This is a genomic window from Frankia sp. CpI1-P (genome assembly GCF_001421075.1).
In the GTDB taxonomy this organism is placed as follows: domain Bacteria; phylum Actinomycetota; class Actinomycetes; order Frankiales; family Frankiaceae; genus Frankia; species Frankia torreyi.
Genome location: NZ_LJJX01000044.1, coordinates 1 through 57,671 on the forward strand (window position 1 = coordinate 1; position 57,671 = coordinate 57,671).

Below are 57,671 nucleotides of genomic sequence, written 5' to 3' on the forward strand. Positions count from 1 at the left end.
GTACAAGGCCACCCGGTACGGCCGGGTGTTCGTCCGGATCGGTCGCTTCGAGCCCACCTCGCAGGTGTGTTCGACCTGCGGTGTGAAGGACGGCCCGAAGCCGCTGGACGTCCGGGAGTGGACGTGCGCGGCCTGCGGGTCGCATCTCGACAGGGACGTGAACGCGGCGGTCAACGTCGCGAAGGCCGCCGGACTGGCGGCGTCTGCCCGTGGAGCGCAGGTAAGACCGGCACCCGTGCCGGCACCGCGCGGCGAAGCGGGAACCCACCCGAAGCTTGCCCCCGTCGGGGTGTAGCAGGCGGGAATCTCCGCCCTTCAGGGCGGAGAGGAGGTCAAGTCTTCCCCTCCCTGATCGGGGTCTGCTCGGCGCGACTGCTGGCGGCGGGCAAGGTGACCGCCGTGCTCATCCTGGCGGTGGTGGCGCTCGCCGCGTTGCTGCTCGTGATGCGCAACGGCTTCGGGGAACTGGTCGTCCTCTCGGTCGGTGCCTCGCTGGTCCTCGCCGNCCGGTATGCCCCGGGCTGGGTGCAGATCTGGTACGCCTACCTGCTCACCTGGCTGCTGCTGTTCTCCGGCCCGCGGTCGGTCCTGGTCCTGCACCGGGCCCGCCGGCGCGGTGCGGTCGGCTCGGACGCCGACAAGCTCGCCGAGAGCACCCACCTTCCCGCGCTGTTCTGGGTTCTCGCCTTCGCCGCTTTCAGCCTGTGGTGCGCCCTGAAGGGCGCGGTCCTCCTGCTCGCCTGACCCCGCTGGCCGGGGTGTCGCCGGCCGGGGTGTCGCCGGCCGCAGCCGTCTCGACGCGGGCGAAGTGGTCGTCGACGGCGGTCAGCCACGCGAGCGGACGGCTGACCTGGGGGCTGTGATCGGCGCCGGCGATCACGGCGAGATGGGCCCCCCGGATGTCGTGTGCCAGGGTCTGCGCACCCGCCCGCAGCGTGGAGTCGTGCTCGCCGACGATGACGGTCGTCGGCACGGTGATCTCGCCGAGCCGGGGAACGAGCGACCGATAGCCGCCGAGTTNCCGGCCCAGCGCGGCGAGTGCCTCCGGGTCCGCCTGACCCAACCCCGCCACCTGGCGCTCGGCGGGGTTGCGATGGTCGTGGACCGCGCCCACGCTGTCGCCGCCCCGCGCCGCACCACCGCCCTGCGCCGCACCGCTGCCCGACGCGATCGCCGCCGCTCCCTCCAGCACGGCCGCCACGATTCGCCTCGCGACCGGACCGGTGGCGGCGGCCGGCGCGGCCGCGGTGTCGACGAGCACGAGAGAACGCACCCGGTCCGGGTGCTCCAGCGTGTACCGCAGCGCGATCACCCCGCCCAGCGAGTGGCCGACGAGATGGACCCCGGCCGGCCCGAGCGCCGCAACCAGGGCGGCGAGGTCGGCGAGGAGCAGGTCGAAGGTGTAATCCGCCCGACCGCCGGGTGCCCGGCCGCTCGCGCCGTGCCCCCGGTGGTCGTAGGCGACAACGCGGCGTGACGCGGCCAGCTCGGATGCCACCGCGGCCCAGTCCGCGGTGCTGCCGGCGATCCCGTGGACCAGCACGACCGGGCTGCCCCAGCCGCCGGCCCCGGTGTCTGGGGCCCCGGGCGCACCGACCTCGGCCGGCGGGGCACCGACCTCGGTAGGTGGGGCATCCGCCAGAGCCGTCACGCCGGGCGGGTGGTCGTCCGGCCGCACGTCCTCGACGTGNAGCTCCAGTCCCGCCACCACCGGCAACCGCCACCCGCTCGCACTGACCACGCGCACATCCTCCCTGGTTGGGCCCGCTCACCTGGTCGGTCGGTTCACCTCGTTGCGCTCGCTCACCTGGTCGGGTTGGCCCGGCGGTCNGCGGGGCGGTCCCGCGGCGGCGCGATGTCGTAGGGTTCGGTCTCGCCGGCGGTGATCACCGCGTCGAGCACCCGGCGGGACGCGGCGAGATCGTCGATCCGCGCGTCGATCCGGGCCCGCTCCCGGGAGAGGTCCGCGACGAGGCCGGCGCACGGCACCAGGCGGCCTCCGTCCTCCCGCACACAGGGCAGCACCTGAGCGATCAGCGTCGTGGGCAGGCCGGCGGAGAGCAGCGTCCGGATCCGGCGGACCTGGTCGACGTCCGATTCGGCGTACACCCGGTAGCCGCTGGGCAGCCGCGCCGGACGCAGCAGCCCCTGCTCCTCGTAGTAGCGCAGCAGCCGCTCGCTCACGGCGGTGCGCCGGGCCAGTTCCCCGATGCGCATCGGTGATCCTCTTCTCTCGAATCGGCCGGCTTGACTCTCACACCGATGTCAGACTTTAGCGTCGCGCTCATGAGCAGCGCACCGATCGAATCCGCCGACTCTGCCTCCAGGCCGCCCACCGCACCGGCTCCGCCGGCGGCGGTCCGTGATCCGTATGCCTCGCCTCTGGCCGGCAAGGTCGCCGTGGTCACCGCCGCCTCCCGCGGAATCGGCCGCGCCGTGGCGCGCCGACTCGCGGCGGACGGCGCCGCCGTCATCGTCAACTGGCACACCAGCGCCAGCGCGGCCCGCGAGGTCGTCGCGGGCATCGTCGACACCGGTGGCCGGGCCGTGGCCGTCCGCGCCGACCTGGGCGATCGCGGCGGGCCCGAAACGCTGTTCGCCGCGGCCGAGGAGGCGTTCGGGGGAGTGGACATCCTGGTCAACAACGCGGGCATCGGGGCGGTGGCGCCGACGGCCGATGTCGACGAGGACACCTTCGACCGGCTGTTCGCCGTCAACGTCCGTGGCACGTTCCTCGCCCTGCGCCTGGCCGCCCGCCGCCTGCGTGACGGCGGGCGCATCGTCAACATCTCCACCGGCTACACCCGGGCCACCTTTCCGAACGTCGGCGTCTACGCGGGGACGAAGGCGGCCGTCGAGCAGATGGCGCGTTCGCTGTCCCGTGAACTCGGCCCGCGTCGGATCACCGTGAACACGGTGCTGCCCGGGCTCGTCGACACCGACGGTCTGTCCGCCGACGTCCGGGCGAATCTCGACGCGTTCGTCGCCGCCACGCCGCTCGGCCGGATCGGCGAGGCCCGCGACATCGCCGACATCGTGGCCTTCCTGGCGGGGGACGACGCCCGGTGGGTGACGGGGCAGGCCATCGTCGCCGCGGGTGGCCTGGTCTGAACCGCTGAACCGCTGAACCGCTGAACCGCGAGGAGAGTCTGAACCGCGAGGAGATCCGACCCGGTGGCGCGGCCCGGTGAACAGTGGCCTGGCCGGGGGCGTGCTCCGGCGTCCCGGCCACCGGGCCAGTAGGGTGAGGCCGCCATGTCCTCGACCGGAAACAGCCGGTTTGGCCGGAGCGGGGCCAGGTCCGCCTGGCGCTGGCAAGCCGACAGGTCTTGGTTCAGGCCAGGCCCGCGGGGGCGGGTGGTGGGTGGCGGCTGACGTCGATCCGGCCCCGTGAGGATGACGCCCGGGCCGGGCCCGCACGGGCGCGCGGGGAGGGGAGGGACGCGGTGACAGCCGAGGAGACGGCGGCCAAGAGGGCAGCGGCCGAAAAGGCCACGGTCGGGGGGACGGCGGTCGGGGGGACGGCGGCGGACTACCGACCGCGCCGGTCGGTGCTGTACATGCCGGGGGCGAACGAGCGGGCGCTGGAGAAGGCGAAGGGCCTGCCGGCCGACGCGCTCATCCTCGACCTGGAGGACGCCGTCGCCCCGGCCGCCAAGCAGGACGCCCGGGTGCGGGTCTGTGCCGCTGTGGCCGCCGGCGCCTATGGCCGCCGCGAGGTGGCGATCCGGGTCAACGGGCGCGACACGCCCTGGCACGCCGACGACCTGCGCGCCGCCGCCCAGGCGGGACCGGACGCCGTCGTCGTGCCGAAGATCGGCTCGCCGGCCGACGTGCACGCCGTCGAGCGGGACCTGGATGCCGCCGGGGCCTCGGCGCGCACCCGGATCTGGGCGATGGTCGAGACGCCGATCGCGATGCTGCGCGCCCTGGAGATCGCCCAGTCCTCGCCGCGCCTGGCCGTGCTCGTCATGGGCACCAACGACCTGGCCAACGAGCTGCGCGCGGAGCATGTGCCCGGCCGGGCGCCGCTGCTGACCGGTCTGGGGCTGTGCCTGCTGGCGGCGCGGGCCAGCGGTAAGGCGATCCTCGACGGCGTCTACAACGACGTCCGCGACGCCGAGGGTTTCGCCGCCGAGTGCCGGCAGGGCCGTGAGCTGGGGTTCGACGGCAAGACCCTGATCCATCCCGGCCAGGTCGAGCCCTGCAACCAGGCGTTCTCGCCGTCCGCCGAGCAGCTTGCCGAGGCCGCGGAGATCGTGCGGGCCTGGGCGGAGGCGGCGGCCGCGGGCCGGGGGGTCGTCACCGTCAACGGGCGGATGATCGAGAACCTGCACGTCGACAACGCCCGCCGGCTGCTCGCCGTCGACGCCGCCATCGCCGAGCTCGCCACCGCCGGCTAGACAGGTAGATCCGAACCGGGGCGAGGCGGGGGGACGGGGCGGGGTGGGGTCGGGATAACCCGAAGGCGAGTGGTGGGCGCACCGGCTGGGAGCGTCGAGGGCGCGGCGGCACGCTGAGAGGTGTCCCCCTGGGGACCGGGCGTCCCGCGGAGACTGTGTTCCCGGGCGGCCGGGCCGTGACACACTGCTTCCGAAGGCGCCGATGATCATGACGACCCCATCGTCCCCCGTCCCCTCGCGGGAGCCCGGACCGCTGCGCCGGCCGGTGGACGGCCCGCGGGGCGGTGAGCAACGGGGCGATTCCCCGCCCGGCGGGCCCCCGCCGCGCTGGCGGGTGCACCGGGAGTTCGCCTACACCCTGGTCGGCCTGCCGCTGGGCATTCTCAGCTTCGTCTACGCGGTCGTCGCGATCTCCGTCGGCGCCAGCCTCGCCGCCACCGTCGTCGGCCTGCCGCTGCTGGCGGCCCTGATCGTCGGCGCCCGCCGGCTCGGCGAGGCGAACCGGCGGCTGGCCGTCGCGCTGCTCGACGCGGGCGTCGCCGCGCCCCGCCCGTTCCGGCCGAGCCGTCCCGGCGCGTCCGGCTGGATCCGGGCGGGGCTGGGCGACACGGTCGGCTGGCGGGCCCTTGCCTACCTGCTGCTGAAGTATCCGCTCGCGGTGGCCAGCGGGGTGGTCTCGATCACGCTGTGGGGCTACGCGCTGGGCGGGGTCACCTACGCGGTCTGGCGGCCGTTCCTGNCGTTGCAGCACGACAGCGACGGGCAGGGCCACCGCGGCGCCTCGTTCGGCACCGACTACTTCCTCGACACCGCCCCCCTCATCGTCGCGGTGACCGTGACGGGGCTGCTCCTGCTGCCCGTCGCCCGCTGGACGGTGCGCGGGCTGGTGCACCTGGACGTGCTGCTGATCCGCGGACTGCTCGGCCCGACCCGGCGATCCCTCACCGCGCAGCGGGTGCGCGACCTGGAACGCACCCGCGCCGCCGCCGTGGACGACTCGGCCGCGGCGCTGCGCCGCATCGAACGCGACCTGCACGACGGGGCGCAGGCCCGGCTGGTGGCGATGGCGATGAACCTCGGCATCGCCCGAGAGCACCTCGCCGCCGACGGCGACGCCGTCGATCTGGACGCCACCCGCACGCTGGTCGACGCGGCTCACCGCGACGTCAAGGAAGCCCTCGTCGAGCTGCGCAACCTCGCCCGCGGGATCCACCCGCCGATCCTCGACCGGGGCCTTGAGGCCGCGCTTGCGAGCCTCACCGCTGGCAGTGCCCTGCCGGTGCGGGTGAGGGTCGACCTGCCGGACCGCCCGTCGGCGGCGATCGAGACGATCGCCTACTTCTGCGTCGCCGAGCTGCTGGCCAACGCTGCCAAGCACAGCCACGCCGGCGAGNCACACGTCAGCATCATCGGGCGGGCCAGGCGGGTGCGCGTGGTCGTCGGCGACGACGGTGCCGGCGGGGCGCGCATCGACCCCGAGGGCGGCGGGGGGCTCGCGGGCCTGGTGGATCGGGTCCGCACCGTGGACGGCTGGCTCGCCGCCACCAGCCCGCCCGGCGGCCCGACCGCCGTGACCGTGGACCTGCCGCTACACGCCTGAGTGGCCGCGCCCGGCAGATCCGGTAACCGGGCGCCGCGACACCGCGGTCCGACTTCTCCGGGTCTGGGAAGCGCCCTGATGGCGAAATAGAGTCGTGGCTGCTTCGTGCCCACGGCCGCACCGATTGTGATTTTCGATAAATGGATGGGATGGGATTGCATGGTTGACGGACAGCGAGCGGCCCTCGAGGGGACGCCGGCGTCGGCGCAGCCTCATGATGCCGCCGAGACCATTGCCGGCGGCCCTTTGCAGGAAGAGGGTCCGGGTTCGCTTGAGCCGCTGCGTAACGGCCTCATCGCCTCCGTCGCCCTGATCGCCGTCGTCATGATTCTGATGTGCAGCTACGCGAGTGCCTTCGGGAANGTCTCACCGCACGACATCAGCTTTGCGGTGGCGGCACCGCAGGCGGTCGCCGATCAGNTCGACGCGTCGCCCGCACTGGCCGTACATCAGGTTGCCGACCTGGCCGCGGCGCGGCGGGCGGTCGAGCATCGTTCCGTGTACGGAGCGTTGGTCTTCACGGGGGCGGACTCGGCCACCTTGCTGGTCGCGAGCGGGGCCGCGCGCTCCGTCCAGACGGCACTGGTCCAGGTGGGCGAGCGGTTCGCCGCCGCGAGCAAGACAAAGCTGACCGTCACGGACCTGGCCCCGACCGCGTCGAGTAATCCCAGCGGAACGATCGAGTTCTATGCCATCGTCTTCCTGGCGATCGGGAGCGCGCTGGGCGCCACGGTGCTGGGGCGGGTTCTGGGAACCGTGCGTAATCTCCGGCACATGGGGCTGCGGGTCGGATTCCTGATGTTCTTCACCGGCCTGCTCAGCCTGGCGGCCACGGTGTTCGTGGACGGGGTGTACGGCGCGCTCGCCGGCCATCCCGTGCCGCTGTTCGCCGTGCTCTGGGGATACACGACGGCGATCTGTCTGGCCTGCACGGGCGTCGCGGCGCGGTTCGGAACGCTGGCCTCCATCGTGCTCACGCTGACGCTGACGGTTCTCGGTAATCCCAGCGCGGGCGGGCCGGTGGGCCGGCCGTTGCTCAACGATTTCTACGCCGCGCTGACCCCGTACTTCCCCCACGGCGGCGGCCTGTCGGTGCTGCGCGGCGTCCAGTACTTCGACGGCCGCGGCATCGCCTCCGGCGTCATCTGCCTCGTCGTCTGGGCGGCCGTCGGACTGCTGCTCCTGGCAGGTGCGGCCTTCCGCACCGGGTTGGGGACGCGGGCGGGCCAACCTGCGCCCGCCGCCGCTTAGCCGATACCCGGGTGACCGTGCGGCAGATCTTGCGCACGGTCACCCGGATCAGGTCGGTGGCCGCCGAACGTTCGTCAGGGGGTCTTCGCGGCCTCGAGCGCGTCGAGGAGCTTCTGCCAGGGGAACAGGGCCTTCCACGCCTCGATGTCGGGGATGTTCTCCAGCACGACGTCCTCGTATTCGAAGATCACCTGCACGCCCCAGGAGCGCAGGGTCGCGATGTTCGCGAGGAACGCGGGATGCTTCGCGTGGGTCGGGTTCGGCGGCAGCCCGATGATGATGGGGATTCCCGAGCAGATGGTCTCGTTGAGCAGGCTCAGCGCGAGGGTGTCCGAGATCCCACCGGCGAACTTGTTCACCGTGTTGAAGGTGGCTGGCGCCACCACGATGGCGTCGGGTACCGGGCGCTCCTCGTTGTCGTCCTCGACCAGTGCGTACTCGCTGCGCACCCCGTGGCCGGTGAGGCTGGCGAGCAGCCCGGTGTCGATGAACTTCAGCGACGACGGGGTGGCGACGACCCGGATGTCCCAACCGGTGGACTGCGCCTGCTTGACGAAGACCGGGAGGTCGTCGGCGGGATACCCGCCGCCACAGACGACGATGTAGAGCGCGCGATGTCCGACAGTCATGGCGAAGAAACCNATCTCGAGGCCGCGGAGATACCGGAAGCATTTGTTCCAGCCGTCATTCTCCCGGCGATTCGGCCACTTTCCGGGCGGAGCTGCCGAACGTCGGGTGCGGACGGTCCGAAGGTCCCGCCGCACCCGGGCACCGGCAGGGGGACAGGGACAGGGGCAGGGGCAGGCGCGGTTGCGGGTCCGCCGCGGTTGCGGGTCTGCCGCGGTTGCGGGTCAGATGCGGGTGAAGGCCTCCGCGTCCCGGCGGAAGCGGTCGAGTTCGGTCAGGCTGATCGTCGGTCGGGCCTGCCGGGCGGCGTCGAGCAGGTCCTGGGTGCCCAGCGGCGTGGTGGCGGGATTCTGACCGCCGTCCGGGCCGGCCTCGTCCGAGCCGGGCTTGCCGTGCAGCCAGGTGTCGTCGGCGGCCCGGTGGAAGGCCGCCGCGGCCGAGCGCTGCACGACCGCGGAGAGGTCCGCCGGGGTGAACAGGTCGGTCGCGGCCACCACCGCGTCCAGGTCGATCTCCGCCTTGTTGGCGACCCGCNCCAGCAGCCCTGCCAGCAGCACGCNACGCCCGCTGGCGTCCGGCGGCCCGACCGGAAGTACCAGGTCGAACCGGCCGGGCCGAACGAACGCCGGGTCCAGCGCCGACACCGCGTTCGTCGCGCAGATCAGCAGCCGACCCTGCACCCCGCGGAACAGCGGGATCGCCTTGAGCAGCTCGTTGACGACCGACTGGTTCTCCGGCCGGGTCTCGCGGGACTGGGCGATCTCGTCGACCTCGTCGATGAACACGACGACGCGCTCGACGCCCATCAGGTCGTTGATCGCCGACCGCAGCTCGGCGGCGAGCCCGGCCGCCCCCGAAGCCAGCCGCGACGGCAGCAGCTCCACGAACGGCCACTCCAGCCGGGCGGCGACCGCGCGGGCGAACGACGTCTTGCCGGTTCCCGGCGGCCCGAACAGCAACATCGCCGTCGGGATGACCACCCCGTACGCCTCGGCCAGCTCGCGTTCCCGCACCGGCAGCAGCAGCCGCTGCTCGATGAGCTTGCGCTCGTCCTCCATGCCCGCGAGGTTCGACCACTCGGACGTGCTCAGCAGGGCCCCGCCCCAGCGCTCGACGGTCGACACGTCCGCCGGGCGCAGCGGGATCTGCTTGTCGTAGAGCACCTGCCCGGTGGCGCTGAAGCCGCGGTTGAGGAACGCCTCCTCCCCGGACTGGCCGGGAGTGATCAGCGTGGTGATCCGTCGGCAGCCGGCGTGCAGCAGCAGGTTTTCCACGCTCTGCAACAGGCCTGAGCCGATGCCGTGATGGCGCCAGGCCGGCGCAAGCGCGACCGTGAGAACCCGACCCGCGCCGCCCTCCTTGCGCCCGATCGCGGCCCCCACGATGTGCTCGCCGGCGACGGCGACCACCACCGGGGACTCGGTGTCGGGCGGCTCGTGCCGCAGCGCCAGCACGGTGTCGGTCAGGTTGATCGGCGGCCCGCCCGGGGTGCTGTGCACCTCTTCGAGTAGCCGCACGGTGGCCGCGTAGTCGACGGTCTCGTAGGGACGGATGTGCCAGATGGGCACGCTGGCTCCTTCAGGTCGGTCACCGACGGATCGTCGAGANGACTCTGCCTGGGCGGTCGCTGCGAACCCGTCGGGACTGATGGAGCTTTGCGGGGGGACCTAGGGACCGGCACCCGTTGACGAAGGCAGTCCGTGTGCCCGGGGGTGCTCCCCTGAGAAGGGTCGCCGTCTCGTTGCCCGAGGGCGCCCGACGGTGCCCGCCCGGCTGCGTGGCCGCTGGTGGTCGCGCGGCACCGAGCGATGGTGACGCTGCTCGCCAGGCACCTTCGACGGGCGGCCCGGCGACGCTCCTTCGGGCGCCCACATCGTGGACCCCGCCACGCCCGTCCGGGGGAGACCGGTCCTTCCCGGGCCCCCCGAACGGGTGAATCGGCCGGTGCTGTGTATGGGAGCGGCGCAACCTGTCTCCTCCACAGGGACACAACGGATGCCGAACCCTGTGGAAGAGACATGGAGGCGCTGTCCCACGCATCCCGCGGGAGCGGTCGGTGTCAGGGCAGGGGCGCGGCGAGGGTGAGCACGCGGGTGATCTGGGCGGCGGCGAGGTTGTCGTCACTGATCAGCGTGAGCGTCGCCGGGCCGCGGCCGGCCGGCGGCGCCGCGGCGACGGCGAGGCCCTCGTAGTTGTCGAGCAGCGGGTTGAGCTGCGGTTCCCGGCTGGGCGCGCCGAGAGTCGGGCAGCGGACGAGGTCCGCGACCGGCCGTTTGGCCACGATGTCGGCGGCCGGCGCGGTGGCGAGATCGGCGATGCCGCCGACATCCGGTGCCCGGTCGGCGCCGGTGACGGCGTAAAGGGTCGCCGTGTTGCCGACGTTCGCCGTGAACGATGCCTCCAGCACGACCAGCCGCCCGTCGCCGTACGCCGTCGCCTCGGCGATCCGGTTGCCCGGGTCGACCTGATAGCCGATCTGGCGGGTCAGCCGGAACCCGCCGGGCGTGCCGGCGTCGGCGGCGTAGACGAGGATCCGGCGGAATCGGGCCTGGCCGCTCCCGGGTTGTCCGGCCCCGGGTTGTCCGGCCCCGGCCGGGGCGTCCCCGGCGAGCGTGCCCTCCATCGCGGCGTAGACGAACCGCCCCGACGGCGAGATCGACAGGCCCTCCAGGGTGGCGTTCGCCGTCGCCTCGCCGGCGGGTGCGACCGCGAACCGGGCCGGCACCGTGAGCTCCCCGGCCTGCCGGCCGTCCCGCCCGAACACCCGCACCGACGGCTCCGTCTCCGAGCTGACCAGGAACCGCCCGTCCGGCAGGACGGCGACGCCCTCCCCGTCGAAGCTCGCCGCGTCGTACGGGGTGCCGTCCGGGCGGCGCAGGGTCAGCGTGCCCGTCAGCCCGGGGTGGCGCGGGTCGCGGAAGAAGAACAGCCGAGCCGGCTCCGTCCCGCTGTGGTCCTGGACCGCCACGTACCCGCCGCTGCGCCGATCCGCGGCGAGCCCCGACAGCCCCCCGACCGTCACGCCGTCGATCGACGCCTTGTCCAGCGCGTCGCTGAACCCGACCGCGACCGCGGTGGGCGGGCAGGCCCTCTCCCACGGCACGCTCGGCGCTGTGGCGGCACCGGCCGCCGCGGGATTGCCGGTGGCCGTCGGTGCGGTGGCCGTCGGTGCGGCTGCCGTCGTCGGTGAGGCTGTCGTCGTCGCCGCGGCTGCGGCCGTGGCGGCGGAACACGCGAGTGCCGCTGCCGCGGCGGCCGCCAGGACGGTGCGACGGATCGGTGTCATACCGTCACACTTTCCGGGTGGGGGTGACCGGCGGAAGACCTGTGAGGTGAACGGCGTCCGAACAGACGCCGTCTGTCCTTGTCGGCCAGGCGGGGGTACTCACGACCAGCCTTCGGCGGCGAAGTTCTCGCCGCGTCGGAACAGCTCGATGCCGGTACGGGACGTTCCATAGGTCCGCGCGGGGATCGCGTCGAGGGGGAACCAGGCGATTCCGGCGCACCTGTCCGGCTCGGCGTTGACCGGCTCACCCGTCCAGCTCGCGGGCCGGAAGACCAGGCCGACGCGCGCGATGCCGCGGTCATTGCGGGAGTGGATCGTGGCGGTGAGGGAGAGCCTGGACCGGTCGAGGACGAGGCCGGTCTCCTCGTGGGCCTCGCGCACGAGGGCGCTGGCGGCGTCCTCGTTCTGTTCGAGTTTTCCGCTGGGCAAATTCCACCAGCCGTCGGCGAACCCTGTTCCCGCGCGCAGGGCCAGCAGCACCTGGTCGTCACGAACCAGGAGCAGTAACACGTCCACGGGACTCGTGTAGGTCATCGGATGTCCGGGGCCGGCGGATTCAGGTCTCGTCGACCGCGGGGTCGGCGGGGGAGCCGAGCAGGGCGGTGACGGAGGCGGGGATCTGGAAGCCGATGGCCTGGCCGGACTGGTCGTCGTAGACGGCATCCAGGAGCGGCTCGGCGTCGAGCGGGATGCGCCCGCGGCCCTGGAAATAGGCGACGATGCGGCGCACGGGACGGGTGAAACCGCGCAGGCTGCGGTCCGCCTCGTAGCCGGCGATCCGGTACACCTCGTCCCGACTGATGAAACCGTCGGACGCGGCGGCCCGTTCGATCGCCCGTGCCTGCACCGCCGCCTCCTGGCGCAGCCGGCCGAGGACCGCGTCGACCGCCACCGCGGTCCAGCCGGGCTCCTGGTCCTCGGGCTCGTCGTCCCGATCGTCGCGCTCCTGCTGGAGTTGTTGGACGCGCCCGACGTCGGCCAGGGCGGCGGCGGGAACCTCGACGCTGAGCACCTCCCCGGCCAACCTGAGCAGCTCGTCCGGCCGGACCATGAACAGCGCGCACTCGGCGGTGTCGAGCAGCTCCCGGACGAGCTCGGGCCGCGGGCCGATGGGGAGTCCCTGGTCGAGGCGCCACCAGTCCTCCTTGACGTCCCCGGTGACGAAGAGGACGGGGCGGCGTCGCGTCGCGGCTTCCACCTGGATCTGCTTCCACAGCACGTAGTCGCCGGCCGGAGCGGTGCCCTTCTTCGCGCCGTCCTTGTAACCAGGCGGGATCTGCTGCTCGACCCGGCGCAGTCCCTCCTCGAGCGCCGCCTGATGCTCGGGGGGCGCCAGCGCGGGGCCGACCCGCCCCTCAAGGATGGTCGCCAGTCGCTTCACGACCGGGTCGAGATTGGAATCGGTGGAATACCGGGCCATTTCGCGGTCGTGGGCGGCGGCGATCTGCTCTGACACGTGATCGAATCCGGCGGTGAGCGCCTTGCGCAGGTCGGCTGCCTCCGCGGGATCGAGGGACAGCCGCTTGGCCCAGGTGCGGATCACCTGCTCGGCCTGGCCGCGCAGCTTGTCCAGGTCGTTTCGGGTCGCCGTCGTGCCCCGCGGATCGCGCAGCACATTGTTGCGCTGGGTCCAGAACTCCGCGATGACCTGATGCGGTGCCCAGACCCGCTCCCCGAGCCCGGTGAGCACGTCCAACAGGTTGTCGCGCGCATCCGGGTGATAGCGGTACAGGTTGAGCAGGACATTGGTGTCCGNCACGACCATCCCGGTGGTCAGGACTCGCCGGTAGTCCTCGACCGACGGCGTGCGGTACGCCTCGAACCCGTCGAACAGTCCGCCCTTTGACGGTGCACCGGGCGCCGAACCTCTCGAAGCCGTGATCGATTCCCCCATGTTGAAAGTCTAGAATATTGCTAGGAAGACAACGGCGGGGAGTCTCCCTGCATGGCCCGGTCGCTCAGCCTGGCGCCCAGGGTCGCGTCGATTATCTTGCGAATGAGTCGCTCCCGGTTCTCCTTGGCCAGATGCGGGATCCGCAGGGCGTCGGCCAGGGACGTCAGGCGGGCCACCGTGCCGAACCGATCCAGATGATCATGCGCCTCGGCGCGGCTCGCCATCGTCAGCAGCGTGCCTCGGACCGCGGCCGCCTCCTCCGCCAGGACGGGAGCGGCGGACCGACGCCCGGTGGTCAGGCGGTTGGGGCGCCCCGGTCGGCTCTCCTGACGCGGCGAGGCGGCCGGGGCGGTGCGGCCGGAGTGGGCCAGGTCCGCGGGCCCGGCGCTCGCCTCATCCGTCCGGGCTTCCACCGGTGTCGTCGGCGCGCCGAGGATCAGCTCGCGTCGGCCGGAGATGAGGTCCTGCAGCCCGTCGTCATCGAGACTCCCCACGAGGACGGCCAGCCGGTGCAGGAACGCCGCGAACGCCGCTGACCGATCGTCAGGCATGGCCCAGGGCCTCCAGTCGTTTGGTGAATTCCGTGGCCAGCCCCTGCCACTGCTCAAGCAGGTCGCCGGCCGGCGGCGGATCGGTGAGGACCAGCGGCACATTCTCTGCTGCCGCCCTTGCGTACGGGACCGGATTGTCGAAGATGACGGACTCGAAAGTCGGGTACTCCTCTCGCACCATGTGAATGAAGGTGCGCAGCGATGCGGACACCTCGTTGCCCNGTTGGCGGCGGGCCATCGTGAAGACCACGCCGAGGATTCGCGGCAGCAGCCGGGTGGGCATGCCGCGGCGGGCGGCCGCGCTGCCGCCCATGGCGTTGTACCGGGCCTGGAAATAGCCGAGACGCTCCCGGAGATGGCCGATTGCGAGCCTGGACAGCTCGTCCGGGCGGGCCGGCACCACGAGACCGTCGCTGGCGACGACCGCGGCGCGCGTCAGAACGCCGAAGTTCGGCGCACAGTCGAGCAGCACGAGGTCGTAGCCTGCGGCCCGCACGGATGCCACGGCGGCGACGAGCCGTCCGTAGACCCGTAGGAAAGGCGTGCGCGGGGGCGTCGGGCTGCCCAGTTCGTAGAGGAGCCGCTCCTCGGCGTCGCTGAGCTGGAGATCGGCGGCGACGAGATCGAGCCGTCCGCCGTCGAGGTAGAAGTTTGCCTGCTCCGGGGTCACCACGACGTCGGTCAGGCCGGGTGGATCCCCGCGGGATCGCCACGAGTTCAGCCAGTGCGCGATCGTCCGGTTCGGTCGCAGGCGATCGCCCCAGTGCTCGGGCGGATAGAAGGACAACGTGAGGCTGGACTGCGGGTCCAGGTCGATGAGGAGGACCTTGNGGCCCTCGCGGGCGAGCTGGGCGCCGAGATTGGCGGTGACGGTGGTCTTGCCGACGCCGCCCTTGTAGTTGACGACGGTGACCACCCGCATGTCCGCCTCCGACCGTGCCGCCCCCGCAGCGGGCCACGGGCCGAACGCTAATCGGCGGAGCCGGCGGCGTTCGGGCGTTCGGATCAGCCCGGACGTCAGTGTCATCGGGTGCCCGTTTGGCGCCCTATGCGCCTGTTTCAGGCTTGCGGATGCGTGAGATCTGTCGCTGCGGAACCGTCGACGGCGCGTGCCCTGCCGGTCAGTCGCCTTTGGCGCGGGCGATGACCTCCTCGTCGGTCAGGGGGGAGGCGGGGTGGTGGGTCAGACACAGCGGGGTGCGGATCTTCTCGAAGGTCAGTGCCTCGCTGGTGGCGTAGAACTCGCCGACGCCGAGCCGGCCGATGTCCGCCGCGTCACCGCCACTGGCGCGCGCCATCAGNCGGGCCGCGTCGATCTGGGTCGGGCTGTTCAGCCGGCCGAACAACTGCGTGGTCGCGTTCCCGGGGATGCCGTTGTGCAGGTTCTTCGGCGCCTGGGTCGCGAACACCAGCCCGAGGCCGTACTTGCGGGCCTGGGCGGCGAGCGCCAGCGTGCTGGCGGTGCAGGCGGTGGTCGGCCCGGACGGGGCGAACGTCTGCGCCTCGTCCATGACGAACAGGCCGCCGAGGGGACGCGCGCCCGCGGGGTTGCGCTTCACCCAGGCGAACAGGGCGAGCTGGAGCTGGTTGACGAAGCTCTGCCGCTGCTCGTCCCGGGGCAGCCCGATCAGGCTGATCACGGAGACGCGGGCGCGACGTCCCGGGGCCGGGCGAAGCAGCGCCCCTGGATCGACCGGTGCGCCCTGCCCGCCGAACAGCGGGTCGTTCACCATCGCCGCGCGCAGCGTCTGGGCCAGGCCCTTCGCGAGCTTGTCGGCCGGGTCGAGGTCGGTTACTCCGTCGGGCAGGTCCGCGAGCAGCTCGACGAACGCGGAGAGACCCGATCGGTTCCCCCCGGCGAAGTGCCGCACTGCGGCGGTGAGGATCGCCCGGCCGATGCTGGCCCGGGACGTTGTACCGGTCACTCCCGCGCGCGCCGCCAGGGTGGCCACGGCCGCGTCGACCGCCGTCTGGAACTCGTCCGGATCGTCGCGCAGGCCGGCGAAGTCGGGCAGCGGCTGGAAGCTCACCGGTCGGCCGCCGTCGCGCCGCGGTGTCCAGATGACCACGTCGGTGCCGGTGAGGTACTCGTCGGCGAGGCTCTTGTCCTCGTCCCGCCAGCCGGCCGGCGGACTCGGCCACGCCTCGCCCAGCCGGGCCAGGTCGTTGTTCGGGTCAAGCACGATCGAGGACACGCCCCGCAGCGCCGCCTCCTCGACCAACCGCCGGATCAGGACGGTCTTGCCCGACCCGGACCCGGCGAAGATCGCCACGTGCCGGCGCAGGACGGCGAGGTCGAGCCGGGCCGGCTCCGCCGAGACCAGCGAGGTGCCGAGGACGAAGGCGGACGGCGCGCTCGTCCGCCCGGCGGGGGCGGGGATGTCGGCGACCCGATCGGGGGAGCCGTCCGTCGATGCCGACCGGCCGGCCGCCGCACCTGTCCTGCCGTCCGTCCGACTCGCGGCGCCGACCCCGGGGTCCGCGGCGCCACCGCCGGGCAGGTCGGCGCCGCCGCCGGGCAGGTCGGCGGCGGCGTCCTCAAGGGCCGTGCGCAGCAGGGACGTTCCGCTGGCGGGGCGGCGCGCGGTCAGCCATTCGCGCAGGTGGGGATGCTGGCGGTCGAACATGGTCCGCAGCGCCGCGAAGGTGGCCAGATCGTCGCGGTCGAGGCGGTGCACGATGCCGCCCGCGGCGGTGAAGGCGGCGAGCGCCTCGTGCGTCTTCGCCCCGTGGCCCCAGGCGGTGTTGCGCAGCAGGAACAACCGTCGGCGCGGGTTGCCGGCGGCGATCCCGGACATGACGCAGGCGCTGGTGATGCGGGGCAGGATCGCCCGGCCGTGGCCGGAAGTGATCGCCCGGAACGACCACTGCGCCTGCTCGCCGGTCTCGGCGTTGAGGGTGTGGGACAGCCGGGCGTGTAGCGGCGGGCGGGCGCTCGGGCTCGGTTCGAGGCTGAAACCGCGGCGTGTCCCGCCGTTTTCGGTGATCCAGGCGGTGAGTCCCGCGTTCAGCAGCTCCGGCATGACGATGTCCTCATTGGCCGGCGTCACGCTCGGCACGGTCGCGACCAGCTCAGCGAACACCGCGTCAAGCTCCGCCAGGTACGGCCCGGCCGGCGGCGGTGTCACCGTGACAGGGACGGGTTCGGCCGAGCTCTCGTCGGGATCCTCGGCAGGGGTCGCCTGCTCCTCGCCGGGCGGCAGGCCGGCCGACTTCTCGGCGCCGGCCTTCTCGGCGCCGGCCTTCTCAGCGCCGGCCTTCTCAGCGCCGGCCTTTTCGGCGTCTGGGGCGAGCGGCGTGGCGAAGTCGTCCAGCTCGCGGACGACGCCGGCGGACAGGCAGGTCTCCAGGTGCCGGTCGATGCGTTGCAGCAGCTCGCGCGGAGTGTAGTGGGGGGCTCGGTCGAATGCCGCGCGCTTCACCGGCCAGGTCGGGTAGGGCGGGGTGAAGCCGATCCGGTCGAAGTCCTCCCGGAACCGCCGCTCGATGATCCGGACGGTGATCGCGGGATCCTCCAGCCGGTTCAGCGGCATGATCTCGTGGAAGCGGTCGCGCACGGACGTCACCGCGTTCTCCCGGAACAGGATCCAGCTCGCCGGCAGGCAGGCCAGCAGGCATAGCGTCCGCTCGGTTCGCTCGTGCAGCATGAGCAGCCCGTCGGCGAGCACGTTGAACGCCACCGACCCGCCGCGCCGCCCATCCGGATCGTCGTCACGGACCGCTGCCTCGGCCACGACCGTGTCGACCTGGTCCACCGCGATCACGCTCGGCCCGGTCAGGGCCAGCAGCCGGGACAGCTCGTGCACGATGTCGGCCGGGCGGNGGGTGGCGGGCCGGATGCCGCGGCGGGCCCGCTCGCCGGGCTCCTGTTCGTCCATCGATCGCAGGTAGGTCTCGCCAACGGTCAGTTCGTCGTAGTCGTCGGAGTTGTACAGCGTCAGGGCCCGCAGGGTGTGCTGNCACTCCCGGGCCAGCGCGCGGTCGTGGTCGCCCAGCGCGACGATGAGGTCCTTCAGGTATCCCGGCTCCAACGCCGTCTCGCCCACGACGGAGGCGGTCAGCTCCGCGGGCACGCGCAGTAGCTCGCACAGCGACCGCAGGAACCGTCGAAGCTGGGTCTCCCCGTCGACGGGCCGGAACAGGTCGGACAGCATCGACCCGACGACGCTGGCATGGAACGCCTCGCTGCTCGCGTGCCCGACCAGGAAGAAGTACCCGCCGAGTTCCTGGACCTGCTGACGGACCCAGCCGAGCAGGTGCGTCTTGCCCGCGCCGGCTTGGCCCTGCACGACGACGCCGAGCGGCTTGTGCGTGTCGGCCTCCATGAGGGAGGCGAGGATGNGTCGCCNCGGCTCCGTGTGCAGGCCGTCGACGTGGACCGGGGAACTACGCCAGACGTCCTCCAGTGCGTGCACCCAGTCCAGCCTGATGGCGGCCAGGGCGTCCAGTTCGGTGATCATGACGGTCCGATCAGCAGCAGGTGGTTGTCGTGCTCGCCGATGCGGACCGCCGCCGCGCGGTCCGCGGCGTTCAGCGACTTCTGGTCCTCGTCGGGCACGACCCGCACGTCCGGCTGGCGCGCCATCCGTCGCAACGCCTGATCGACCTGTGCCTTGGCCGTGCCGCCGAGAAGCGGGCGGACCTTTGCCAGCCGCACCCAGTCGTACGGCCCGGCGGCGAGACTGGCATACGCCGCCCGAATGGCCGCCTCGATGGCCACGCCGCCGTCCTCGTCGACCGCGCCCTCCGCGAGCCGGCCGCTGTCCGCAGGTCTGGCGTAGCCCGCGGGCCTGGCGTAGTCCGCGGGACCGGTCTTGTCCGCGGGCTCAGCGTCCGCGGTTGCCATCGTCGCTGTCGATGGAGCCGGCGCAGTGCCCGCGGCCGGTTCCGTGCCCGGGTCGGGCGGTGCTGGTGTCGTGGCACTCGCCGGCGGGGAATCGGCCGGCTCGGGCGGATCGGCGCGGAACAACTCCCCGATGGTGATCCGCTCCCTCCCGAGGAACCGGTGCAGGCCCTCGGCGACGGCGAAGAAGACCCCGGTGGGCAGGCTGCCCGCCTCGATCGCACGCGGCGCCAGCTCCTGCCGACCGCGCGCCCAGCCAGCGTCGGTGACCTGGTGGAACAGGAAGTTGCCGTGGCCGGGCACCTTGCCGCTCTCGACGAGGCGGAGCTCGTTGAGCCGGCGGCNCTCGGCGCCGACCAAGGTGAATCGGAACCGCTCGCGCAGTTCCTCGTTGGAGATCGGCCGGTCCTGTGCGAGCAGGGCCAGCAGGATCGCCGCCTCCCGGGCGGACAGGGCTGAGCGGTCGCGGCTGGCCGAGCCCGTGCGGCGCGCCGTGGCCGGGCGGCCCGCAGAGCTCTTGGGGGCCGCCGAGCTGGCGGGGGCTGGGGAGCTGGCGGTGGTCGGGGAGGTGGCGGGGGTCATGGTTCTATGCCTCTTTCGGAGTCTTCCGGCGTGCCTCAACGCATCGTTCGATCTGGCTCGCGACGGCGTCCACGTCGTCGAGCACCTGGTCGTTGGTGAACCGCAGGACCGCAAAGCCGTCGAGGACGAGTTCGGCGTCCCGCCGGCGGTCCGATTCGTAGTGCGCGACCCCGCGGTGTTCCGGACCGTCGACCTCGATGACCACCCGCTCGGCGGACCAGACGAGGTCGAGGTAGTGCAGCCCGGTCAGCGGGCCGGGGCGGTGGGGCTGGTTCCAGGCCCGCCCGTGCGCCCACTCCCGGGCGCGCAACGCGCCTTCGAGCCGCTTCTCCGCCCGGCTCGCCGGATGCGGCCGGCCGACGACCGCGGGCAGCACCACCCGCTCCTGTCGGCCATCACCGCCCGCTGGCGTAGCCGGCTCATCCGTCGCCGTGGCCGTCGCCGTCGCTGGCGCCGGCTCCGTCTGGTTGATCTCGGCCGGGGTCCGGGCCGCCCGGGTCGGCGCTGCGGCCTCGCCCGGCAGCGGGGACGCCGTCGTCTCGGATGCCCGGTCGGCCGGGGCCGGGCGCCCGCTTGCGGGGCAGGACACGGTCCTGGCCCGGTCGGCGTCCGGGCCGTCGGGGAGCCCGGTCAACCACACGCCGACGCGTGCCGTGTAGGCGAACCAGGCCAGTGCGTCGAGGGCGGTCCGTCGGTCGCGGGGCCGGCCCCCGGATGCCTCCGGATCGACGAGCAGTGCCAGCCGATCACGGCCGTACCCGGCGGCAATGGCCTTCGCAACGCCCGCGGCCCGCACCTCGACGGTGAACCGTGTCCCCGTCGGCACCCCGCGCAGCGACCGCTCGGCCAGATCCGCCAGGTACGGCCCGAATACATCGAGCGCGGCGGCGGCACGGCCGGCGAGGGCCCGCGCCGCGGCCACGCCGGCCCCGCCCGCCGACTCGATCACCTCGGCGCCCGGCAGCCAGCCGGGGAACAGCGCCACCGCGACCGACTCCAGATCGGCGAGTAACGCCCGTTGGCAGGCGGCGAGCGACGGCCGCGCGGCCGGACGGTAGCCGAGGACGGCGGGCGCGTCGGCGGGCAACGGGTCCAGCGCGGCGCGGACCGCCGGTTCGACCGTGTCGGCCAGCCGGATGACCCGATCCGTGGGCAGCATCGCCCAGGTTCCGCCGCGCCTGACCCGGGGCCTCGCCGCCGGCCGACCTGACTCCTGCGGCGGGTTCGCGCGTGGTGCGTCGCGGGCGGCCTGTTCTGGATTGCGGGTAACTGAGCCTGAGCCTGGGCCTCGGGCGGCAGGGCCTGGGAGCGGGGAGGCTGGGGCCGCGTCCGGAAGGGAAGACGCCGAGACAAAGCCGCTGCCCCCCGGCCGGATCGCCAGCATCGTCGCGGGCCGCGGCTGCGTGGTCCGGGGCGGACCGCCGGGTGCGGCGGCCGGGGGGCGAGGAGTGTCGGCAGCCTGGTTCGCCCTTCGCCGCCACGCGGACGCCGCTCTGCCGGTCGGCGGTGTGGCCGGACTCCCGGCCTGGGAGCCACCGCCAGCCGAGGCCGGCGGAAAGGCGGGTTCGGTCAGCCGGGTTTGCGCCCGGGCTGGGAAGGCCGGTTCGATGCTCGGCTTCGCGCGTCCATCGATCGCGTGCCGGACCAGGGCGATCAGCGTGTCACGAGCGGAATCGGCGGGATGGTCGAACAGGTCGATGGGGGCGAGCTGCTTCAGCAACCCGGGCAGCTCGCATTCCTCGACCCGGACGGGTAGGAGTCGCCGGCCGGCTCCGGACGGGTCGGCGGCGAACGCCGCCTGCCATTCCGGGGTGTCGTCCAGGGAGCGCAGATACGCCGGCGACAGCACGACGATGGTGCGTTCCGCGCCGACGACGCCCTGCTGGAGATGCAGGCTCCAGTTCGATCCGGGCACGAAGTCCCAGGCCCGGATGAGCACCCGGTAATGNGCGGACTCCAGCTGCCAGGCGAGCCACTCGGCCCACTGGCGATCTTCGGCCGCATACGAAAGGAAGAAGTCCCATCGTCCNGTGGCCGACACGCCGTCCTCACCCCCGTTTCGGACTCGGCGACGATTGTGCCACCGGGCCGCAAGGCCCGTGACGGCCGGTGGTTCCGGTACCCGCGGGCCCGCCTGTAGCCCGCCGGCCGCCACCCGCCGCCGGCTGTCGAACGGCCCGTGCTATCGCGGCGCCTTCTCCCGCGACCCGACCGATGCGGGGTTCCTGGAAACCGTCAAATTCCGATGTGAAAAGCTCGGGATGTTTGCTGGGAGAACAACGGCGGGGGAGTCATCCCGTACCGCGTGGATGTTCCGCCGAACGCATCCCGCCCGCTTCGGGGACCGCGGATAGGACACCGACGGTAATCCCCGGCCGGCCACGGGCGGTGGATCATGCTGACGGCCAGGTCGGTACCGGCAGGTGATGCTGAGTTTCGGGAAACGCTGGTGGCCCCAGCCTGGGAACGCGGACGCGAAACTGGTCCTCGTCGCCCACTCCATGGGCGGTCGCGGCACCCTCACCGACCTCTCGCCCGGCGCCTGAACCCTGCACGCCGGCCGGCCGTTGCCGGGTGGACGGCTCGTCGACACCCGTCACCGTCCCCGTCGTCGTCCTTGCCCCGCGACCCCGACCGCTCGGCGGCGGAGCGGCCGGAGGGGCCGGAGGGGCTCGGTTATAGTCGGCTCACGGATGATCCCGGCCTGGTGGCGGGCCGGAGGCGACGGGGGAACGCGGCGGACGCGGGGTAGCGCGTGATCGTGCAGGGGCACGTCCAGGCGGTGCTGCCGGACTACGAGATCGGGGCCGAGCTCGGCCGGGGCGGGTTCGGCCGCGTGTTCGCCGCCCGGCATCGCCGGCTCGACCGGGACGTGGCGGTCAAGGTGCTGGCGGTGCCCGCGCCCGCGCCGGAGCTGCCCGCCGACGGCGTCGACGCCGAGGCGCGGATCGTCGCGAGCCTCGACCATCCGCACATCGTCCGGGTCTTCGACTACGTGCGCGACGCGGACATGGCGCTCATCGTCATGGAGCTGCTGCCCGGCGGGACGCTGGCCCGGCGCGCCCAGGCGGGGCTCGCGCCGCCGGCCGCCTGCGCCATCGTCGCGGCGGTCGCCGTCGCCCTCGACCGGGTGCACCGCGAGGGCCTGCTGCACCGCGACATCAAGCCGTCGAACATCCTGTTCGCCGCGGACGGGGCGCCCAAGCTCACCGACTTCGGCATCGCGCGGCTACTGGAGGCGACGGGCACCGCCACGCCGACGAGCGTGGTCGGCTCGACGCCATACCTGGCGCCCGAGCAGTTCGACCTCGCCGCCGCCGGGGTGGCCGCCGACGTCTATGCCCTCGGCGCGGTGCTGTACGAGCTGCTCGCCGGCTCGCCGCCGTTCGGCGCCGACCCGCGGCCGCACGTCATGGCCGAGCGGCACCGCCACGCCGTGCCGCACCCGCTGCCGCGGATCCCCGCCGAGGTGGCGGCCGTCACCCTGCGGGCCCTCGCGAAGGATCCGGCGGACCGCCAGCCGAGCGCGCTGGCCTTCGCCGCGGACCTGATCGCCGCCACCAGGTACGCGTTCGGACCGGACTGGCTGGCGGGCACCGGGATCAGCTTCCGCGGCGACGAGGACCTGCGCCGCCGCAGCCGCGGCCCGCTCCCGCCGACGCGGCGTTACCGGCCGGCCGATGCCCGCCTCTCGGCCGATGCCCGCCTCTCGGCCGACGGTCGGCTCGCGGCTGCAGGTGGCGGCGGGTCCGGCTCGCGGTACGCCGGGGTCCTGCGGTCCTTGCGGGACCGGGTCAGGCCGGTGCGGGCGCGGGTGGGGAAGCCCGGCTGGTCCGCGTCGGCGCTGATCGCGGTCGTCCTCGCCGTCGCCGTGCTGCTCGCCACCGGCGTCCTGCGCGTCGGATCGGGCGGCGGCGGACCCGCGGCCGCGCCCGTCCGCCCGAGTGCTCCGCCGGCGTACCCGGTCAGCGCGCCGCTGCCGCTGCGTGGCCTGGTCAGCCTGGCGGCGGACGGCGGTGGCGGCATCCTGCTCGCCGACTCCAGCCAGCACGCGCTGACGCTGTTCGTCCGGGGGACGGCCGGCACCGTCATCGGGCGGGCCGCCGCCGACCGCAGCGGCCAGCCGGGACCGGCCCGGGACGAACCCGCCGCGGTCGCCGCGCTGCGCCGCCCGGCCGGCATCGCCGCCGGCGGCGGGTCCGTCTTCGTCGCCGACGAGTGGAACTGCGTCGTCCGCCGGGTCTACCGGCCGGCGGGTCAGCCGTGGCGGGTCGAGACCGTGGCGGGGCGGCCGTCGACGGAGGCGGTGGACCGGGTGCTGGCGGGGGCGGCCGACCGCGGCAAGTCGGTGGCGCCGGCGACGATCTGCCCGGCGGGTGGCGCGGACGAGCCGAAGAACGTCGGCGCGCAGATCGGCACGCCGACCAGCGTCGCGGTGAGCCCGAGCGGGATCCTGTACTTCACCACCGGCTACGCCGGCCAGGTCTGGAAGATCGATCCCGCTGCCGGGACCGGTGACTACCGCACCACCGCGGCGCGGCTCGTCGCCGGCACCGGCATCGCCACCGGCCGCGGCTACCGGGCGGCCCACGAACGCCGGTACGACGACGGCACCGACCGGGCGACCGAGGTCCCGCTGGCCAACGCCTACAGCGTCGCGGTCGACGCCGCCGGCCGGGTGTTCGTCCTGTCCTACGCTGACGGGCACGCCCGCATCCACGTTGTCGAGAACGGAACGATCAGGACCGTCGTCGACCGCGGCCTCGACGACGCCGACATCACCAGCCTCACGCCGGCCCCGGGCGGCGGGGGAGTGCTGTTCACCGACGCCCGGCACGGAACGGTGTGGCAGGTGACCGACCGACCGGGCGGCAGCGGCAGCGGCACCGCCGGCCCCGACACCGCCGCCCCCGGCTCCGACACTGCTGCCCTCGCCCGGCCCGTCCTGCGGCAGGCGTGCGTCGGCGACACCGAGCGGTTGTTCGGCGTCCTCGCCGACCCCGGCGGCGACCTGTACTACACCTGCAACGACGCCACCCAGGCGTCGCTCTACCGGGTGTCCGCGCGGGCGCTCGCCGCCGGTGGATCCGGTCCGGGCCAGCGCATCCTGTACTGATCGCGGGAGGGTGGTCATGACAGCCGACGGTCGGGTGCTCTACCTCGTCGCGTGCGGTGGGTATCCCGCGGCCGAGCTGCCGGCGTTCGTCGAGCATGCCCGGTCCGCCGGGTGGGACGTGTGCGTGATCGCCACGCCGGCCGCGATGGCGTTTCTCGACGCCGGGCGGCTGGCCGAGCTCACCGGCCATCCGGTCCGCTCCGCGTACAAGCGGCCGGGGGAGCCCGACGTGCTGCCGCCGGCCGACGCCTTCGTCGTCGCCCCGGCGACGTTCAACACCGTCAACAAGATCGTCGCGGGCATCTCGGACACCCTGGCGCTGGGCCTGCTCAACGAGGCTCTCGGCGCGGGTCTGCCGATCATCATGGCGCCGTATCCGAACAGCGCCCTGGCCGGTCACCCCGCCTACGCCGCGAGCGTCGAGGCGCTGCGGTCCTGGGGCGTGCGCCTCGTGTTCGGCCGGCCCGGCGACCCGCGCGGTGGCGCCGACCAGCCCGGCCGGGAGAACACGGCCTTTCCCTGGGACGACCTGCGCGCCGTGCTCGCCGCCCTCCCGCCGGGTCGTGCCGGGGCGGGCTAGTGGTCGTCGCCTCGGAGGTTCGTTTCCTGTCCTGCTTTCACCCGTGACGTCGCGGTGTGGCTGCGACTGGGCGCTACAGGGGCGACGGCCCGCGGTTCGGGGCGGATGCGTGGGAGAGCCGCCACCGTGGTTCTTCTGTATGGTTCGGCGTCCGATTTGTCCATGCGAAGCAACCACGTGGCTCCGCTCCCATGCACGCCTCTCGCGGAGCGGTTCCGGCGGACCGTCCGGCGGCGAGGCGAGCGCCGTCGGACATCGCAGGCCGTCACCGAGCGGAAAGGCGCATGCGAGCGGCTGCNGCAGTGCTGTGACCGGGTCGCTTCTGCGGGTGCATGAGGCGGGCTGCGGTGCGTTGCGCACGGTCCGCCAGTGTTTGGCGGCGAGCCCCCGCGGAATGCCAGGGGTATCCGTTGCGACCTCCCGGAACTGCGAGAAGGAGGCATCTCTGATGGCGACTGGTGAGACCGGGTTCAGTGACATCGTCCACGACCTGATCACGGTGCAGTACCACGCCCTGAAGGCCGGGCACGACTACGACCAGTTCATCCGCGATGCGGAGAACGCCGACGAGCGGGAGATCGCCGAGTTCTTCCGCACTGTGATGAAGGAGGACGCCGACCGCGCGAGGGCCTGCCATCGGTACCTCGCCCACCTGTCCGGCACCCCGGCCGCAGGTTCCGCCGTGACCTGACCGGTTCCGGTTCCGGTTCGTTCCGGTTCCGGTTCCGGTCCGGTCCGGTTCGGTTCGGTCCGGTTCGGTCCGGATGAGGCCAGGCTCCCGCGCCATACCCGGTCGATCCGGTCGAATTCGGCGACCCCGGGAGGCCGGGCGGGGCGGATGCTGCGACGATGAGCCGTGCGTCGGCGCCGACTCATCCGTCTTGTGGCCTATGTCTGTGTGATCGGATGCGGGTTCGTCCTCGTGGGATGCGTCGGTGGCACGCCCCCGCCGCGCCGGTCCGAGGCGGCCCGCCTCCCGACGACCGGCCCCGGCGGCGNCCCGTCCGGAGGCTTCGATGTCCGGGCCGAGAACGCCCGCCCGGGGGCCGAGTGCGGCCTGAGTCAGCTCGGCCCGCAGAACGCGGTGGAGGGCTGGCTCGACCACGCCAGCATCGCCGCGGGCACGCCGGTCCGACTGTTCGCGTCCACCACGGCCCCCTCGCTGACGATCTCGGCCTTTCGCACCGGGTGGTACGGCGGACGGACCTGCCGCCTGATGACGACGGTCGGGCCGCTTCCCGGCCGCCGCCAGGCCGGCCAGACGCACAGCCCCGCCACCAACACGATCTCCGCGGCGTCCTGGGCGCCCACCACCACCTTCGCCACCGCCTCCTGGCCGCCCGGCGACTACCTGTTCCGACTGGACGCCTCCGACGGCAACCACCGGTACGTGCCGCTGACCGTCCGGGGGCCGTCCGCCGCGGGACGGGTGGTGATCCTCAACGCGGTGACCACCTGGCAGGCCTACAACGCCTGGGGCGGTTACAGCCTGTACCACGGTCCGCGCGGTTTCGCGGACCGGGCCAGGGTCGTCTCGTTCGACCGGCCGTACGACTACGGCGACGGCGCGGCGGACTTCACCGGCAACGAGGAGCCTCTCGTCGCCCTCGCCGAGCGCCTCGGCCTGCCGGTGTCCTACGCCACCGACCTCGACCTGCACGCCGACCCGCATCTGCTCGACGGCGCCCGGGCGGTGATCTCGCTGGGCCACGANGAGTACTACTCCCCGGCGATGCGGGCCGCGCTGAGCGCCGCCCGCGACCGCGGCACGAACCTCGCCTTTCTCGGCGCGAACGCCGTGTACCGGCGGATCCGCCTCGACCCGTCGCCGCTGGGACCCGACCGGCTCGAGACGGCCTACAAGGTGGCGCAGGAGGATCCCCTCTACGGCCGCGACGACGCCCACATCACCGCCAACTGGCCCTCCCCGCCGAACGCGAGCCCGGAGAGCTCGCTGACCGGCGGGATGTACCAGTGCAACCCGGTCCACGGTGACATGATCATCGCCCGTCCGCAGTCGTGGCTGCTCGAGGGCGCCGGGCTCACCGCGGGCGCCCGCCTGCCCGGTCTGATCGGTTCCGAGTACGACCGGGTCAACCTCGCCTACCCCACCCCGCGGCCGATCGAGGTGATCGCCCACTCGCCGATCACCTGCCGCGGCGTCCACGACTTCTCCGACGTCAGCTACTACNCGACGCCGTCCGGGGCGGGCGTGTTCGACAGTGGGACCAGCGCCTGGGTCTGCCCGCTGGCCGACGTCTGCGGGCCCGGCACCGGTGGCCCGGCCATCCAACGGGCGATCACCCAGATCACCACGAACCTGCTGACCGCCTTCGCCGCGGGTCCCGCCGGGCTGCGCCATCCCGCCGTCGACGCCATCCCGGCCGAGGACCACGGCGGCACCGCACCGGGAGAGAAGAACTGACCGCCCAGAGTCGGGCGCGGTAGCGGGGGCCGGCGGTGTATCTGGCGGGACGGCGCCCGCTGCCCGAGCCCGCACCCAGCCGGACGGGCCGTGCCGACGCCGGCGACGACCTGAGCGGCGAGGTCGATGCCAAGGCCGGCGCGGGCGCCGATGCCGGCGCCGGCGCTGGCGCTGATGTCGATGCCGGCGCGGGGGCCGATGCCGGCGCGGGGGCCGCGGCGTCCGCCGTGTCCGGCAACGTCCTGTTCCTCGGGCTGACGAGCCTGGTCACCGACCTGTCCGCCGAGATGGTGGCCTCGGTGCTGCCGCTGTACCTGACGGTGCGCCTGGGCTTCACCGCCCTGCAGTTCGGCGCCGCCGACGGTCTTCTCCAGGTCGTCGCCGCGGTCACCGCGCTGGCCGGGGCGCTGCTCGCCGACCGGTGGCGGCGCTACCGCGAGGCGGCCGGCGCCGGGTACGCGCTGTCGGCGGCCTCCCGGCTGGGCCTGCTCGGGGCGCACGGCTGGCTGCCCGTACTGGCCTGGCTCGGGGCCGACCGGCTCGGCAAGGGAATCCGGACCGGTCCCCGCGACGCGCTCATCTCGCTGTCCGCACCCCGCGGGCGGCTCACCGAGGCGTTCGGGCTGCACCGGGCGTTCGACACCGGCGGTGCGCTACTCGGGCCGCTGCTCGCCGTGGCCCTGCTCGGCGTCGCCCCCGGTTCCTACTCGACGGTGTTCACCGCGGCGTTCCTCATCGCCGTCGTCGGCCTCGCGGTCCTGGCCCTGTTCGTGGAGAACCGCCGACCCGCGGACGCCGCGCCGGAGCCCGCGATCGCACCGGCNGGCAGGGCGCCTGGGCGGTTGTGGACTCCTCTCGCGGAGTTGTTGGCGAACCGTGCGCTGCGCCGGCTGCTCGCGGTGGCGGCCCTGCTGAGCCTGCCCGCGGTGAGTGACTCGCTGCTGTTCCTGGCGTTGCGCCACCAGGCCGGGGTGGACAGCCGGTTCTTCCCCTCCCTGTTCGTCGCCGAGTCGCTGGTCTACCTGCTGTTCGCGGTGCCGATGGGTCGGCTGGCCGACCGCGTCGGCGCCGGGCGGGTGCTGCTTGGCGGCCAGGCGGCGCTCGGCGGCTGCTTCGCCGTCCTGCTCGCCCCGGCCCCGTCCGGGTGGAGCGTGCTGGCCCTGCCCCTGCTGCTCGGGATCTACTTCGCCGCCTCGGACGGCGTGATCGCCGCCCTGACCAGTCAGACCGTGCCCGCGTCGGCGCGCACCACGGGGCTCGCCCTCGTCGGTGTCGTGCTGGCCGCCGGGCGGGGGACGGCGACGTTCGGCTTCGGCGCGGTCTGGACCCGGTCCGGGCCGGGCGCCGCCCTCGCCGACGCGCTCGTGCTGACGCTGGTGAGCGGGGTGTTCGCGGCGGTGCTGCTGCATCCCTTCCGATCCGGACACCCGGCGCCCCNCCCCGCCGACGCCGTTCTCGCTCCTCGGCCCCCCGCATCCGCGATCCCCGCGTCCGCGATCCCCGCATCCGCCGTTGTCGCGTCTGAGTTCTCCGCGTCAGAGTTCTCCGCAGCCTCCCCGGGAGCGCCAGTCCGCGGCCAGGGCCTGGTGCGGGGACTGCGCTGGCCGTCGGGCCCGCGGGTGGGGGCTTTTGCCCTGGTCGTCGCGGTGTGCCTGACCGGTGTGGTGGCGGTGAGNGCCCGGGACAGGCAGCGAGAGGCGGCCGCCACACAGGCGTCGGCCACGCCCCGGGCCGCAGGCTCGGCGTCGCCCGGCGCCGCCCGCCCGGTGCCGATGACCGCGTCGCTGCCGGCGTTGCTGGCCCGCCCGCACCTGCTGGTGCTCGACGCCGCCGAAGGTGCGGGCTTCGGCCGGGTCGAGGCCGCCGACGTGCGTGATCCGGCCGGGCCGCGCGCGTCGACGGCCCTGACCTGCGACCGGGTGGACGAGCGGGCCGGGCGCGGCCTCTGCCTGCGCGACGACCGGGCGTCCGCCCGCGCCGGGATCGCCGTGTTCGACGACCGGCTGCACGTGCTGTTCCGGCTGCCGATCGCGGGGCTGGCCAGCCGGACGCGGGTGGCGCCGGACGGGCGGATCGGCGCGGTGACCACCTTCGTCGTCGGCGACGCCTACAACACCGACTCGTTCTCGACCCGGACGCTGCTCGTCGACCTCACCGCCGGCCGGATCGTCGCCGACCTGGAGNACTTCGCCGTGACCCGGGCCGGGCGCCGGCTGTACGCCATCGACGAGAACCTCTGGGGGGTCACGTTCGCGGCGGATTCCGACACCTTCTACGCCACCCTGCACACCGGCGATCACTACTACCTGATCCGCGGGCACGTGCACGACCGGCGNGCGGAGATTCTCCGCGACGGCGTGGAGTGCCCGTCGCTGTCCCCGGACGAGCACCGCATCGCCTACAAGTCCCGGTTGAGCCACGGCTTCGCCCCCGCCACCTGGCGCCTGCACGTCCTCGACCTCGTGACCGGCGCGGACCATCCGCTCGCCGAGACCCGCAACGTGGACGACCAGGCCGCCTGGATCGACGACGACCACGTCAGCTACGCCGTGGCGAACCTCGGCTCCGGCGTGCCCCTCGCCGACACCTGGACGGTCCCGGCCGACGGCACCGGGCGCCCGCGGCTGCTCGTCCCCGCCGCCCAGTCCGTGGTCCCGGTCGCCCCGCCCGCGCCGGGCTGATGCCTGCCACCTACCGGCGGGCAGCCCTGCCGGCGTCGGTCAGGGCCGCAGCCTGGGGTAGTAGTTCTCCGGGCCGACGGCGCGCAGGTCGTGTTCCATCGAGCTGGTGTAGCGGTCCGGCTGGCCGTCGGGGCCGTATTCGAAGCGCCAGGCCTGGCGCTTGTAGGTCCAGTTCAGCGGCTGCAGCTCGTGCGCCCGCCGCCAGTGCGCCACCGCGGCGAGGTGGTCGCCGTGGCGTTCGAGATGCTGGCCGAGTTCGAAGTGGGCCGCGGCCGTCGCGACGTCGGGCGGGCGGGGCGCGGAGCGTTCGACGACCTCGTGCGGCGCCAGGACGTACTCGCTGCCCGCGCCCTTGTCCGCCCAGTCGAGCAGCATCCGCAGGTACAGCTCCGGTTCGGCGTGGTCGGCGATGATCCGGGTCATCTCGACCAGCGAGACGGTCGAGTCGGACAACCCGTCGTCGCTGCGCAGGACCTCGCGCATCCGGTCGAGGGTGCCGGCGCTCGCGGCGGCCTCGCGTTCCAGATCGGCCTTGCGTAACTCGTCGAAGATGACGACCCGGCCGGGGAACGCCGGCTCGGCCGGGCGCACGATCATTCCCGTCTCGTCGATCCACACCCCGCTCGGCACGTTGACGACGCCGAACAGCCGGCCGAGGCTGTGCTCGGCGTCGATCGCCGCCGGGTGCCGCGGCGCGGCCCGCTCCACGAACTGCCGCCCGGCGTCGGGACCGGCGACGTCCATCGCCACCGTGACGATCTCCAGGTTGTTCCCGCGCAGCCGCTCCCGCAGCGCGGCCCACAGCGGCAGGTCGTGGGCGCAGCCACACCAGGACGCCCAGGCGACGAGCAGCACCTTCGTTCCGCGCAGCCGCGAGAGCTGGAACGTCGCGCCGTCGAACGTCGGCAGCGTCAGCTCCGGCGCCTCGGCGGTGGACAGCATCCGGCCGGTGACGGCGGCCTCGGGGCCGACCGCCGTCAGCCCGTGCTCCGCGTCGACGACGAGCGGCATCCCGAGCCGGCGGGCGACCACCTCGACGACGACGTCACCGGCCGCGTCCCGGGCCTCGGCCGGCAGGGGCACGCAGTGCTCGCCCTTGCAGGCGCCCTGCGGTTTGATCGACCATCCGGTGCCCGCGGTGAAGACCGCCGGGTCCATGGTGTCCGTGCTCACCAGCATGCGTTGCTCCCTCGGATCAGGGCTGGCGTGGGGTCGCATCCAGGCTCGGGCTCGCGTCCAGGCTTGGGGACGCGCTNGGGCTCGGGGTCGCGTTCAGGTTCAGAGGACGACCTTCGCGAGCGCGTACTGCTCGAGCCGCTGCCGCATCGGGACGGCCTCGGCGACCCGCGCCTCGGTCTGGGCGGCGAAGTACTCCAGCAGGGCGAGGTCGTGCTCGGGCCCGGCGGCCAGCACGAACCGCTCCAGCTCGGCGTCGGCCGCGGCCTGGTCGGCGGGGCGGTGGCCGAGCAGGACGGCGGCCTGGTCGAGGTCGCGCTCGACGTTCGCCGCCCCCACGGCGACCATCGCGGCCGCCCACCGGGCCAGGGCGAGCGCCGCGCTCTGGTTGGCCTCGTCGACCGGCGTCGCCGGCACCATCCGCCGCACGGTGCCCTCGAGCACCGTGGTGATCCGGGCGGGATAGCCCGTCGGGAGGGTCACCGGCGGCGCGGGCTCGATCTTGACGCCCTCGACCTCGGCGATCGCCCACAGCATCGCCCGGCGCACCATCAGATCCCAGGTCAGGTACTCGGCCTGCTGATCGGCGGGGCGCAGCTCGGTCAGCGGCCCGCTGAGCGCCATCACCGCGGTGAGCATGTACGTGGCCGTGTAGAACGACAACGCCGAGGGGTCGACGGTCGTGCCGGCCACCCGCTGGTAGTGGCGGATCATGTGCTCGATGTCCGCGCCGAGCGGCTCGGTGCCGGCCCGGGTGCGCAGCCCGGCCAGGTCGGACAGCGGGTCGCCGATGTGCGCCGCCTCGAAGTCGTAGACGCAGGTGATCCGGCCGTCGACGAACAGGAACTGGCCGGTGTCGCCGTGGATGAACCGGGCCCGGTTGCCGGCGGTGGGCAGCCGGCGTCGCGCCCAGCGCAGCGCCCACTCGACGAGCGGTTCGGGAGCCTTCTTCGTCCGCCGGTACAGCCGCTCGTTGGCGTCGACGAAGGCGAGCTGCGCGCCCTCNGGCGTGGTCGGCACCTCGATGCCGGCGGCGGCGAACTCGGNCACGTCGATGCTGTGCATCCGGGCGAGGATCTCCATGTACTGCTCGGCGATGCCCCGGCGCTGGGCGTCGTCCGCCGCCTCGGCGACGTCGCGGGTCCCGGGCACCCGGTCCATGATGATGCCGATCGGATCGCTGCTCATGCCGTGGACGTGGGGGACCGGGACGCCGTTGCGCTCCAGGATCCGCAGGATCGCGGCCTCGCGGTCCAGCCCCGGGTAGGGCTCGGCGTCGATCTGCTTGTCCCCGCGGACGTACAGCGCCAGCTCGATGCCGTCCCGGTCGACGGTGAGGTACCAGGCCTTGCGCCAGCGGGGCTGGCGCTCGATCGCGGTGACCGTGCCCCCGATCAGCTCCTCGACCCGGGCGACGAGGCGGTCTTCCTCCGCCGTCCTGGTCACGGCTGGATCTCGGGGTAGTAGTTCTCGGCGCCGAGGGCGCGGACGTCGTCGAGCCAGCCGGTGCCGTAGGCGTCGATCGTCCGCACGGACTCCGGTTCTTCGAGATTCCAGGCCTGGCGCTTGTACGTCCAGTTGTCGGGCTGCAGGCGGTGCGCCTCGCGCCAGTGGGCGACGGCGGCGGGGTGGTCGCCGGCGCGGTGGACGTACTCGCCGAGTTCGAAGCGGGCGGCCGCCCGGCTGACGGCGCCGTCGCGCGGGCGGGCGCGGTCGAGCACCTCGTGCGGTTCGAGGGCGTACCGGCTGGCCCGGCCGTTCGCCACCCAGTCCCGGATCATCGCCGGGTACACCGCCGGGTCGATGGCCATCTTCCCGATCTCGGCGCGGACGTCACGGTGGTCGGCGGGCAGCTCGTCGAGCGACCGCGCGGCAGTCTCGGAGCTGGCGTGCGGATCCTCGATCCACGCCGGCTCCGCCGGCCGGACGATGACGCCGTCCTCGTCGATCCACAGCCCGTTGGGCACGTTGACGACGCCGAACTTCGCGCCCAGCTCGTGGCGGGCGTCGATGAGTGCGGGATGGCTGCCGCCGGCCTTCTCGATCCAGGGCCGGGCGGCGTCCGGACCGCCGGTGTCCAGCGCGACCGTGACGACCTCGAGGCCCCGCGGGTGCAGCTGTTCGCGCAGCGCGGTCCACAGGCGCAGGTCCTCCCGGCAGCCACACCAGGAGGCCCACGCGACGAGCACGACCTTCTGCCCGCGCAGGCTGTCCAGCCGAAACGGCGTCCCGTCCAGCCGGGGCAGTTCGAGCGGCGGCGCCTCGGCGGTGGTGAGCGCCCGGCCGGTGACCGCGGACTCCGGGCCCAGNGCCCACACGCCGTGCGCCTCGTCCGCGACCAGGCCCATGCCGAGGCGTTCGGCGAGCCCGGTCACGTCGAGNCGGCCGTCGGGACGGCGCACCGAGCTCGGTAACGGCACGCACACGTCGCCCTTACAGGCACCCTGCGGCTTGATGGCCCAGCCGGTGCCGGCCTGGAAGCCGGCGGGGTCCACGGTGAGATCGTCGAGGATCACGCCGTCTCCAGCCCCATCAGGCCCAGCATGGTCCCGGGGTCGACGCCCATCCGGTGCGACAGCGACAGGGCGTCCCAGTACTCNCGCCACGCGACGATGCGGCCGTCGTCGTTGACCTCGAAGATGGCGAGCAGGGGATTCGACACCCGCGTGCCGTCGTGCAGCATCGTCACATGGTCGATCCGTTCGGTGACGACGTGGCGGTCGTCGCTGACCACGGTGAGGATCTCGCAGACGCAGTCGGTGTAGTCGCCGGCCTGCCGGGCCAGTTCCTTGGCGATGAGCTCCCGGCCGCGCAGCGCCTCCCGGCCGGGGACGCTCATCTGGTACGTCGCGTCCTCGGCGAACTGGGCCAGCAGCCGGTCCATGTTGCCGACGAAGTCGCCCTCGTCGAACAGGCGCAACAGTTCGCGGACGGGTGCTTCCTGCCGTGTACCCATGGGCGGGGAGCCCTCCTCGGAGGTCGGGTCGGCCCGCTGGGTCGGCTCCTGCAGGGCCGCACGCCAGGTGTCCGGCGAGGTGTCCGGGGGCAGCGGGTTCCTCCGGGCAGGCCCGGAGGAACCGTAACCGCCGCCCCCGACGATCCGCAAGGATCAGGTTGATAAATGAACTCAACTGCCTATCTCATGACGCCTGCGTCCCCGCCCCGGCGGACGTGGCGGACGTGGCGGACGTGGCGGATGTGGCGGATGTGGCCGGGAAGACCAGCGGCAGGGCGTCCAGCCCGAGCGTGCCGCGCGGCCACTTCACCTGCGGCGACGCACCCGGGGCGAGATCGTAGTCGGGGATCAGCCGGTGCCACTCCTCGAGCACCAGGCGCATCTCCAGGCGCGCCAGGTGCGATCCCAGGCAGCGGTGCACCCCGGCGCCGAAGCTCAGGTGCGGGCTCTCGCCGCGGTGGAAGTTCACCTCGTAGGGGTCGGGGTGGCGCAGCTCGTCCCGGTTGGCGGCGGCGAGGTTGGTGGTGACCCGGGTGCCCGCGGGCAGCGTCCGCCCGTCCAGCACGGTCTCTTCGGTGGTCACCCGCGGCACGAACGGCGCCGGTGGGTCGAGGCGCAGGAGCTCCTCGATCGCGGCCGGGATGAGCGCGGGATCGTCGACGATCTCGCGGCGCCGGGCCGGGTTGCGGATCAGCCGGTCCATGCCGAACCCGAGCGCGTCCACGACGGTGTCCAGACCCGCCAGGACGAACAGGAAGCACAGGCCGATGGCCTCCTCGTCGGTCAGGGCCTCGTCGCCTTCCAGGCAGAGAAGCTGGCTCAGGACGTCGTCGCCCGCGACCCCGCGGCGCGCCGGGACGAGGTCGGCCAGGTAGCCGAACAGCCCCAGCGCCGTGGTCATGGCGGCCTCGGTCGCGGCCTCGTCGAGGGCGGTGTTTCCGGAGGGGTCGCTGAGCCCGAGGATNGCGTCCTTCCATTCGATGAACTGGTCGCGCATCTCCAGCGGTAACCCGAACAGCGTGAGGAACACCTGGACCGGGAAGATTCCCGCCACCTCGGAGACGTATTCGCACCACCCGCGTTGCACCAACGGCTCGATGATGTCGACGATCTGCCGGCGCAGCTCGTCCTCCAGCGGTCGGATGGCCCGCGGGCTGAAGAACGGCTGGAGAATGCGCCGGTAGCGGGTCTGGTCGGGCGGGTCGAACGCGATGGGCACGAGCGGCAGCGGGCTGCCGAGGACGTCGAACGCCTTCTTCGACGAGAAGACCGTGGGCTGCCGTAACACGGTCTCGACGGTCTCGACGTCGGTGGCCGCGACGCCGCCGTCGAGCTGCACCGTGCGGCCGTACTCGCGCATCTGGCGCCAGGCCGCGTCCCGATCCCGTGCGATCGGAAGATTGTGGATCGTGAGCTTCCCGCTGCTGTTCTCGTCGGTCATCGCCGTCTCCTCGAATCGTCCACCGGCGCGCCGTGTGACCCACGACTCATCCCGGGCATGTGAGGCAGAGTGCCTCATATCTCTTATGTGAGTCAAGGTGTCTCATAGAATTTCGAGTCGTGGAGACGACGGTCGAGGACGCCCGAATCGCCCNCACCCGCGCCGCGGTGCGCGAGGCCGTGCGGTCGCTGTTCGAGGAGGAGGGGCCCGCGGCGCTGACGCATCAGCGCGTGGCGCAGCGGGCCGAGGTGGGCCGGGCGACGATCTACCGGCACTGGCCGCGCCAGGTCGACCTGATCACCGAGGCGCTGAAGATCACCGAACAGCCGCTGCTGCGTGCTGGCGAGGGCCCCCTGCGGGAGTGGCTCAGCCGCGAGCTGATCCGGTCCGGGGCCGATCTCGCCCAGCCAGTCGCGCGGCAGTTCCTCACCACCGTCATCGCCACCGCCGACCAGAACCCGGCCGTGGCCGAACTCCGCGACGATCTGCTGCGGCGCATCTCGTCGCTGCTGCGCGGCGCGATCGACCGGGCGATCGCCGCCGGCGAGACGGTGGCGGAGCGCGACAACGACGAACTGCTCGCCCAGATCCTCGGCCCGTTGATCTTCAGAGCGACGATTCAACGCGCCCCCGTCGACCGCGCCTTCGCCGACCGCATCGTCGACGCCGCCCTCGGCCCCCCGGCCTCTTAGCCAGGACGCGTAGCCGTTTGGACCGCTGAGCGAATCTCGGCGCCTGCCGACGGGCGGGTTCCTGTGCTGGCCNCAGCCGTTTCAGGGAACCCGCCCGCCGGGATTCGAGTGGGTCAGCCCTTGCCGTTGCTGGAGCGGGCCGCGAAGGCGCGGGCCCGCTCGGCGACCTCCGGCGAGGAGAACGACTCGCTCTCGGTCGACAGGGCGTAGGGCAGCACCTTCAGGGCGGCGTGCTGCAGGTGCAGGTTGAGGGAGCGCTTGGTCTCCTGCAGCGCCTGGGCCGGCTGCTGGGCCAGCTTCTCCGCCAGCGCCATCGCCTCGTCGAGCAGCTTCTCGTGCGGGACGACCCGGTTGGCCAGGCCCAGCTCGACGGCGGTGGCGGCCGGGATCCGCTCGCCGGTGAACAGGTACTCCTTCGCCTTGAGCAGGCTCATCATGAACGGCCAGGTCACCACGCCGCCGTCACCGGCGACGAGCCCGACGTTGACGTGGGTGTCGGCCAGGAATGCCTTCTCCGACATCAGCACGATGTCGCAGGACACCGCGATGCTGCAGCCGAGGCCGACCGCCGGGCCGTTCACCGCGGCGATCACCGGCACGTGGCAGCCCAGGATGTGGTCGACCAGCAGCCGGGCGGTGCGCATGTTGGACCGGCGATGATCGAGGTCCTCGACGCAGGCCAGGAAGCCCGGCACGTCGCCACCGGCGGAGAAGGCGCGCCCGGCGCCGGTGAGCACGACGGCGCGGACCTCGCGGTCGCGCATGACCTTCACCCACACGTCGGTGAGCGCTTCGTGCAGCGCGTCGGTCATCGGGTTGAGCTTGTCGGGGTCGTTCAGCGTGATGACCCGGATCGGGCCGACCGACTCGTAGCGCAGCAGGTCGTGGGCGTCGTCTACCACTGGGGTTGGTCCACTTCGTGAGGACGGAAAGGGAGGATCGGAGCTGGCCGGAGCCGCCCGAGGGTCAGAGCAGCTCGAAGGCCCGAGCAGCTCGAGGATCAGAGCAGCTCGAGGGTCAGAGCAGCTCGAGGGTCAGAGCAGCTCGAGGATGGTGGCGTTGGCCTGACCGCCGCCCTCGCACATGGTCTGCAGGCCGTACCGGATGCCGTTGTCCCGCATGTGGTGGACGAGCGTGGTCATGATGCGCGCGCCCGAGCCGCCCAGGGGGTGGCCGAGCGCGATCGCGCCGCCGTTGGGGTTGACCGTCGCGGGGTCGGCGCCGAACTCGGCCAGCCACGCCAGCGGGACCGGTGCGAACGCCTCGTTGACCTCGAACGCNCCGATGTCGCCGAGGGACAGGCCGCTGCGCGCCAGCGCCTTGTGGGTGGCCGGGATGGGACCGGTCAGCATCATGACGGGATCGGAGCCGACGACGACCGCGGTGTGCACTCGGGCGATCGGGGTGAGCCCGAGCTCGGCCGCCTTCTCGGCGGTCGTCAGGAGCAGGGCGGCGGAACCGTCGGAGATCTGCGAGGCGTTACCGGCCGTGACGACGCCACCGTCCGGGCGGAACACGGTCTTCAGCTTGCCGAGGGTCTCGACCGTGCCGCCGCGGCGGATGCCCTCGTCGGCGGCGAACACGCCGCCGCCCGGCAGGTCGACGGGGGCGATCTGCGCCTCGAACCGGCCGCCGTCCTGGGCGGTCGCCGCCCGCTCGTGGCTGGCGAGGGAGAACTCGTCGCAGTCGGTCCGTGAGAAGCCCCACTTCTCGGCGATCATCTCGGCGCCGACGCCCTGGTTGGGACGCACCCCGCCGCAGTACTCGATGAACCTGGCCGGATGCGGCTTGGCGTCGCCGACCGCGGAACCCATCGGCACCCGGGTCATCGACTCGACGCCGCCCGCCACGACCACGTCGTAATGCCCGGCGATGAGCCCGGCGGCGGCGAAGTGGACCGCCTGCTGCGACGAGCCACACTGCCGGTCGACGGTCGTCCCGGGCACGTGCTCCGGCCACCCGGCGGTGATCACTGCCGTGCGGGCGACGTCGAGGGCCTGCTCGCCGACCTGCGAGACGACCCCCCACACGACGTCGTCGACCAGACCGGGGTCGATCCCGCTGCGGGCGGCCAGCTCCGTCAGCACGTGCGCCGACAGGTCGCCGGGATGGACCCCGGCCAGCGCCCCGTTCCGCTTGCCCACCGGCGACCGCACCGCTTCGACGATCACTGCATCCCGCATGACCCCACCACCTTGCCCATAGTCGTCCGTTTCTCGTTACCGGCCAGCGTCACACGCGAGGGCGTCACAGGCCCGCGGCCAGCGCCTTCGCCTCCCGGCGATGGGCGTGCAGGATCGGCTCGGTGTAGCCGTTGGGCTGCCGGGCGCCGTCGAAGATGAGGCTGGTGGCGCAGCGGAAGGCGACACCGTCGAAGTCCGGGGCCATCGGCCGGTAGGCCGGGTCGTCGGCGTTCTGCTTGTCGACGACGGCGGCCATCCGCTGCAGGCTGGCGTGCACCTGCTCCGGGGTGACGACGCCGTGGCGCAGCCAGTTCGCCATGAGCTGGCTGGAGATCCGCAGGGTGGCGCGGTCCTCCATCAGCGCGACGTCGTGGATGTCGGGCACCTTCGAGCAGCCGATGCCCTGGTCGATCCAGCGCACGACGTAACCCAGGATCGACTGCGCGTTGTTGTCGATCTCCTGCTGGCGGTCCTCGGCGCTCCACGCGCTCGGGTCACCGAGCGGGATCCGCAGGATGTCGCCCAGGTCCGCGCGGGGCCGCTCGGCCAGCTCCCGCTGGCGGGCGAAGACGTCGACCTGGTGGTAGTGCAGCGCGTGCAGGGTCGCCGCGGTGGGGGAGGGCACCCAGGCCGTCGTCGCGCCGGCCCGGAGCTGGCCGATCTTCTGGGTCAGCATGTCGGCCATCAGGTCGGGCATCGCCCACATGCCCTTGCCGATCTGGGCGCGTCCCGACAGGCCGGCTGCCAGCCCCTGGTCGACGTTGTTGTTCTCGTAGGTGGTGATCCAGGTCTGCGTCTTCATGTCGGCCTTGNGCACCATCGGCCCGGCCTCGAAGGAGGTGTGGATCTCGTCGCCCGACCGGTCCAGGAAGCCGGTGTTGATGAACACCACCCGCCGGCGGGCCGCCTCGATCGACGCGGCGAGGTTCACCGTGGTGCGGCGCTCCTCGTCCATGATTCCGATCTTGAGGGTGTCGGCGGGCAGGNCGAGCAGCTTCTCGACCCGGGTGAACAGGTCGACGGTGAGGGCGGCCTCGGCCGGACCGTGCATCTTCGGCTTGACGATGTAGATCGAGCCGGTGCGGCTGTTGCGCCGGGCCGCGTCCGCGCGCAGGCTCGGCAGCGCCGCCAGGGAGGTGATGATCGCGTCGAGGATGCCCTCGAACACATCCGCGCCGTCGGCGTCGAGGATCGCGTCGGTGGTCATCAGGTGCCCGACGTTGCGGACCAGCAGCAGGGCCCGGCCCGGGAGCACGACCTGCCCGCCGNCCGGCGCGGTGAACGTCCGGTCCGCGGCCAGTGCGCGGTCGAACGACGACCCGCCCTTGGTCACCTTCGCGGTCAGGGTGCCCTGGTTCAACGCCAGCCAGTTCGCGTAGGCCGCCACCTTGTCCTCGGCGTCGACCGCGGTGATGGAGTCCTCGAAGTCGACGATCGTGGTGATCGCGGCCTCGAGGACGACGTCCTGCACCCCGGCGGGGTCGCCGGCGCCGATCGAACCGGCGCGGTCGATCAGGATCTCGACGTGCAGGCCGTGGTGGACCAGCAGGATCCCGCTGGGGGACGCCGCCTCGCCGGTGTAGCCGCGCAGCGCCGAGGGGTCGACGAGGCCGGTCTTCGGGCCGGCGGTCAGCGTGACGACCANCTCGCCGTCGATGACGGCGTACTGCGCCGCGTCGGCGTGGCCGCCCTCGCGCAGCGGCGCGACCTCGTCGAGCAGCGCCCGCGCGTGGGCGATGACCTTCGCACCGCGGACCGGGTTGTAGGGCCCGTCGCGGTGCGCGCCGTCGTCCTCGGCGATCGCGTCGGTGCCGTAGAGCGCGTCATACAGCGAGCCCCAGCGCGCGTTCGCGGCGTTGAGNGCGTACCGGGNGTTGAGGACCGGCACGACGAGCTGCGGACCGGCGGTCAGCGCGATCTCGTCGTCGACGTTCTCGGTCGTGATCTGGAACGGCTCGGGCTCGGGCCGCAGGTAGCCGATCTCGACGAGGAAGTCGTGGTAGGCCTGCGCGTCGTGGTCCTTGCCGGCGCGGGCGCGGTGCCAGTCGTCGATCTTCTCCTGCAGCTCGTCGCGCTCGGCGAGCAGGGCCCGGTTGACGGGCGTGAGCGCGGTGATGATCTCCTCGACGCCCCGCCAGAAAGCCGCGGGCTCTACTCCCGAGTCGGGCAGGGCGGCGCTCTGCACGAACTCGTGCAGGCTCGCCGCCACCTGGAGGGCGCCGATCTGGATCCGTTCGGTCATCGTCTGTCCTTGTCGTGTCGTGTCGTTGCGGTGCCGAGCGGCGCGGGCGGGATGTGCGGCGCGGTTGGGATGTCCGGCGCGGTCGGGACGTCCGGGGCGGTCGCCCGCCGGTGGCCCTCGCCGTCAGGGGAAGATCGCCCCGGGGTTGAGGATGCCCAGGGGGTCGAGCGCCCGCTTGATGCGCAGGGACAGCTCCATCACCTCCGGGCCGAGCTGGTCGGGCAGCCAGGCCTTCTTGAGCCGGCCGACGCCGTGCTCGCCGGTGATCGTGCCGTCGAGCTTGATGGCGAGGTCCATCACCTCACCGAAGGCGAGTTCCGCCCGCCGGGTCATGTCCTCGTCCGCCGGGTCGAAGACGACGAGGGGATGGGTGTTGCCGTCGCCGGCGTGCGCGATCAGCGCGATCGTCAGCGCGCGGTCGGCCGCGATCGTCTCGATGCCCCGGACGAGTTCCGGCAGCCGCGGTAACGGCACGCCGACATCCTCGAGCAGCAGGGTGCCGCGCCGTTCCACCGCGGGGATGGCCGCGCGGCGGGCGGCGACGAACGCCTCGCCTTCGTCCGGGTCGTCGGTGGCCAGCGTCTCGGTGGCGCCGCTGGCCACGCAGGCGTCGAGCATGATCTTCATCTCGCGCTCGGCGGCGAGATGCTGGCTGTCGGAGCGGGCCACGAGCAGCGCGGCCGCGTCGCGGTCGAGCCCCATGTGCAGGACGTCCTCGACGGCGTTGATCGACGTCTGGTCCATGAACTCCAGCATCGCGGGCCGGATGGCGGACGTGATCGCCAGGATGGCCGCGGTGGCCGCCTCGGTGGTGGGGAAGGTGGCGACCAGCGTGCTCGACGGGGGCTGGGCCGGGATGAGCCGCAGGGTGGCCTCGGTGACGATGCCGAGCGTCCCCTCGCTGCCGACGAACAGCTTGGTCAGCGACAGCCCGGCGACGTCCTTGAGCCGCGGGCCGCCGAGGCGCACCGCCCGCCCGTCGGCGAGCACGACCTCCAGCCCGAGCACGTAGTCGGTCGTGACGCCGTACTTCACGCAGCACAGGCCGCCCGCGTTCGTCGCGACGTTGCCCCCGATGGAACAGATCTCGAACGACGACGGGTCCGGCGGGTACCACAGCCCATGGGCCGCGGCCGCCGCCTTGACCTCGGCGTTGAGCAGACCCGGCTGCACGACGGNCATCCGGGTGAGCGGGTCGACGCGGATCGCGCGCATCCGCTCCGTCGACAGCACGATGCCCCCGGTGACGGCGGTGGAGCCGCCGGACAGCCCGGTGCCCGCCCCCCGCGGCACCACCGCGACGCGGTGCCGCGCCGCCCACCGGACGGCGATCTGGACATGTTCGGTCGACTCCGCGCGCACCGCCGCGAGCGGCTGCCCTGCCAGCGGGTCCGCCGCGCGGTCACGACGGTACTTGTCGAGCAGGTCCGGCTCGGTGACGACCACCCCGGCGGGCAGCGCGTCGACCAGCTCGGCGAGCTTGGCGATGGGGACGTCCTCCACGGTCACAGGGGCCAGCCTTTCCGAGGGGAGGGTCCGCACGACGTCGCTGGCGACCCTACCGGGTTCCACCATACGGAAAAAGAAATCTGTATCGTGATACGAAGGTAGGGCGGGACGGCCGTCTCGGTCAAGACGAGCGCCGACAGGCAGGCAGAGTGGGGGCGAAGCGCCGGCCGCGTGCGGGCCACGTGGGCCGAGTCGGCCAGGTGGGTCGAGTCGGCCAGGTGGGTCGCGAGTGGGCGGAGTGCGGGCCGAGGCGCGGATGCCCGGGGTCGACGCCCGGGGCCGACGTCCGGCCCGAGGTGACCCGAGGTGAGAGGAAGGCGTGCGGGAATGCCGGTCGAGCAGCGTGTGGCAGGAGTGCAGTCGGTCCAGCGTGCCCTGGACATCCTCGAGGTGGTCGAGGCGGCGGGCGGCGGCTGTTCGATCAGCGCGATGGCCGCGGCGACCGGCCTGCCGCTGCCGACCATCCACCGGCTGGTCCAGACCCTCACCACCCGCGGCTACCTGCGCCGCCTGCCCGACCGCCGGTACTGCCTGGGATCCCGGCTGGTCCCGCTGGGCGCCGGCGCGAACGCGCTGCTCGGCGAGCGGGCCGCCCCGATCCTGCGCGAGCTCGCCGACGGGCTCGGGGAATCGGCCAACCTCGCGGTCCTGGCCGGCGAGCGGGCCGAGTACGTGGCCCAGGCTCCCGGGGTGTACTCGATGCGCACCTTCACCGAGGTGGGCCGGCGGGTTCCCCTGCACTGCACCGGCGTCGGCAAGGCGCTGCTGTCGACGCTCGGCGACGACGAGGCCCGCGCGATCCTCAGGCATTCGACGCTGTCCACCCACACCGCCACGACCATCGTCGAGGTCGACGCGCTGCTCGACGAGCTGGCCGGCATCCGCGCCCGCGGCTACGCCCTCGACGAGGGCGAGATGGAGGTCGGGGTGCGCTGCGTCGCGATGCCGGTGTCCGTGCCTGGAATGTCGCCGATGGCGCTGTCCGTGTCAGGTCCCGCGGTGCGCATGAACGACGACCTCGCCGGGCGTGCGGCGCCGGCCCTGTCACGCGCCTGCGCCGCCCTCGCCGCGGCCCTCACCTGAACCTGAACCACCAGCAGCCTCGCGCAGGAGCGGGAGGAGTTCGGCGAGCCGGTCGAGCTGGTCGCGGGNGGACCTGAGGTCGACGGTGCCGATTCGGCAGACGAGGTGCCGCGCGCCGGCGGTGATGTAATGCCCCAGGCGCGCGGCCACCTGCGCCGGCGGTCCGGTGATCACGGCCTGGATGGCTTCGAGGTCGCGCAGCGCGAGCCCGTAGTTGGNCCGGCTGTAGTCCGCCAGGGTGTCGCGCCCGCTCTCCTCGGTGTCGGCGATCAGCACTGACACGAACAGGGCAGGCGTGATCGTGCCCGGGACGCGGCCCGCGTCGGCGGCTGCCCTCCGTACCTCGGCCAGACCGCTGCGGTAGTCCGCCGGGTCGGGCGGGTAGGGCAGCCACCCGTCGTAGCGGCGGCCGGTGCGGGCGAGTGCCGCGGGGGCGGCGCCGCCGAGCCAGATCGGCGGGCCACCGGCCTGGCTGGGCGCTGTGGCCGGCGGGATCTCGTCGAAGTGCAGGAGATCGCCGTGGAAGGAGGTCGGGCCGTCGGCGGTCCACAGCCGGCGCCACAGGGCGACGGTCTCGTCGAGCCGGGTGAACCGGTCGGCCCAGGCAACCTCGGACAGGTCGTGCAGGGGTCGGCCGAACCGGCCGGGGAAGCCCGCGCCCACGGCCACGGTCAGCCGGCCGCCGGAGAGCAGGTCGAGGGAGGCGAGGGTCTGCGCCGCCTGCACGGGCCGGCGAAGTACCGGCAGGAGCGTCGCCGTGCCGAGGGTGATGCGGTCGGTGACCGGTGCCACGGCGGCAAGCATGGTCAGCGCCTCGATGCGCGGGCCGAGCAGCGAGTCGTTGACCCACAGCGAGTCGTAGCCGAGTTCCTCGGCCCGGACCGCGAAGTCGACGAGCTCACGTGGGTCGGTTCCCGCACCCCACTGGGCCTTTCCGATCGGGACGAGCACGCCGAGGCGGATGTCATCGGTCATCCGCCTGTCATCGGTCATCCGCCTGTCATTGGTCATGCGCCGCATCGTGCCGGCGGCGGTGAAGGGCGGCAATTCCCCGGGAGGAATGGCCGGCGGGCGATCCCGGGCGGTACAACGGGGTTCGTGGACTTCCCGNGGGCGCTGCGCGAACGTCGGCTCCGCCGCCGGCTCAGCCAGCTCGAACTGGCCGAGCGGGCGGGGACCACCCAGCGGCACGTCAGTTTTCTGGAGAACGGCCGGTCGGAACCGGGCCGGGCCATGGTCGTCCGGCTGGCGGAATCCCTCGACCTGCCGCTACGGGAGCGCAACGGTCTGCTGCTCGCCGCGGGCTATGCCCCCGCCTACCCGCGCACATCGTTGGACGACCCGCAGCTGGCGCCGGTGCGCGCCGCGCTGACGCACATCCTGACCGGGCACCTGCCCTACCCGGCGATCGTCGTCGACCGCCACGGCGACCTGGTCGCCGCCAACGAGGCGTTCGCCCTCCTCGCCGACGGCGTGGCGCCGGACCTGCTCGGGCCCGGCACCAACGTCTACCGCCTCGCATTGCATCCCGCGGGCCTCGCGCCGCGCATCGTGAACCTCGCCGAATGGTCCCGGCACATCCTCAACGGCATTCACGCCGAGATCCTGCGCAATCCCGACGACCGCCTCAGCGATCTCCACGCCGAACTCGGCCGGTACGTGCCGGCCGAGCCGCTCAGGCCGGACCATCTCGGCTTCGCGGTTCCCCTGCACCTTCGCTCGGCCGCCGGGGAACTACGGCTCATCAGCACGATCACCACGTTTGCCACGGCCGTCGACGTCACCATCGCCGAACTGAAGCTCGAGGCCTTCCTCCCCGCTGACCAGCCCACCGCCGCCCTCCTGCGCCGCACGGCCTCCCGGTAGCGGCCTGGGCGCGGCTGTACTACCTCTGACCGGCGGCGTTACTTCCGGCCGGCAGCGAACTCGGCCTGGGGAACGAGGGTGTTTTCGCCGCCCGACGTCGGCAGCACCTTGGCGAGGACCTCGTCCCACCAGGCGATGAACGCGAGGTCGTAGAAACCCGCCCCGGGCAGATCGTCCTGCGGGTCGAACGACTTCACGGCCGGCGTCACGGACTGCCGACCATACCACTGGTCGACCACGAAGCAGCCGCGACCCCAGGTCCGATAATCGGTGGGGGTGCTGTCGATCGCGCGGTTCACGACGGTGAACATATGCTTGTCCGAATGTATTCCCACGATGCCGTAGAGCTCGACCCGGGTGCCCTCGGGTAGCAGCGGTGCGTACACCTTCAGGGCTGGCCGCTTGAACACCTTGGTGACGAGCGCCCCGTTCACCGCCCACGCGTAGTCGTTGCACACACCGTAGAAGAATCCGGCGGTCGGGTCCTTCTCGAACTTGGCCAGGCCCTCGGCGAGGTACCTGGTTCGGGCGTTGCGACCGGGGCCGATCGACTCCGGCAGGTAGGTGCAGGTGTCCGGCGTCGGTGGCCGGAGGCTCTTCGCACCCGGCGCCTTCAACTCGTCCCGGGTCTTCCGCTGGCCCACCGGCGCCTTGTCCAGCACCGCCGAGAAAGCGTTCTCCACATAACTGTTGGCCCCCAGCACCGAAACGCCTATCGCGTCGTTCACGCGCCGCATCGTCTCCGGCCAGGTGAACTGCTCCGGATTCGCCTCCGCCATCTGTTTCCCCCCTGGATCCACGCTGCTGTGCTCGTCGTCAAAACTAGCAGTCACGGTCGCCGCGGGGATTGACTTCGGGGTAGGCCGGCGAGAGAGGACGGGATCGAGGCAGCCCGGACGACTCCAGCCCGGCAGGCCCTGGAGCCGGTACGGTCCTCCAGACGGTCCTGACCTCCACCCGCCACGTCACCACCCGCCACGTCACCAGGAGCGGCACATGCAGGTTCTGACCAAGCAGCCCACGACCAAGGGGCCGGCGGAGGTGTTCACCGGGGACGTGTGGTTCGACGTCGTCGCCAGGGGAGAGGAACCCTCCCGGGTTCGCGTCAACACGGTGCGCTTCGCGCCCTGCGCCCGTACGGCCTGGCACTCCCACGCCGTGGGCCAGACCCTCTACGTCACCGAGGGTGTCGGCTACGTGCAGGCCCGCGGCGGCGAGGTCGTGGTGATGCGTCCCGGCGACGTGATCTACACGCCGCCCGGCGAGGAGCACTGGCACGGCGCCGCGCCCGACCACTTCATGACACACATCGCCATCTGGGAGGCCCCCGCCGACGGTCCGGAGGTCACGTGGGGCACCCACGTCACCGACGCCGAGTACTACCGCAGGTAGCGAGTCCGACGCCGCCGCGGCGCGCGACCCGCACCGCACCGCGGGCGAACGGCGCGCGGGGAGGACTGCGGTGCGACGCGCACGATCCGCAGGCGTCAGACCGCGCAGAGCGCACCGCAACGGGCCGCGCCTCGGGCGGCGAGCCGGTGAAACTAGGCCCGGGCGACCGCCTCGCGGACGGCCGGCACGACCTCGCCCGCCCAGGTGCCGAGGGCGAGGTCGGTCGACGTGCCGTCCTGGACCGGGAAGTAGACGAAGCCGGCGGCGCCGAACGTCAGCACGGCCGCGGTGAGTTCGTCGACCCACTGGGCGACCGAACCGCCGATCCAACGGCCGGCATCGTCGCGGGTGGCGGTCAGCGGCGTCGAGGTGAAGCGGCCGGGGAGGTTGTAGATGGTCGCGATCTCCGCCGGGTTCCGGCCGGCCGCCGCGGCCGCCGCGTCGATGAGGGGGCGCGACTGGGCCACCCGCACACTGCGCCAGTCGGCGGCGTAGCCGGGAATCCAGCCGTCGGCGAGCCTGCCCGTGACCGCCAGCGACGCCGGGCCGCCTGAACCCGTCCAGATCGGCGGGGCCGCGACGGACGCCGGAACGAGGCCCGCGACCTGGTAGAACTCCCCGTCGAAGGTCACCGGGTCCCCGCCGCCGCAGAGCGACTTCACGACGAGGATCGCCTCCTCCATCGCCCGGACGGCCTGCGCTGGAGAACGTCGAAGGATGCCGAGCCGGGCCATGTCGTCCCACAGCCCGCCCGCCCCGATCCCGAGCGCGACGCGCCCGCCAGTCAGCGCGGACAGCGCGGTGACCGTGCGGGCCAGCATCGGTGCGGGTCGGCTCGGCACGTTGGTCACGTTCACCGCCCCGGTGACCCGCGCCGTCCGGCCCAGGACGACACCCAGGACCGCGTAGGCGTCCAGCCGGTCGGCGAAGTACGGATGATCCGACAGCGTGACCAGGTCAAGCCCGTCGCGATCCGCCTGCGTCGCGTGCGCGAGCAGGGCGTCCACCTCGCCGACGCCGGTCTCGAGGCCGAATCCGAACAGAACCTTCTCGTGGGTCACCGGCGATCATTCCTCTCCACTTCGGGCCTCGGCACGGCGGTCAGGTGAGGTCCCGCCGGGCCCGGCGAGGACCGTCGAGGTCCCCTCCCGCACCCTCCGTCCCGGCGCGGAGCGCGGGAAGACCGGGCCGGGGCTGGTAGGGATCGGGGCTGGTAGGGGCCGGGGCTGGTAGGGGTCGGGGCTGGTAGGGCCCGGGCTGGTAGCGNCAGAGCCACGCTTGCGGGGCTCGGGTTCAGGGCACGAGGCACGGGGCAACGACGGTCGCGGGCACTTACCGGGGTACCGCACCGAGATCCGTCCCCGTGACCTTCGAGTGTCGGATCATGGGTGGCGGAGCGGGCGGCGGGATCACGGTCGCTCCTCGGTCGTACCGTCCGTGCTCGGAAGGGTCTGGTATNGGTATGCGTGTCCGTTCGCCGGAATTCGACTTCACCGACGTCTCGCCGCGCTGGGGCGCGAACCTGGAGGCCGTCCATCTCGTCAACGCGCAGGGCATCATCCCGGCCTACATCGAGCCGTTCCTCATCAAGGTGATGCGCCGCGCGGCGGAGGAGCTGGATCCGCTGGTCGACGCCGAGCTGCTGCACGACATCGACCTGTTCAACCGGCAGGAGGGCCAGCACTACCGGCTGCACCGGGCGTTCAACGCGATGGTCCGCGACGGCGGCTACCCGGACATGACCGACTACGAGGCCGTCTTCGAACGGGACTACGAGCACTTCCTGCGGACCAGGTCGCTGCGCTGGCTGCTCGCCTACTGCGAGGGCTTCGAGACCATCGGCTCGACCGGCGCGGAGCTGTGGGTCGACGGCCTGATGGAAACCGAACTCGGCGCCCCGCCGTCACCGGCGGCCGACCTGTGGAAATGGCATCTGGCCGAGGAGTACGAACACCGCACGGTCGTGAACCGCGTCTACCATCGCCTCTATGGCCGCCCCCGGCTGGTCGCGTGGTTATACCGGGCCCGAGGCATCGTCACCGCCTCCCGGCACCTGAACCGGCGCACCTCACCGCTGCGGAGATATCTGCTGGACGTGGACCGGCGCGGGATGACCGACGAGCAGCGCCGACAGTCCGAGGAGCGGGAGGCGGCCACGGCCAGGAAACTCGGCACGGCGAACCTCCGCCGGCTCGCCCGGGCGTTCTCGCCGTTCTACGACCCGGCGACGACGCCCCCGCCGGCGGGCCAGCAGGCCATCCTGGCCCGCTACCCCGCGGCCGCCGCAGGACGAGGACGGTCCACAAGCACGTGACCCCGAGGCTCGCGCGCTCGGGGTCCGGCGGCCGGGTCCAGAACCGGGCTGGCGGTCAGGCCCAGCGGATGACGTCGGCGGGGTCGAGCCGGGGGAGCCGGTCGAACCAGGGGTTCTCCCCGGGGTGGCCGATGTTGATGACGAGCAGGGACTTCCAACGGCCGTCCGGGAAGAACTCGGCGTCGATCGCCGCGGCGTCGAAGCCGGCCATCGGCCCGGCCACCAGGCCCTGGGCGCGGATGGCGAGGATGAAGTAGCCCGCCTGNAGCGGCCCGTTGACCTGGGCCATGGCGCTGCGGGTGGCCTCGTCCGCCTCGAGGGCGTCGCGCATCTGTGGCCGGATCGGCAGCAGCGTGGGGGCGTGCTCGTGGAAGCGCGAGTCGACGGCGAGGATGGCGGTGACGGGCGCCGAGGCGGTCTTGACCCGGTTGCCCTCGCTCATCAGCGGCAGCAGCCGCTCCTTGCCCTCGGGCGTGCGCACGAAGGTCACCCGCAGCGGCTGCAGGTTGGCGCTGGTCGGCGCCCACCGGGTGAGCTCCCAGATGGCGGCGAGCTGCTCGTCGCTGACCGGGGTGTCCGCGAAGGCGTTCCCCGTCCGTGCCTCGGTGAACAGCAGGGCGCGCCCCGCCTCGTCGAGGACGGGAACGTCCGGCGCCTCGATGCTCTCGACGGCAGAGGTCATGCGTGAGCTCCCTGAGTATGTGTAGCGCCTCGTACTGCAGGCGTAACTCTAGCCAGGCGCTTCAGTGTTCCCCGCCCGGTGTCCGCTGCGCCACATCCGCTCCCCCCGGGCATCCCCGATCTCACGCGCGGTGGCGGTCGACCGACCTTCGCGTCCACCGCGTGCTCAGTGGACGCCCTGTCCGGGCTTTGGCGGGTCGTCCCCGCGGAGAGGTCACACCGGTCGCGGCGGGTAGCCCATGCCGGTGGTGGCGTCGAGCGCTCTGATCCGGTCGAGCACGCTGTCCGGTGAGGGTCGCGTCAGTTCGTCGACGATCCTGCCGTCCGAGAGGAAGACCACACGGTCGGCCTGCGCAGCGGCGACCGGGTCATGCGTCACCATCACAATGGTCTGACCGAACTGGCGTGCGCATAACTGAAGGAACGAGAGGATTCCAGCGCCGGCGCGGGAATCAAGGTTGCCGGTCGGTTCGTCCGCGAAGACGATGTCCGGCCGTCCCATCAGGGCTCGGGCACAGGCGACTCGCTGCTGCTGACCACCGGAAANCTGGGAGGGCAGATGGTTCAGCCGGTCCGCCAGACCGACGGCGCGAATCACGGCGTCGAACCAGCCGTTGTCCGGCCTGCGCCCCGCGATGGTCAGCGGCACCGTGATGTTCTCGGCCGCAGTCAGAGTGGGAATCAGGTGAAAATTCTGGAAGATGAACCCGATTCGGTCTCGGCGAAGGCGGGTGAGCTGCCGGTCCGTCATCCTCGACAGCTCCACCGGACCGATCCGGACGGANNCGGACGTTGGTCGGTCGAGGCCGGCCAGGCAGTGCATGAGGGTGGATTTTCCGGAACCCGACGGGCCCATGATGGCAGCGAACTCGCTGCGGCCGAAGGCGACGGACACGCGGTCCAGTGCCAGCACCCGGCCATCACCGTACCCGTAGACCTTGGTGAGCCCCATGGNGGCGGCGACTGTCGTGGCCGGGGGTGCTGGCGGTGGCATGCCAGGCCAGACGCGGGGCCGAGTCACAAGGCGATCTCCGTCGGAGTGTCCGGTGGTTCACCCCGCCGCAGCTCGCCGGGTGGTTCATGACCGGCGGCGCCGACAATGCGAGGCCGAAGCCCGGTCGCAGCACCCATGAAACCGAGTGTACCGGCGCCGAGGCGGCGAGCAGCGTTACCGGAGCGACCATAGTGACCGCTGCTGTCGTGATGGTCCAGGAGAATGGGTGCGGATCCGGTTGTGGCCCCTTGNAGGGCGGCGCACAGTTTCCAGGCATGCCAGGCTGGCACGCGTTCGTCATTGCCTCCGGTGACCAGCAGGATCGCGGGGTAAGGTGTACCCTCTTTGACCTGGTGATAGGGGGAATAGGCCAGGAGCCCACGCAGGTCCGCAGGGTCGGTGGGGTTCCCGTATTCTTCCCGCCAGAGGTCGCCGAGACCTCCGACGGTGTAACGCGTCATGTCAGCGAGCGGAGCCGCGCAGACCACGGCGGCAAACAGGCTCGGTGTCCGGGTCAGTGCGGCGGCGGCGATCAGACCGCCGTTGCTGGCAGCGAGGACCGCCAGCTGACCCGGCTCGGCCTCACCGCGCTCCGTCAGGGTGGCGGCCGCCGCGCACAGGTCGTCGACGACGGCGTTCTTGCCCGTTCCCCGCCCGGCCGCTGCCCAGGCNGGCCCGAACTCGCCGCCGCCACGGGTGTGGACCCAGGCCACTCTTCCGCCCGCGTGCAGCCAGGCGGCGATCAGGGGATCCCAGGTGGGTTCCAGGGCGATGCCGAAGCCGCCGTACACGGTGACCACTGTGGGAGCGGGACGATGCCGGGCGTGGGGGTTGGGATCACATACGGTCACAGGCACCGCGGTTCCGTCCCGGCTGGCGATCGTCAAGGTGCGTAGTGATGTTCCTTGGCCGGGTGCCGAGAAGCCCCTGAGGTCGACATGGGACGCGAGGCGGCGGCTCCAGGTGCCCTGACGCGGATCGTCGGCGAGAATCCACAGCGCGTCACCGCCGCTGCCCGCGCTGGGTGTGGTCACCGGCCCGAGCCTGAGCCTGGCCTGCCAGGTGAAGCCGCTCCCGGGGGCGGGGGCGCCCTCGGGAGCATGCACGTCGAGACGGCGCGTGACGCCGGTCCGCCGCAGCACCACCAGACGCGGCGAGGCCTCCGGCCCCATCACTCGCAGGGCGGACACCGTCGACGCCGCCTCGGTGTCCGGCGAGCCCACCGGGAGCAGCGGGGCGTCCTGACCACGGGCAAGTCGCGCCAGATCGATGTCGAACACCCGTCCCGCAGCGAGATAGCACCTGCTCCAGCCCAGAGCGAGCGCCGTGACGGGGAGGTGGCCGACGTCCAACGGCTGCCAGTCCGGGACGGTCTGGCCGGTCCATCGGGTCACCCACCAGGTCAGGCCGTCGGGGGTGGCGGGAGCCGCCGGGCGGATACGCAGCACGAGATATTCGCCCCAGCCGGCATGGAGGGACAGCCGGACCGGTCCATCAACCGGAACAGCCACCTGGTGGGCAGCGCCGGAGTCGAGTCGGCGGGCGGCCAACCGGTGCTGCGTCCTGGTGCCGGCGGTGTACAGCAGCCAGTCGCCGACGAAGGCGACTGCGGGGAAGGGCGCGGCGTCGGCGAGACTCTCGCCCGGTGCGCCGGGGTGGGATGGGATCAGCCGCAGTCCGCCGTTCTCGTAACCGTCATGGTGACGCTGTACGGCGACCAGATCACCGGTGGGGGAGGGCTGCCAGGCTGCGATCCGGCCCGACGTGGCGGAGTCGACCAGGGTATGCCGGACGCCGTCTGGGGCCTGGACGATGAGCACCTCCGCGTCGGTTTGGTGCTCGTGGCGGAACAGGAGCCCGCCGGCCTCGGCCGGCGGGCTGAGCAGCCGCCCGTGCGCCGCGCGGTCGATCCGGGCCAACAGCGCAGCCCAGCCAGGATCATCGGTCTGACGCCTCACGTCCCGTAACGCCAGAGCCTGGCGAGTGAGCCAGGCCCTCGTCCGAGGGCCGACGGCGTCCTCCAACCACCGGTATGGATCCGCCGGCTCATGCGGCCCGTCGGCGGGGCTATCCACGTCCGGTCACCACCGGGATGCGCGCATCGGCGGTGGTCGGGTCAGCCTGTCGAGCGGCGACCAGGCCGCCGGCGAGCGCGAGGAGGACGACGGCGAGCGCGGCGCCGCTCACGGTCGCGGTGAGTCCGAAGGCGCGCACACCCAGGCCGGCGAGGACTGATCCCAGCGGCGAGACGGCCTGGGCGAGNAATCCGATGCCGCTGTGTACCCGGCCCTGCATCTCGTTCGGAGTGATGCCGATCTGGACCGTGGAGATCACCACCGTGATCACCGGTCCCGCCGCCGCGGCGACCGCGAGTGGGATCGCGGCCGCCCATGTCGCGCGAACCAGTGTGAACCCCGACAGCGCCAGCGCCACCACAGCGGTGCCGAGCGCGATGCCCCAGGCGGGCGGTAGGCGTCGCGCCACCGATGCCGCGATCAGGGACCCCCCGAAGGCGCCCGCACCCAGCGCGGCGGTCTGTATGCCCACTCCGATGCCGGCGCCGGTTCCTGCGCTTGTCGAGGCGATGATGACGATGATCAGGCCGTTGAAGACGACATTGATCACGGCTGCGTTCACTGCGGCATAGCGCAGAAACGGGGTTAACACGATGAAGCGGATACCTTCCGTGGCGGACCGCAGCGGATGCCGTCCGGCCCTCCCCGGCCCGGCGGGTGCGGCTGGCATGGCGGGCAGCAGGGCCATGCAGACGACGGAGACCAGGTAGGTGCAGGCATCGACGGCGAAGAGTTCCTGCGCATTCACGCCGAGGAGGGCCATGCCGGCCAGCGGGCCCGCGACCATCGCGGTGGCCGCCCGGGTCTGGATCAAGGCCAGCGCACTGGGCAGGAGATCGGGCTGAACGATGGTTCGCAGGGTGACGTTCTCCACCGGTGCCAGGGCGCTGCCGATCGTTCCCACCAGGAATGCCGCCGCCAGCAGCACGGGCAGCGACGCTCGGTCCACCGCTGTGAGCAGGGCCAGACTCGCGAGCACCAGCACGCCGAGCGTGTTGCCGGCGAGGGACAGCAGCCGACGATCGTATCGATCGGCGACCACACCTGCGGGTAATCGTGCGAGCACGATTCCTACCGACAGTGCGGCGCCGGCCATGCCCGCCTGCCGGACGTCGCCCGTCGACCGCAACGCGACCACCGGCAGGGCCACGGCGGTGGCCGCCGTGCCCATCGCGGAGGTGGATTCCCCCGTGTACAGCAACCAGAAGCGTCTACCCAGGCCGCGGGTCATGGCGCGCCGGTGGCGAACTGCCGGTCGATTCCGCGCATCGGGTGGGTCGCCAGCAGGGTGGGGACGGTGACCGCAGCGAACGCGGCGGCGAGCACCCCCAGGCTCCAGGGAACATCGAGGATGGGAAGCGGCCCCAACCCCAGCGCCAGGGCGAACGGGGACAGGCATACCAGTGCGGTGCCAGCCGACAGCCCGACGCCCACCAGGGCTGCGCCGAGCACCTCGTAGAGCGCGCAGCGGGCCAGTTGCAGGCGGCTGAGGCCGAGCGCCCGCAGGTGCGCGCGCTGCGCCCGGCGGTCCCGCTGGGCGAGCGCGCAGATGTTGGCCGCCGCGAGCAGCGCGTAGCCGGAAACGACGGCGACAACGAGGTGGCCAGCGAGGTTGTCCTGCGGGCTGCGCGGGGTCAGCCGGTCGAGATACTCCGCGCGGGACGACAGTTCCTGCCCGGGGAGCCGGGGCCAGCCACGGATGTCTCCCGACAGCAGGATCTGCTCGGCGTGCGGGTGTGCGGTGTGGGCGAGGGCACTGGAACGGGGCAGCAGGAACTCGGGGAAGGCGAGGTCGCGGCGGTAGACGGCGACCAGCCGCAGCGACTGCACGCGCCCGTCGGACAGCCGCAGGGCGACCGGCTGGCCCAGTCGCCAGTGGTGCTGTTCGGTCTGGGCGGCTCCCGCCGCGAAGGTGCCCTCCCGCAGGTCTGCGAGCTGGCCGTGCTTCACTCCCAGGTCCAGGAACTGCCCCAGGGACCCGCCTTCCACCCCCCACGTCCTGGCGGCCTCGGGCTGGTCGTCCAGGGTTGTCGCCGGTGGAGTCAGCTCCGTGGCCACCAGCGCGGTCGCGGTGGCTCCCCGGATCGCGCCCGGGGTGATGGGCAGCCGCGCGCCGGGTTGCGCAGCCACGACACCGTCGGCGAGCAGGCCCTGCTCTGTCTGCCGCTGGATGGCGGCGCCCATGGTCGCACCGGAACCAAGCAGGCAGACCGCGGTGCCGACCGACAGGAGCACCGGTACGGCGATTGCTGCGGTCCGCAGCGGCGCCGCCCGCAGTCCCGCCGCCGCAATCGGCCCCACCCGGCGGTCGAGGATGCGCAGGGCTGCGCACACGGGTCGGGTCAGGGTGGGCATGATCCAGGGGGCCAGCACGGCCAGGCTGGGGATGATCATCAAGGCCAGTCCTGAGGCCAGGGCCGCCTTGTACACGCCCGGCAGGCTCAGGAAGGTCAGCAGCACCAGGATCGGCAGGCACAGCATCGCCGCCATCACCAGCCCCGCCACCAGGCGGACCGGATTGCGGCTCGGTGCCATCGCCAGCCCGGCATCGCGCAGCAGGCCGATCGCCGTCACCCGGCCGGCGGCGAAGACGCTGCCCAGAGCGGCAAGTACTGCGACCGCGGCGCTTCCCACGCAGACCCCGCCCATCACGGCCAGGCACAGAGCCGCCGACGGCAGATGTGCCGAGGAGGGGAACAACTCACGCCCGATGAGCAGCCGCCGACCCAGGTACGCCGCCGGCAGTGTCCCCACTGCGGCCCCGAGGGCGGCTGCGGGCAGGGCGAGACGTGCAACGTCGCCGCCCACCAGCCACCGCAATCGCTCGGCCGTGACACCGAGGGCGCGGAGCACCGCGAACTGCTCCAGCCGCTGCCCGGTCCATAGCGACACCGTGGAGCCGATGACCAGCACCGCTCCCATCAGCAGCAGCGACAGCAGCAGCGACAGCAGGTTCTCCGCGTCCTTCGCCGACGCGGCCGCAGGGGAGTCCGCCGGGTAGCCGGGGCTGTTCACGGCCAAGATGAGCAGGAGGCACGCGCCCACCCCCGCCGCGGTCACCGCGCAGGCCGCCGCGGCGCCGGCCACCCGCCCGGGGTAGGCACGGATCTCGGCGGCGAATAGTCGATGCGAGCTCATCGGCCGGCCCCGGTGGTCCCATGGTCGAGTGCCGCGATCACAGTTTCCTCTCGACAGGTGTCCAGTACGCTGGATGCGTTCGGGGAGGCCACCCAGACCGTGGCCTCCCCGAACTTACTTCTCGACCATTTCTCGCCCGATCCTGGATCAGTGGCAGGCGAAGTAGCTGATCGAGCTGAACGGNGCGTCGACGACGATCTCCTCGTCGAGCTCCTGGAGCGCCAGCACGTACATCATGGGCAAATCACCTCCCGTCAGGCGTGGGGTCATCCCGGATACCGGGCGCTTCATTCCTGGCGGCGTTCACCCGTACATCGAGGTGTACGCCTGGGAGTAGACGCTGCCCGGAGCTTGTGGTGGCTTCCACCGCGAGCAGAGCTCCGGCGGAGCCCGTCGCCAGATCGACCGACAGCCGTACNAGCTGATCCCCGTGCAGAACGTGGCCATCGTCACGGGCAACAACGTGCAGGGCGAGCAGTTGCGACTGCTCGTGCGCGGCTGCCCGCCATTGTGGCTGACGGTTTGCGGCGTGGGCAAGAAAGTAGACCAGGCCGGCANGGCCATTGAACAGGCCACCCTGGATGACGATCTGGACCGCGCAGGCTCGGGCTGCGCCGGAGACGATGCGATCGACGTCGAGGGTAGCGGCCTGCGCGGCAGGGAGGGCCATCGCGGCGAATGCTACGCCGGCCGATCCCTCGGCCAGATAAGGCAGAAGGCGGTGGGAACTCTCCATCTGCAGCATCTCGCCGACCAGGCGAGNCCGGCGAAGATCGCAGCGAATCGCCTTCTCAGCAGCCTCTGCCCATTCATCGTGCCCGGTCACCTGATGGCAACGGGCGAACAGGATCGCGGGTCCCGACCATCCGTGCATCAGGCCTGGGCGGTCCAGTACGCCCGGCTCGCCAATCCTCGCGGCTGTCTCATGGGCGAGCCGCAGAGCCTCGTCCTGCGCCCCCACGTCCAGCAGCATCTGGGCGATTCCGGTCAGTCCGCCGAATAGCCCGGGTGAGCGTGGCATTGGCGCCGCGATGATACGGTCGACCAGGTTGGCCGCCTCCGGGTGGTGCAGACGGTGTAGTAGCCAGGCCGCGCCGGCCAGCCCGTCGTACAGCCCGGTGGGTATCCCGTCCGGAGCCCGTCGCGCCGCTCGCACCACCCAGTCGACGTGGTCCGGGTCCAGCTTCGCGCCGGCCACATCTTGGGCCAACAGCACCCCGGGCGCGCCGAAGGCGAGTCCGAGGGACCCGCCAGGACGGTGCAGGGCGATATCTCCCGGATAGAGGCGGTCGAGGCGATGAGGAGTCGCGGCAGCCAGCATGCCGCGGACAAGCTGCCCGCGCTGTGGCTGAGGCGGAGCCGAGGTTTTCCCGCCACCGNACGCGAGTAGATGCGGGCGGAGTGCGGCGGACAGAGCCAACCGGTCCTTCATCCGGCCGAACAGCTCTTGCGGAACCATGGGGAACGCGGATTCGGCCAACTGAACCAGCCGGCCCACGGCAGCCGGATTTCGGATGGTGAGTACGGTCCACGGCACGAACACGGCGANCTGGCAACAGCCGAGGGCGAACAGGTCCGCGTCACGCGCCGAGGTGATCGACGGATCCATGAAGCCGGGGGCGCCGAGCGCGGCCCGCCGGTCTGCCGCCATCGCCGTGGCAAGTTCGAAGTCCACCAGCGCCACCGTGCCGTCCGGCCGGACGATGATGTTACGGGGATGGAGGTCGCCGAAGGCGATGCCCGCGCCGTGTAGCTCTTCGACGCACCTCTCGACCTGTTCCAACCGGTCCACCGCGAGCCGGGCGAACTCCGATCTCATCAGGTCGCTCGGCCGGTACTGGGTCAGCGGGTACTNCCGGCCCATCCAGGCGTTGAGTGTCTCGCCCGGGATGTGTTCCATCGCCAGGTAATGGTGTTCCCATTCGGTGAAGTAGTCGATGACATCGGGGGTGAAGGAGAGGTCGTCGAGCCTCTCCAGTACCTCCCGTTCGGCACTCAGGCGGGCTACGGCGTCCTGACCGTTCCTGTCCAGGCCGGCGTGCGGCCGGGCCTCCTTCAGCACGACCTGTCGCTCCATCGGATCGTGAGCA

The 57,671-nt window shown here is 72.6% G+C and carries 34 protein-coding genes and 47 pseudogenes (1 of these 81 running past the window's edge); 23 read left to right on the forward strand and 58 right to left on the reverse strand.

Annotated features, from left to right (window positions below; translation table 11 throughout):
• From FF86_RS32430 to FF86_RS56180, 3 genes and pseudogenes are all read left to right on the forward strand, one after another.
• Positions 1–295 (forward strand): zinc ribbon domain-containing protein (locus FF86_RS32430; protein WP_157866977.1); only part of this gene is annotated, 295 nt, incomplete at its 5' end.
• A gap of 44 nt (positions 296–339) precedes the next feature.
• Positions 340–505 (forward strand): annotated as a pseudogene (locus FF86_RS56175) (M50 family metallopeptidase); the annotation flags it as partial.
• Between the two features lies 1 nt (position 506).
• A pseudogene (locus FF86_RS56180) lies at positions 507–744 on the forward strand (M50 family metallopeptidase); the annotation flags it as partial.
• Here FF86_RS56180 and FF86_RS56185 read toward each other — a convergent pair.
• From FF86_RS56185 to FF86_RS23625, 3 genes and pseudogenes are all read right to left on the reverse strand, one after another.
• Positions 698–1,020: alpha/beta fold hydrolase (locus FF86_RS56185; protein ID WP_242419386.1), on the reverse strand; the 323-nt coding region annotated here is incomplete at its 5' end. The pseudogene FF86_RS56180 and the gene FF86_RS56185 overlap by 47 nt on opposite strands.
• Position 1,021: 1 nt before the next feature.
• A pseudogene (locus tag FF86_RS56190) lies at positions 1,022–1,678 on the reverse strand (alpha/beta fold hydrolase); the annotation flags it as partial.
• Positions 1,679–1,831: 153 nt separating this feature from the next.
• A pseudogene (locus tag FF86_RS23625) lies at positions 1,832–2,217 on the reverse strand (MerR family transcriptional regulator); the annotation flags it as partial.
• 69 nt (positions 2,218–2,286) lie between these two features.
• Here FF86_RS23625 and FF86_RS23630 point away from each other — a divergent pair.
• The 5 genes and pseudogenes from FF86_RS23630 to FF86_RS67915 form a co-directional block, all read left to right on the forward strand.
• Entirely contained in the window at positions 2,287–3,111 is an 825-nt protein-coding gene (locus tag FF86_RS23630) for a glucose 1-dehydrogenase (protein ID WP_242419387.1), read from the forward strand.
• Positions 3,112–3,551: 440 nt separating this feature from the next.
• Positions 3,552–4,403, forward strand: coding sequence for a CoA ester lyase (locus tag FF86_RS23635; protein WP_370657248.1), 852 nt, complete (start codon positions 3,552–3,554; stop codon positions 4,401–4,403).
• A gap of 208 nt (positions 4,404–4,611) precedes the next feature.
• Positions 4,612–5,142, forward strand: a 531-nt coding sequence (locus FF86_RS56195; protein WP_242419389.1) for a sensor domain-containing protein, incomplete at its 3' end; no start/stop codon positions are given.
• Between the two features lies 1 nt (position 5,143).
• A pseudogene (locus tag FF86_RS56200) lies at positions 5,144–5,796 on the forward strand (histidine kinase); the annotation flags it as partial.
• Position 5,797: 1 nt separating this feature from the next.
• Positions 5,798–6,003 (forward strand): annotated as a pseudogene (locus FF86_RS67915) (sensor histidine kinase); the annotation flags it as partial.
• Between the two features lie 1,325 nt (positions 6,004–7,328).
• On the opposite strand, the gene FF86_RS23650 reads toward FF86_RS67915, so the two are convergent.
• The 13 genes and pseudogenes from FF86_RS23650 to FF86_RS63010 form a co-directional block, all read right to left on the reverse strand.
• Positions 7,329–7,895 (reverse strand): flavoprotein (locus FF86_RS23650; RefSeq protein WP_242419390.1); only part of this gene is annotated, 567 nt, incomplete at its 5' end.
• 546 nt (positions 7,896–8,441) lie between these two features.
• A pseudogene (locus FF86_RS56205) lies at positions 8,442–9,449 on the reverse strand (ATP-binding protein); the annotation flags it as partial.
• A 491-nt stretch (positions 9,450–9,940) separates the two neighbouring features.
• Positions 9,941–11,167 carry an esterase-like activity of phytase family protein gene (locus FF86_RS23660; RefSeq protein ID WP_044886999.1) on the reverse strand — a complete coding sequence of 409 codons (1,227 nt, stop codon included), beginning with the start codon at positions 11,165–11,167 and terminating at the stop codon, positions 9,941–9,943.
• A gap of 99 nt (positions 11,168–11,266) precedes the next feature.
• Positions 11,267–11,701, reverse strand: a complete 435-nt coding sequence (locus FF86_RS23665; protein ID WP_044886998.1) for an NUDIX domain-containing protein — start codon at positions 11,699–11,701, stop codon at positions 11,267–11,269.
• A gap of 22 nt (positions 11,702–11,723) precedes the next feature.
• Positions 11,724–12,922 (reverse strand): PIN-like domain-containing protein (locus FF86_RS23670; RefSeq protein ID WP_255355899.1); only part of this gene is annotated, 1,199 nt, incomplete at its 5' end.
• Positions 12,923–13,081: 159 nt separating this feature from the next.
• On the reverse strand, positions 13,082–13,612 hold the full coding sequence (locus FF86_RS23675; protein ID WP_044886996.1) for a hypothetical protein: 531 nt from the start codon (positions 13,610–13,612) through the stop codon (positions 13,082–13,084).
• Positions 13,605–13,833: hypothetical protein (locus FF86_RS67920; RefSeq protein ID WP_396230042.1), on the reverse strand; the 229-nt coding region annotated here is incomplete at its 5' end. The genes FF86_RS67920 and FF86_RS23675, both read right to left, overlap by 8 nt.
• A gap of 1 nt (position 13,834) precedes the next feature.
• Positions 13,835–14,442, reverse strand: a pseudogene (locus FF86_RS67925) (ParA family protein); the annotation flags it as partial.
• A gap of 1 nt (position 14,443) precedes the next feature.
• A pseudogene (locus FF86_RS67930) lies at positions 14,444–14,639 on the reverse strand (ParA family protein); the annotation flags it as partial.
• 94 nt (positions 14,640–14,733) lie between these two features.
• Positions 14,734–14,913, reverse strand: a 180-nt coding sequence (locus FF86_RS56210) for a hypothetical protein (RefSeq protein ID WP_242419391.1), incomplete at its 5' end; no start/stop codon positions are given.
• 1 nt (position 14,914) lies between these two features.
• A pseudogene (locus FF86_RS64310) lies at positions 14,915–17,434 on the reverse strand (ATP-binding protein); the annotation flags it as partial.
• Positions 17,435–19,041: 1,607 nt separating this feature from the next.
• Positions 19,042–20,985 (reverse strand): TIR domain-containing protein (locus FF86_RS23695; RefSeq protein ID WP_242419392.1); only part of this gene is annotated, 1,944 nt, incomplete at its 5' end.
• Position 20,986: 1 nt separating this feature from the next.
• Positions 20,987–21,066, reverse strand: a pseudogene (locus FF86_RS63010) (TIR domain-containing protein); the annotation flags it as partial.
• A gap of 726 nt (positions 21,067–21,792) precedes the next feature.
• Between FF86_RS63010 and FF86_RS23700 the strand changes: the two are divergent.
• From FF86_RS23700 to FF86_RS36345, 10 genes and pseudogenes are all read left to right on the forward strand, one after another.
• Complete coding sequence (locus FF86_RS23700) at positions 21,793–24,153, forward strand: serine/threonine-protein kinase (protein ID WP_044886991.1); 2,361 nt, start codon at positions 21,793–21,795, stop codon at positions 24,151–24,153.
• Positions 24,154–24,169: 16 nt separating this feature from the next.
• Positions 24,170–24,733, forward strand: a complete 564-nt coding sequence (locus FF86_RS23705) for a flavoprotein (RefSeq protein WP_044887009.1) — start codon at positions 24,170–24,172, stop codon at positions 24,731–24,733.
• A gap of 448 nt (positions 24,734–25,181) precedes the next feature.
• Positions 25,182–25,424: a hypothetical protein gene (locus FF86_RS23710; RefSeq protein WP_044886990.1), complete on the forward strand. Its 243-nt coding sequence runs from the start codon at positions 25,182–25,184 to the stop codon at positions 25,422–25,424.
• Positions 25,425–25,732: 308 nt separating this feature from the next.
• Positions 25,733–26,446 (forward strand): annotated as a pseudogene (locus tag FF86_RS64315) (N,N-dimethylformamidase beta subunit family domain-containing protein); the annotation flags it as partial.
• Between the two features lies 1 nt (position 26,447).
• A pseudogene (locus FF86_RS64320) lies at positions 26,448–26,924 on the forward strand (N,N-dimethylformamidase beta subunit family domain-containing protein); the annotation flags it as partial.
• A 1-nt stretch (position 26,925) separates the two neighbouring features.
• Positions 26,926–27,158 (forward strand): annotated as a pseudogene (locus FF86_RS64325) (hypothetical protein); the annotation flags it as partial.
• Positions 27,159–27,385: 227 nt separating this feature from the next.
• The coding region (locus FF86_RS67935) for an MFS transporter (RefSeq protein ID WP_396230044.1) at positions 27,386–27,981 on the forward strand (596 nt) is incomplete at its 3' end.
• A gap of 1 nt (position 27,982) precedes the next feature.
• Positions 27,983–28,595: pseudogene (locus tag FF86_RS67940) on the forward strand (MFS transporter); the annotation flags it as partial.
• Position 28,596: 1 nt separating this feature from the next.
• A pseudogene (locus FF86_RS67945) lies at positions 28,597–28,833 on the forward strand (hypothetical protein); the annotation flags it as partial.
• 97 nt (positions 28,834–28,930) lie between these two features.
• A pseudogene (locus tag FF86_RS36345) lies at positions 28,931–29,341 on the forward strand (hypothetical protein); the annotation flags it as partial.
• 537 nt (positions 29,342–29,878) lie between these two features.
• Here FF86_RS36345 and FF86_RS23725 read toward each other — a convergent pair.
• The 8 genes and pseudogenes from FF86_RS23725 to FF86_RS56245 all read right to left on the reverse strand — a co-directional run.
• Positions 29,879–31,018, reverse strand: a complete 1,140-nt coding sequence (locus tag FF86_RS23725; protein ID WP_044886988.1) for a ResA-like WAxxUGC motif-containing protein — start codon at positions 31,016–31,018, stop codon at positions 29,879–29,881.
• 99 nt (positions 31,019–31,117) lie between these two features.
• Positions 31,118–32,020: phosphotransferase (locus FF86_RS23730; protein WP_242419393.1), on the reverse strand; the 903-nt coding region annotated here is incomplete at its 5' end.
• A 42-nt stretch (positions 32,021–32,062) separates the two neighbouring features.
• Positions 32,063–32,461, reverse strand: a pseudogene (locus FF86_RS56235) (phosphotransferase); the annotation flags it as partial.
• A partial coding sequence (locus FF86_RS23735) for a ResA-like WAxxUGC motif-containing protein (protein ID WP_242419394.1) occupies positions 32,458–33,324 on the reverse strand: 867 nt, incomplete at its 5' end. The pseudogene FF86_RS56235 and the gene FF86_RS23735, both read right to left, overlap by 4 nt.
• 1 nt (position 33,325) lies before the next feature.
• A pseudogene (locus tag FF86_RS63785) lies at positions 33,326–33,396 on the reverse strand (hypothetical protein); the annotation flags it as partial.
• Between the two features lies 1 nt (position 33,397).
• Positions 33,398–33,531, reverse strand: a pseudogene (locus FF86_RS63790) (TlpA family (seleno)protein); the annotation flags it as partial.
• An 84-nt stretch (positions 33,532–33,615) separates the two neighbouring features.
• Positions 33,616–33,971, reverse strand: a pseudogene (locus FF86_RS56240) (nuclear transport factor 2 family protein); the annotation flags it as partial.
• 184 nt (positions 33,972–34,155) lie between these two features.
• The coding region (locus tag FF86_RS56245) for a cytochrome P450 (RefSeq protein WP_242419395.1) at positions 34,156–34,935 on the reverse strand (780 nt) is incomplete at its 5' end.
• 656 nt (positions 34,936–35,591) lie between these two features.
• Here FF86_RS56245 and FF86_RS23750 point away from each other — a divergent pair.
• Positions 35,592–36,104 (forward strand): TetR/AcrR family transcriptional regulator, encoded by a 513-nt coding sequence (locus FF86_RS23750; protein WP_255355901.1) that lies wholly within the window; start codon positions 35,592–35,594, stop codon positions 36,102–36,104.
• Between the two features lie 113 nt (positions 36,105–36,217).
• Here FF86_RS23750 and FF86_RS23755 read toward each other — a convergent pair whose 3' ends face one another.
• The 11 genes and pseudogenes from FF86_RS23755 to FF86_RS56285 all read right to left on the reverse strand — a co-directional run.
• Complete coding sequence (locus FF86_RS23755) at positions 36,218–37,006, reverse strand: enoyl-CoA hydratase/isomerase family protein (RefSeq protein ID WP_044886984.1); 789 nt, start codon at positions 37,004–37,006, stop codon at positions 36,218–36,220.
• A 132-nt stretch (positions 37,007–37,138) separates the two neighbouring features.
• Positions 37,139–37,384, reverse strand: a pseudogene (locus FF86_RS56250) (acetyl-CoA C-acetyltransferase); the annotation flags it as partial.
• Position 37,385: 1 nt separating this feature from the next.
• Positions 37,386–38,287, reverse strand: a pseudogene (locus tag FF86_RS23760) (thiolase family protein); the annotation flags it as partial.
• Between the two features lie 64 nt (positions 38,288–38,351).
• Positions 38,352–39,099, reverse strand: a pseudogene (locus FF86_RS56255) (malate synthase G); the annotation flags it as partial.
• 1 nt (position 39,100) lies between these two features.
• Positions 39,101–39,273: pseudogene (locus FF86_RS56260) on the reverse strand (hypothetical protein); the annotation flags it as partial.
• Position 39,274: 1 nt separating this feature from the next.
• Positions 39,275–39,555, reverse strand: a pseudogene (locus FF86_RS56265) (malate synthase G); the annotation flags it as partial.
• 1 nt (position 39,556) lies between these two features.
• Positions 39,557–39,931 (reverse strand): annotated as a pseudogene (locus tag FF86_RS56270) (malate synthase G); the annotation flags it as partial.
• Position 39,932: 1 nt separating this feature from the next.
• Positions 39,933–40,148, reverse strand: a pseudogene (locus tag FF86_RS56275) (hypothetical protein); the annotation flags it as partial.
• Positions 40,149–40,160: 12 nt separating this feature from the next.
• Positions 40,161–40,529: pseudogene (locus FF86_RS56280) on the reverse strand (malate synthase G); the annotation flags it as partial.
• Between the two features lie 123 nt (positions 40,530–40,652).
• On the reverse strand, positions 40,653–41,707 hold a 1,055-nt coding region (locus FF86_RS23770; RefSeq protein ID WP_242419396.1), incomplete at its 5' end, for an FAD-binding oxidoreductase.
• Position 41,708: 1 nt separating this feature from the next.
• Positions 41,709–42,038: pseudogene (locus FF86_RS56285) on the reverse strand (FAD-binding oxidoreductase); the annotation flags it as partial.
• Positions 42,039–42,365: 327 nt separating this feature from the next.
• Between FF86_RS56285 and FF86_RS23775 the strand changes: the two are divergent.
• Positions 42,366–43,121, forward strand: a complete 756-nt coding sequence (locus FF86_RS23775) for an IclR family transcriptional regulator (protein WP_082122121.1) — start codon at positions 42,366–42,368, stop codon at positions 43,119–43,121.
• 69 nt (positions 43,122–43,190) lie between these two features.
• Here FF86_RS23775 and FF86_RS56290 read toward each other — a convergent pair.
• Positions 43,191–43,339: pseudogene (locus FF86_RS56290) on the reverse strand (LLM class flavin-dependent oxidoreductase); the annotation flags it as partial.
• Between the two features lies 1 nt (position 43,340).
• Positions 43,341–44,114: pseudogene (locus FF86_RS23780) on the reverse strand (LLM class flavin-dependent oxidoreductase); the annotation flags it as partial.
• A 118-nt stretch (positions 44,115–44,232) separates the two neighbouring features.
• On the opposite strand from FF86_RS23780, the pseudogene FF86_RS23785 reads away from it, so the two are divergent.
• Positions 44,233–44,987: pseudogene (locus FF86_RS23785) on the forward strand (helix-turn-helix domain-containing protein); the annotation flags it as partial.
• 38 nt (positions 44,988–45,025) lie between these two features.
• Here the strand turns inward: FF86_RS23785 and FF86_RS23790 are convergent.
• Positions 45,026–45,715, reverse strand: a complete 690-nt coding sequence (locus tag FF86_RS23790; RefSeq protein ID WP_128423355.1) for a hypothetical protein — start codon at positions 45,713–45,715, stop codon at positions 45,026–45,028.
• Positions 45,716–45,983: 268 nt separating this feature from the next.
• On the opposite strand from FF86_RS23790, the gene FF86_RS23795 reads away from it, so the two are divergent.
• A complete protein-coding gene (locus FF86_RS23795) occupies positions 45,984–46,379 on the forward strand; it encodes a cupin domain-containing protein (protein WP_044886977.1) in 396 nt (131 codons plus the stop codon).
• A gap of 152 nt (positions 46,380–46,531) precedes the next feature.
• Here FF86_RS23795 and FF86_RS23800 read toward each other — a convergent pair whose 3' ends face one another.
• Positions 46,532–47,440, reverse strand: a complete 909-nt coding sequence (locus tag FF86_RS23800; RefSeq protein ID WP_044886976.1) for an LLM class flavin-dependent oxidoreductase — start codon at positions 47,438–47,440, stop codon at positions 46,532–46,534.
• Positions 47,441–47,841: 401 nt separating this feature from the next.
• Between FF86_RS23800 and FF86_RS23805 the strand changes: the two genes are divergently transcribed.
• Positions 47,842–48,693 (forward strand): metal-dependent hydrolase, encoded by an 852-nt coding sequence (locus FF86_RS23805; RefSeq protein ID WP_044886975.1) that lies wholly within the window; start codon positions 47,842–47,844, stop codon positions 48,691–48,693.
• A 55-nt stretch (positions 48,694–48,748) separates the two neighbouring features.
• Here the strand turns inward: FF86_RS23805 and FF86_RS56295 are convergent.
• The 19 genes and pseudogenes from FF86_RS56295 to FF86_RS68005 all read right to left on the reverse strand — a co-directional run.
• A pseudogene (locus FF86_RS56295) lies at positions 48,749–48,958 on the reverse strand (malonic semialdehyde reductase); the annotation flags it as partial.
• Position 48,959: 1 nt separating this feature from the next.
• Positions 48,960–49,375 (reverse strand): annotated as a pseudogene (locus tag FF86_RS23810) (malonic semialdehyde reductase); the annotation flags it as partial.
• Between the two features lie 213 nt (positions 49,376–49,588).
• Positions 49,589–49,920: ATP-binding cassette domain-containing protein (locus FF86_RS56300; protein ID WP_255355900.1), on the reverse strand; the 332-nt coding region annotated here is incomplete at its 5' end.
• A 1-nt stretch (position 49,921) separates the two neighbouring features.
• Positions 49,922–50,158, reverse strand: a pseudogene (locus FF86_RS56310) (ABC transporter ATP-binding protein); the annotation flags it as partial.
• A gap of 2 nt (positions 50,159–50,160) precedes the next feature.
• A pseudogene (locus FF86_RS56315) lies at positions 50,161–50,328 on the reverse strand (ATP-binding cassette domain-containing protein); the annotation flags it as partial.
• A gap of 63 nt (positions 50,329–50,391) precedes the next feature.
• A partial coding sequence (locus tag FF86_RS67950) for a hypothetical protein (protein WP_396230043.1) occupies positions 50,392–50,619 on the reverse strand: 228 nt, incomplete at its 5' end.
• A gap of 1 nt (position 50,620) precedes the next feature.
• Positions 50,621–51,039, reverse strand: a pseudogene (locus tag FF86_RS67955) (prolyl oligopeptidase family serine peptidase); the annotation flags it as partial.
• A gap of 1 nt (position 51,040) precedes the next feature.
• Positions 51,041–52,443, reverse strand: a pseudogene (locus tag FF86_RS67960) (hypothetical protein); the annotation flags it as partial.
• A partial coding sequence (locus FF86_RS56320) for a hypothetical protein (protein ID WP_242419398.1) occupies positions 52,436–52,630 on the reverse strand: 195 nt, incomplete at its 5' end. The gene FF86_RS56320 and the pseudogene FF86_RS67960, both read right to left, overlap by 8 nt.
• A 1-nt stretch (position 52,631) precedes the next feature.
• Positions 52,632–53,674 (reverse strand): annotated as a pseudogene (locus FF86_RS67965) (MFS transporter); the annotation flags it as partial.
• On the reverse strand, positions 53,671–55,581 hold the full coding sequence (locus FF86_RS56325) for an FtsX-like permease family protein (protein WP_044886970.1): 1,911 nt from the start codon (positions 55,579–55,581) through the stop codon (positions 53,671–53,673). The pseudogene FF86_RS67965 and the gene FF86_RS56325, both read right to left, overlap by 4 nt.
• A 184-nt stretch (positions 55,582–55,765) precedes the next feature.
• Positions 55,766–55,872: pseudogene (locus tag FF86_RS67970) on the reverse strand (hypothetical protein); the annotation flags it as partial.
• Positions 55,826–55,999, reverse strand: a 174-nt coding sequence (locus FF86_RS67975) for a hypothetical protein (RefSeq protein ID WP_396230045.1), incomplete at its 5' end; no start/stop codon positions are given. The pseudogene FF86_RS67970 and the gene FF86_RS67975, both read right to left, overlap by 47 nt.
• 1 nt (position 56,000) lies before the next feature.
• Positions 56,001–56,138 (reverse strand): annotated as a pseudogene (locus FF86_RS67980) (hypothetical protein); the annotation flags it as partial.
• A 1-nt stretch (position 56,139) separates the two neighbouring features.
• Positions 56,140–56,343: pseudogene (locus FF86_RS67985) on the reverse strand (hypothetical protein); the annotation flags it as partial.
• Between the two features lies 1 nt (position 56,344).
• Positions 56,345–56,960: pseudogene (locus FF86_RS67990) on the reverse strand (hypothetical protein); the annotation flags it as partial.
• A 1-nt stretch (position 56,961) separates the two neighbouring features.
• Positions 56,962–57,129: pseudogene (locus FF86_RS67995) on the reverse strand (hypothetical protein); the annotation flags it as partial.
• A 1-nt stretch (position 57,130) separates the two neighbouring features.
• Positions 57,131–57,435, reverse strand: a pseudogene (locus FF86_RS68000) (phosphotransferase); the annotation flags it as partial.
• A 1-nt stretch (position 57,436) separates the two neighbouring features.
• Positions 57,437–57,671 (reverse strand): annotated as a pseudogene (locus FF86_RS68005) (serine/threonine protein kinase) (its annotated part continues 59 nt past the right edge of the window); the annotation flags it as partial.

Excerpts from the sequence above, each read along its gene's own strand:
- FF86_RS23630 (WP_242419387.1), top strand. The coding sequence starts at position 2,287 with ATGAGCAGCGCACCGATCGAATCCGCCGACTCTGCCTCCAGGCCGCCC.
- FF86_RS23660 (WP_044886999.1), bottom strand. The coding sequence starts at position 11,167 with ATGACACCGATCCGTCGCACCGTCCTGGCGGCCGCCGCGGCAGCGGCA.
- FF86_RS23665 (WP_044886998.1), bottom strand. The coding sequence starts at position 11,701 with ATGACCTACACGAGTCCCGTGGACGTGTTACTGCTCCTGGTTCGTGAC.
- FF86_RS23675 (WP_044886996.1), bottom strand. The coding sequence starts at position 13,612 with ATGCCTGACGATCGGTCAGCGGCGTTCGCGGCGTTCCTGCACCGGCTG.
- FF86_RS23705 (WP_044887009.1), top strand. The coding sequence starts at position 24,170 with ATGACAGCCGACGGTCGGGTGCTCTACCTCGTCGCGTGCGGTGGGTAT.
- FF86_RS23710 (WP_044886990.1), top strand. The coding sequence starts at position 25,182 with ATGGCGACTGGTGAGACCGGGTTCAGTGACATCGTCCACGACCTGATC.
- FF86_RS23725 (WP_044886988.1), bottom strand. The coding sequence starts at position 31,018 with ATGCTGGTGAGCACGGACACCATGGACCCGGCGGTCTTCACCGCGGGC.
- FF86_RS23775 (WP_082122121.1), top strand. The coding sequence starts at position 42,366 with ATGCCGGTCGAGCAGCGTGTGGCAGGAGTGCAGTCGGTCCAGCGTGCC.
- FF86_RS23795 (WP_044886977.1), top strand. The coding sequence starts at position 45,984 with ATGCAGGTTCTGACCAAGCAGCCCACGACCAAGGGGCCGGCGGAGGTG.
- FF86_RS23805 (WP_044886975.1), top strand. The coding sequence starts at position 47,842 with ATGCGTGTCCGTTCGCCGGAATTCGACTTCACCGACGTCTCGCCGCGC.
- FF86_RS56325 (WP_044886970.1), bottom strand. The coding sequence starts at position 55,581 with ATGAGCTCGCATCGACTATTCGCCGCCGAGATCCGTGCCTACCCCGGG.